Consider the following 56,606-nt stretch of genomic DNA (forward strand, 5'->3'; position numbering starts at 1 on the left):
ATCTGTCCATGACCGCCTCCGCCCCCCGCGCCAGCCTCGAAACCCAATTCCAGCCGACCGGCGCCGACGCCCCGGCCGTGGACTGGGCCGTCAGCGACGGCCCCATTTCCTACCCCGCCGCGCTCGCCGCCATGGAAGCACGGGTCGCCGCCATCGCCGAGGGCGCCGCGCGAGAGTGCGTGTGGCTGCTGGAGCACCCGCCGCTCTACACCGCCGGCACCAGCGCCCGCCCCGAGGACCTCGTGGACGCGCGCTTTCCCGTCTACGAGACCGGGCGCGGCGGGCAGTTCACCTATCACGGCCCCGGCCAGCGCGTGGCCTATGTGATGCTCGACCTGAAGCGCCGCTCGCCGGACGTGCGGCGCTATGTGAGCGCGCTGGAGGCGTGGATCATCTCAACCCTGTCGGCCTTCAACGTCACCGGCGAGCGGCGGGAAGACCGGGTCGGCGTCTGGGTCCGCCAGCGCGGCGGCGGCGAGGACAAGATCGCCGCCATCGGCATCCGGGTGCGGCGCTGGGTGACGTTCCACGGCATTTCGCTGAACGTGGAGCCGAACCTGTCCCATTTCGGCGGCATCGTGCCCTGCGGCGTGCGCGAGCACGGGGTGACGAGCCTTGCCGACCTCGGCCTGCCGGTGAGCATGGGAGAGGTTGATTCGGTGCTGCGCGTGGCTTTCGAGGCGGTCTTCGGACCGACAGTGCCGGCCGCGGCGCCGACCACGGTGGCGGAGACGGAAGGCTAGGTCGTTTTCGAGCGAAGTGGATACCGGTTCGCGCAAAGAAAACGCGTAAACTCAATGACCTAGAGCATTTCCCCGATTCAGTGAAACGGGGAAATGCTCTAGTATTTCGACCGCGGCGGATGGAACCCATCTGTCCCGATCGAGCCGCAACTCTTTGATCGACTATAGATTTTCCGTTCGCCTTGGCGCACGGCAAGCGCATCCGGATGGAGGACGCCGCCAGGCGCCCTCCCCTGCACCCGCAGGTGGGAGGCCCGGCCGCCGGCCAAGGGTTCAGCCGGCCAGCGCCGCCGCAATGGCGTCGAGGGCGGCTTCCGCCTTGGCGCCGTCCGGTCCGCCGGCCTGGGCCATGTCGGGCCGGCCGCCGCCGCCTTTTCCGCCGAGGGCTTCGGAGCCCAGGCGCACCAGCGCGACCGCGTCGAAGCGAGCGGTGAGATCGGCGCTGACACCCACCACGATGCCGGCCTTGCCGTCGGAGGTCACGCCGACGATGGCGACCACGCCGGACCCGATCTGCTTCTTGCCCTCGTCCACCAGGCCCTTGAGATCCTTGATCTCGATGCCCTCCACCCGCCGGGCGAGGAGCTTGATGTCGCCCACCGTGCGCACCGCATCGCCCGACGCCTCGCCGCCGCCGCCACCCATGGCCAGCTTCTTGCGGGCGTCCGCCAGTTCGCGCTCGAGCCGGCGCCGATCCTCCACAAGGGTCGCGACCCTCGCTTCCACCTCGGCGACGGGCGCCTTGAGCACCGCAGCTGTCCCCGCCAGGGCGGCGGAGGCGGCATTGAGGTGTCGGCGCGCGGCATCGGCGGTCAGCGCCTCGATGCGCCGGACGCCGGACCCCACGGCGCCTTCCGACACCACCGAGATGAGGCCGATGTCGCCGGTGCGCTTCACATGGGTGCCGCCGCACAGCTCCACCGAATAGGGTGCGCCGTTGCCGTCATCGGTGCCCATGGAGACCACGCGCACTTCGTCGCCGTATTTCTCGCCGAACAGCGCCCGTGCGCCCGAGGTGATGGCATCGTCCACCGCCATGAGGCGTGTTTCCACCGGCTCGTTGCGCAGCACGAAGCGGTTGGCGATGGTCTCCACCTCGGCGAGCTCCCCGCCGCTGAGGGGCTTGGGGTGGGAGAAATCGAACCGCAAACGGTCCGGTGCCACCAGCGAGCCCTTCTGGGCCACATGGTCGCCGAGCACGCGCCGCAGCGCCTCGTGCAGCAGGTGGGTGGCGGAATGATTGGCACGCACCGCGGCCCGGCGATGGTGATCCACTTCCAGCACCAGCGCGGTGCCGCGCTTCAGGGTGCCGGCCTCGACCTTCACCTCGTGGACGAAGAGATCGCCGAGCTTCTTCTGGGTGGCCACCACCTGAGCGACAATGCCGCCCTCCCCGCTCAGGCGCCCGGTATCGCCCACCTGGCCGCCAGATTCGGCATAGAACGGCGTCTGGTTGAGGATGACGAGACCCTTCTCGCCGGCGGCGAGGCTGTCCGCCACCGCCCCGTCGCGCACCAGGGCCGCGACAACGCCCTCCGCCTTCTCGGTCTCGTAGCCGAGAAACTCGGTGGCCCCCACCTCGTCGCGCACGGAGAACCAGAGCGTATCGGTGGCCGCCTCGCCCGAGCCGGCCCAGCTCGCCCGGGCCTCCGCCTTCTGCCGCGCCATGGCGACATCGAACGCCGAGGTGTCCACCGAGATGCCGCGGGCGCGCAGGGCGTCCTGGGTCAGATCGAGGGGGAAGCCGTAGGTGTCATAGAGCTTGAACGCCACGTCCCCGGGGAACTGCCCGCCGGACGTCAGCCCCGTGCTCTCCTCCTCCAGGATGGAGAGGCCGCGCTCAAGGGTGCGACGGAAGCGCGTCTCCTCCAGCAGCAAGGTCTCTTCGGCAAGGGATTCGGCGCGCACGATCTCGGGATAGGCCCGGCCCATCTCCCGCACCAGGATCGGCACCAGGCGATGCATCAGGGGATCCCTGGCACCCAGCAGCTGCGCGTGGCGCATGGCCCGGCGCATGATCCGGCGCAGCACATAGCCGCGCCCCTCGTTGGACGGCAGCACCCCATCGGCCGTCAGGAAGACCGACGCCCGCAGGTGGTCGGCGATGACGCGGTGGCTCGCCTTCTGCGGACCGTCCGGGTCCACCGAGGTCAGTTCGGCCACCTCGGCGATGAGGGCGCGCATGAGGTCGGTGTCGTAATTGTCGTGCACGCCCTGGAGCACGGCCGAGACGCGCTCAAGCCCCATGCCGGTGTCGATGGACGGCCGCGGCAGCGCCAGCCGCTCGCCCCCCGGCAGCTGCTCGAACTGCATGAAGACGAGGTTCCAGATCTCGATGAAGCGGTCGCCGTCCTGATCCGCCGAGCCGGGCGGCCCGCCGGGCACGTGCGGGCCATGGTCGAAGAAGATCTCCGAGCAGGGACCGCAGGGGCCAGTGTCGCCCATGGACCAGAAATTGTCGGAGGTGGGAATGCGGATGATCTTGTCGTCGCCAAGGCCGGCGATCTTCTTCCACAGGCCGTAGGCTTCCTCGTCCTCGCTGAAGACGGTGACCACGAGGCGGTCGCGCGGCAGATCGAAGGTGCGGGTGACGAGGTTCCAGGCGAGCTCGATGGCCCGATCCTTGAAATAGTCGCCAAACGAGAAATTGCCGAGCATCTCGAAGAAGGTGTGATGCCGCGCGGTGTAGCCCACATTGTCGAGATCGTTGTGCTTGCCGCCGGCGCGAACGCACTTCTGGGACGACGCGGCGCGGGAATAGGGCCGCTTCTCGACGCCGGTGAAAACGTTCTTGAACTGCACCATGCCCGCATTGGTGAACATGAGCGTCGGGTCGTTCTGCGGCACGAGGGGCGAGGAGGCGACTGCCTCGTGGCCCTCTTTGACGAAGTAGTCGATGAAGCTCGACCGGATCTCGTTAACGCCGCTCATGTGCCGGCCACAATCCTTCGGTGCCGGTCCCAGCGCGGAAGCCGGCTCTGGTGATCGCTTCGCGCCAGCGCCGCCCGAAGGCCCGCCGCGCGGTTCCGGCAAGGGCGAAATGACGCCCGCCGGAACCGGGTTCGTTTAGCGATGGGTACGCCGCTTGTCCAGAAACGCCTCGGCGATCCCCGCTCAGGCGTCGGCCGGATCGCCGTCGGCATCGTCCTCCGGCGTTCCGGCAAGGATCTTCTCGGCGATGAGGCCGGCGTTCTGGCGGATCGCCGCCTCGATGCGGCCGGCTATCTCCTGGTTCTGCTTCAGGAAGGTCTTGGCGTTCTCGCGGCCCTGGCCCAGGCGCTGGCTGTCGTGGGAAAACCAGGCGCCGGACTTCTCCACCACGCCGGCCTTGACGCCGAGATCGAGCAGTTCGCCGGTCTTGGAGATGCCCTCGCCGTACATGATGTCGAATTCCACCTGCTTGAAGGGCGGCGCAAGCTTGTTCTTCACCACCTTCACGCGGGTCTGGTTGCCCACCACCTCGTCGCGCTCCTTGATCATGCCGATGCGGCGGATGTCGAGCCGCACCGAGGCATAGAATTTGAGCGCGTTGCCGCCGGTGGTGGTCTCCGGCGAGCCGTACATGACGCCGATCTTCATCCGGATCTGATTGATGAAGATGACCATGGTGTTGGACTTGGAGATGGAGGCGGTGAGCTTGCGCAGCGCCTGGCTCATGAGGCGCGCCTGCATGCCCGGCTGGCTGTCCCCCATCTCGCCGTCGAGTTCGGCGCGGGGGGTGAGCGCGGCCACCGAATCAACCACCAGCACGTCGATGGCGCCGGAGCGCACCAGCGTGTCGGCGATCTCCAGCGCCTGCTCGCCCGCGTCGGGCTGGGAAATGAGCAGCTCGTCCAGATTGACGCCGAGCTTGCGCGCATAGATCGGGTCGAGGGCGTGCTCGGCATCGATGAAGGCGCAGGTGCCACCCCGCTTCTGCGCTTCCGCGACCGTGTGCAGCGCCAGCGTGGTCTTGCCGGAGGATTCCGGTCCGAAGATCTCGACAACCCGCCCCTTGGGCAGGCCGCCGATGCCGATGGCAATATCGAGCCCGAGCGAGCCGGTGGGAATGCTCTCGATTTCCAAGGCCTTGCCGCCCTTGCCGAGCCGCATGATCGAGCCCTTGCCGAAGTGCCGCTCAATCTGGGAGAGAGCGGCATCCAGCGCCTTGGTCTTATCCATGGAAGAACCTTCGACGAGTCTGAGTGTCGACTGAGTCATCGCCGCGCTCCGGTGCTGGCGCAAGGGGAAATGAGAACGCAGCACATGTACATGCTTTGTTCTCAGTTCGCAATATGTTCTCACCCCAAGACACCGGACTGAAACGTCCGCGCGGCAAGCGCCCGTAGCGAATACCCGGAAGCGCCCGTGGCGCACACCCAGCCAGGCACCTTGCCTGACGCCCGCCGGCGCTGACCCCAAAGCATCAATCCCCGCTTGACACACGCTGCCTCCGATCAATAATCGGATTGTCGGACAAACAGAATAACGACACTCGAAGAGGCGTCGAGGGCGTCCGCGGGGAGGAAAGCATGGCAATGAAACCGTTTTTCGCGGGCCTCGTCGGCGCGGCGCTGCTGGCGGCTGCCGGCACGGCTATGGCGCAGGTGCCGGCGCGGGGCATCAAGGTCGGCGTGCTCACCGATCTCAGCGGCGTCTACACCGATCTCGTGGGGCAAGGCTCCATCGAAGCCGCCAAGATGGCGGCGGAGGATTTCGGCGGCACCATCGACGGCAAGCCCATCACCATCGTTTCGGCCGACGGGCAGAACAAGGCGGATGTGGGCGCCTCCATCGCCCGGCGCTGGATCGACGAAGAGAATGTGGACGTGATCGTGGACGTGCCCAACACGGCCATCGCCCTGGCGGTCCAGGAGATCACCCGCGCCAAGAACAAGGTGCTGCTGAACACCAGCGCCGGCTCCACCGTCTTCACCAACAAGGCCTGTTCGCCCACCTCGTTCCACTGGGTCTATGATTCCTACGCCATGGCCAATGGCACCGCCCGCTCGGTGGTGGCCGAGGGCGGCGACAGCTGGTATTTCCTGACCGCGGACTATGCCTTCGGCCAATCGCTGGAGCGCGACGCCTCCGAGGTCGTCCGCGCCAACGGCGGCAAGGTGCTGGGCTCGGTGCGCCACCCGCTGAGCAATGCGGATTTCTCATCCTTCCTGCTGCAGGCGCAGGCCTCCGGCGCCAAGGTGATCGCGTTCGCCAACGGCGGGGCGGACCTCATCAATTCCATCAAGCAGGCCAATGAGTTCGGCATCGACGGCGACAGGCAGCGCCTCGCCGCCATGGTCATCTTCATCACCGACATCCACGCCCTCGGCCTCACCCAGGCCCAGGGCCTGCTGCTGACCAGCGGCTTCTACTGGGACATGGATGCGCAGAACCGCGCCTGGTCCGAACGCTGGGCCAAGCGCATGGGCGGCCGCAAACCCACCATGCTGCATGCGGGCGTCTATTCGGCGGTGCTGCATTTCCTGCGCTCCGCCAACGCCGCCCATTCGGTGGAGGGCCATGTGGTGGCCGACAAGATGCGCGAATTGCCCATCGACGATTTCTTCGCCCGCAACGGCTCCATCCGCCCCGACGGCCGGATGATCCACGACATGTATCTGGCGCAGGTGAAGACGCCGGCCGAATCCAAGGCGCCGTGGGACTATCTGAAGATCGTCCGCACCATTCCGGCGGCGGACGCCTTCCAGCCCCTGTCGCGCAGCGAATGCCCGCTGGTGAAGAAATGAGCCGGCAGCCGGGGGGCGCGCGGCGCATCCCCAGCCCTCATTCTGGGAACAAGACCGCTTTCCCGGTCGCCTTGGGACGCGCTCCCGGCTGCCTTTGACGCGAGGAACCATGCCAGTCGCACCCACGCCTGTCGCAGCCCCACCGGGGTCGGCCGCCGCAGGTTTCGATGCCCCCACGCTGGCGCGCCATCTGGCCGCCGCCGTGCCGGGCTTCTGCGGGCCGGTGGAGGTGGTGCCCATCTCCGGCGGGCAGTCCAACCCCACCTATTTCGTGGATAGCCCCAGCCACCGGCTGGTGCTGCGCAAGCAGCCGGGCGGGCCAGTCTTGCCCTCGGCCCATGCGGTGGACCGTGAGCACCGCATCCAGCACGCCCTCGCCGACAGCGACATGCCGGTGCCGCGCATGGTGCATTTCTGCGCCGACCCAGCGGTCATCGGCACGCCCTTCTATGTGATGGAGCGGCTGGACGGCCGGGTGTTCGGCGACTGCGGCCTAGCCGCCGCCCCGGTAGCGGAGCGCAAGGCCATGTATCGCAGCGCCGCGCAGATGCTGGCGCGGCTCCATGGGGTGGATTGGCGCGCCGCGGGCCTCGGCGATTATGGCCGGCCGGATGGCTATTTCGAGCGGCAGGTGGCGCGCTGGACCCGCCAGTGGCAGCAATCCCGCACCCGCGAGCTGGCGGAGGTGGACCAGCTCATCGACTGGCTGCCACGCCACTTCCCCCCCTCCGGTGCCGCCACCATCGCCCATGGGGATTTCCGCATCGGCAACCTCATGTTCCACCCGGTAGAGCCCCGGGTCATCGCCGTGCTGGACTGGGAACTCTCCACCATCGGCGATCCCATGGCGGACGTGGCCCATTTCGGCGTCACCTGGGACACGAAGCCGGACGAATACGGCGGCCTCAGGGGCATCGACCTTGCCGCCGAGGGCCTGCCGGACAGGGGCGATTTCCTCGGCTGGTATGGCGCCGCCGGCGGCCGGGCGGAAGACTTCGTGCCATTCCACCGGGTGTTCGCCCTGTTCCGCTTCGCCGTGATCTTCGAGGGCATCTCTGCCCGCGCCAGGAACGGCAACGCCGCCTCCGAGGGCGCCGAGAGCGTCGGCCGCCTGTCCGAGAATTACGCGCGCCGCGCGGTGGAACTCATCTCCACCGGCGCCGCCTGAGGCCCGCCTGCGGGAACAAGGAAGATCAAGATGGATTTCGCTTATTCCGACAAGGTCGAGGGCCTGCGCGAGCGCGTCAGCGACTTCATGGCGGCGCACGTCCTGCCGGCCAACACCCAATGGCACCGCGAGGTGGAGGCGGGCCGCTATCCCCTGGATCTGGTCGAGCGGCTGAAGGCGAAGGCCTATTCCGACGGCCTGTGGAACCTGTTCCTGCCCGCCCTGAAGGACGACGAGCCGGGCACCCGCCTCACCAATCTCGAATATGCCCCGCTGGCGGAGATCATGGGGCGCATTCCGTGGGCGGCGGAAGTGTTCAACTGCAACGCGCCGGACACCGGGAACATGGAGATCCTCCACATGTTCGCGACGCCAGCCCAGCGCGAAGCTTGGCTTTTGCCGCTGCTGGAGGGGCGCATCCGCTCCTGCGTCGGCATCACCGAGCCGGACACGGCCTCCTCCGACCCCACCAATCTGCAGACCACCATCCTGCGCGACGGCGGCGACTACGTCATCAACGGGCGCAAGTGGTTCACCACCGGCGCCAAGCATCCCAACACCCGCTTCGTGATCGTGATGGGCCTGTCCGATCCGCGCCCGGAGGCCGATCCCCACGCCCGCCATTCCATGGTCATCGTGCCGTTCGATGCCCCCGGCGTGCGGCTGGTGCGGGATGTGCCCATCATGCACCACCACGCGCCCGAGGGGCATTGCGAGGTGCTGTTCCGCGACGTGCGGGTGCCGGCGGAAAATCTCCTCGGGCAGGAGGGACAGGGCTTTGCGCTGGCCCAGGCGCGGCTCGGCCCGGGCCGGGTACATCACTGCATGCGCACCATCGGCCAGTGCGAGCTGGCGCTGGAGCTGCTGATGGAGCGCGCGCTGGAGCGGCGCACCTTCGGCCGCCACCTGTCGGACTATGCCAACATCCAGGACTGGATCGCCCAGTCCCGCATCGAGATCGACCAGCTGCGCCTGCATGTGCTGCGCGCCGCATGGCTCATGGACAAGGCGGGCAACCAGGCCGCCCGCATCGAGGTGTCCGCCATCAAGGTGGCGGCGGCGCGGGTGCAGACGCAGGTGGTGGACCGCGCCATCCAGGTGTTCGGCGCCATGGGCCTCACCCCCGACACGCCGCTCTCCTATCTGTGGACCTGGGGCCGGGCCATGCGCTTCATCGACGGGCCGGACGAAGTGCACCTGCGCACCATCGCCCGCGACGAGCTGAAGAAGGCCAAGGCCCGGCGCGGCAGCACCGCGGCTTATCTCGTCACGCCCAGCGCTCATGAGGCGTGAGAGCGGAAAGGGATCCCCCATGCGCAGCTGGCGCGTCCATGAGATTACCGAAGACGGCGCCATGGTGTTCGGCGACGGACCGGACCCGCGCGCGACCGGCGACGGCTGCGTGGTGCAGGTGGCGGCGGCCGGGGTCAATTTCCTCGACACGCTGATGATCCGCGGCCGCTACCAGGTGAAGCCGCCCCTGCCCTTCACCCCCGGCATCGAGGTGGCGGGCACGGTGGTGGAGGCCGGGCCGGAGAGCCCGTTCCGCCCCGGCGACCGCCTGTGCGCGCTCCTGGACCACGGCGGCTTCGCCGAGCGAGCGGTGGTGCCGGCGCTGGGCGCGCAGAAGCTGCCCAACGACTTCCCGTTGCGCGAGGCTGTCGCCCTGCCCGTGATCTATCCCACCGCCCATCTCGCTCTGCGCCACCGCGCCGGCCTGAAGGCGGGGGAGACGGTGCTGGTGCATGCGGGCGCGGGCGGCGTCGGGTCCGCCGCCATCCAGTTGGCGCGCCATTGGGGGGCGCGGGTGATCGCCACCGCCGGCGGGCCGCAGAAGACAGCCCTGTGCCGTGCGCTCGGCGCCGACGAGACCATCGACTATGCCGCCGAGCCGCTGGTGGAGCGGGTGCGCGAACTGACCTCCGGCCGGGGCGTGGATGTCATCGTCGATCCGGTGGGCGGCAAGGTGGCGGTGGACAGCCTCAGGTGCCTCGCCTGGGGCGGGCGGCTGGTCATCGTCGGCTTTGCCGGCGGAGCGGTGGCGGACCTGCCTTCCAACCGGCTCCTGCTGAAGAACGCCGCCGCCATGGGCGTCTATTGGGGCGCCTACCGCCAGCATCATCCCGAGCTGGTGGGCGCCCTGTTCGACGAACTGTTCGCGCTGCGCCGGACCGGAGCCATCGCCCCGCTCATCCGCGATGTCTTCCCGCTGGGTGAGGCGCCCGCCGCGCTGGCGGCGCTGGCGGGTCGGCGCACCGTGGGCAAGGTGGTGCTGGAGCCGTGAGAGGCGGGTGGCCTCGCATAACGTTATTCGAACGCCAGCGGACGGGTCCCGCGAAGCGGCCGCAAGTGCCGCGCGGGGTCCGCCGGGAGGAAGCCATGATCAGACACGAAGTGCATTTCGGCCGCGTCGTGCCGTGCTTCATCGACCGCCCGCCCAGCGTCGATGCCCTGTTCCGGGCCTGGGCGGCGCGCACGCCGGATGCGCTCGCCGTGGTGGATGGCGAGCGGCGCGTCACCTACGGCGCGCTCGACGCGGCGGTGGAGCGGCTGGCGGACGGGCTCTTCGCCCATGGCGTGCGCAAGGGCGAGCGCGTCGCCACCCTGGTGGGCAATCACCTGGCGGTGGTGGAGCTGTCGCTGGCCTGCGCCCGCATCGGCGCCATCCATGTCACCCTCGACATCCGCCAGCGGCGGCCGGAGATCGCCCATATCCTCGCCCAGAGCGGAGCCATGGCGCTGGTCCACGACGCCGCCTGCACCGGCGAACTGCCGGACGGCGCGGACGTGCCCGAGCTGCGCCACCGCTTCGTCTCGGGCGGCAGCGCCCCCGGTTCCGTGCCCTACGAGGAGCTGTTCACGCAACCGGCGCCCGACCGCGCCACTGAGATCTTTGAAGAGGACCCGTTCTGCATCCTCTACACCTCCGGCACCACCGGAAAGCCCAAGGGCGCGGTGCTGACCCATCTGGGCGTCATCCATTCCGGCCTGCATTACCGTTATGCGCTGGGACTGGAGCCGAGCGACCGCACCGTGCTCGCGGTGCCCAATGCGCACATGACGGGGCTGGTGGGCGTCATCCACGGCACGCTGGCGGCGGGGGCGTGCCTCATCCTCATGGGCCAGTTCAAGGCCCGGCTGTTCCTGGAACTGGCGGCGCGGGAAAAGCTGACCGCCGCGCTCATGGTGCCGGCCATGTACAATCTGTGCCTGCTCGATCCGCTGTTCGAGCAGCTGGATCTGTCCAGCTGGCGCATCGCGGCCTTCGGCGGCGCCCCCATGCCGGAGGCCAGCGCCCGCCGGCTGAAAGAGAAGAGCCCCAGGCTCACCCTGTTCAACGTCTACGGCGCCACCGAGACCAGCTCTCCCGTCGCCATCCTGCCCCGCGATGCTCCGCCGGAGCGGCTGGACAGCGTGGGCCGGGTGATGCCCTGCATCGACCTGAAGGTCATGGACGAGGACGGCCGCGAGGTGCCGCCCGGCATGGCGGGCGAATTGTGGATCGCCGGCGCCTCCGTCGTACCCGGCTACTGGCGCAATCCCGAGGCTGATGCCACCGCTTTCATCGGCGGTTACTGGCGCTCGGGCGATGTGGGCTCCATGGACGCCGAAGGCTACCTCAAGGTGTTCGACCGCAAGAAGGACATGATCAACCGCGCCGGCTACAAGGTCTATTCGGCCGAGGTGGAGAGCGTGCTGGTGTTCCATCCGGACGTGAGCGAAGCCGCCGTGGTGGGCTATCCCGATCCCGTGCTGGGCGAGCGGGTGGAGGCCTTCGTGGTGGCCGGCGCCGATCTCAGCGTGGACGAGCTGCGCCGCTTCTGCGCCGCGCGGCTCTCCGACTACAAGGTGCCCGATCGCGTCACCATCCTGCCGGACGGCCTGCCGCGCAATCCCAACGGCAAGGTGATGAAGAACGTGCTGCGCGAACGCGCGGCGGCGGGCTGAAGTGGACCGGCCCCCCTCTCCCGCTTGCGGGAGAGGGTTCGCACGGATGACCCGCCGCCTCGACAGGATTTGCCAGGCAGCCTATGTCAGGATGAGGCCCCGATGGCCGCCAATGCGGGACGAGAGCGAGGACAGATGGCGCAGACGAAGGAGGCGCGCGAGGCCGGAATGGCGGAACCTTCTTCCGTGTTCGCGCCCATCACCCCCGCACCGGCCTACAAGCTGGTGGCGGACGCCATCGAGCGCCAGATCGTCTCCGGCCGGGTGCGCCCCGGCGATGCCCTGGGCACCGAGGCGGAACTGGTGCGCCAGTTCGGCGTCAACCGCTCCACCGTGCGCGAGGGCATAAGGCTGCTGGAACAGAGCGGCCTGATCCGGCGCGATTCCAGCCGCCGGCTGTTTGCCGCCGTGCCCCATTACGACCGGTTCGCCGGGGGCATCAGCCGCGCCTTCGTGCTCAACGAGATCACCTTCCGCGAGCTGTGGGAATCCACCATGGCCATCGAGACCGCGGTGGCGGAGCTGGCGGCGGAGCGGATCACGGACGACATTCTGGCCGAGCTGGATGACAACATGAAGAAATCGGAGAAGGCGCTGAAGAAGCCCTCCGAACTGGCGCTGCTCGACATCGAGTTCCACGACATCCTCGCCCGCGCCTCCGGCAACCGCGTGCTGCAGTTCGCCCGCGAGCCGGAGAACAAGCTGTTCTTCCCCACCACCGAGATGCTGTTCCGGCGCAACGCCCATGCCGCCGAGCGCAACAAGGCGGCCCACGCCGCCATCATCGAGGCCCTGCGCACGCGCGACAAGGCCCAGGCGGTGCTCTGGATGCGGCGGCACATCACCGATTGGAAGCGCGGCTTCGAGCTGATCGGCAAGTCCATCGACCAGGCCATCGACAGGACCTACGCCGAGGATTGAACTTCCCAACAGCCAGCTGGGAAAAGCCTGGCTGGGCAATGCTCCGATGGTCAAGGTTCCATCCCAATCCGTCATGGCCGGGGTGATTGCGGCTATGCGCTTCCGTGCATTCCCTTGACCGTAAAGTTACTCATGAGTAACATCTATTCTGGCAGGTCGGACAGCATCCCGCCTGCCGTCCTCCCTTTCCCAGCCGGACCTTGGCGATGGCGCCTCCAAAACAGACCGACGCCGCGCTGGCAGCCCCCTCGCCCTGGCGCTCCCCCGCCCAGCGCGGGCGCGACCGGGCGCTGAAGCGCGAGGCGGTGCTGAAGGCGGCGGCGCGGCTGTTCAACGAGAAGGGTTTCCACGCCACCTCGCTGGACGACGTGGCGCGGCAACTGAACGTCACCAAGCCGACGCTCTATCATTACTTCCGCAGCAAGGACGACGTGCTGTTCGAATGCTGCCGCATGGGGCTGGAGATGATCGAAGCGGCGGCGGCGCCGGTTCCCGGCTCAAATGCCGGCGGCCTCGAACGGCTGCGGGCGCTGATGGAGAAATATGCCGAGGCCATGACCATGGATTTCGGCATGAGCATCACCCGCACCCCGGACACCGCCCTCTCACCCGAGAACCGCGCCGAGCTGCGGCGCCTGAAATCGCAGATCGACCGGGCGCTGCGCGGCGTCATCCAAAGCGGCATCGAGGATGGCTCCATCGCCCCCTGCGATGTGCGCACCGCCGCCTTCGCCATCGCCGGGGCCCTGAACGCCATCGCCCATTGGTACCAGCCCGGCGGCCCGCTCTCGCCGGCCGAGATCGCCCGCCAGACCGCCGATTTTCTCATCCAGGGGCTCGCGCCGCGCGCCCCCAAACGACGCCAGCCCCGGCGCTGAGCCTCGCCCCATAACGGAGGACACCCCATGGCCCTGCCTGCCGCGTTCCGCGACCTTGCCATCCCGGCCATCGCCTCGCCCATGTTCCTGGCCTCCGGCACCGACCTGGTGGTGGAGGTGTGCCGCAGCGGCCTGGTCGGCACCTTCCCGGCCCTCAATGCGCGCACCAGCGAAGCCTATGCGGCCTGGCTCGGCGAGATCGAGGACCGGCTCGCCGCGGCGGCACAGTCCGGCCCGCGCCCGGCGCCCTATGGGGTGAACCTCATCGTCCACAAGTCCAACCCGCGCCTTGCCGCCGATATCGAGCTGACGGTGAAGCACAAGGTGCCCCTCGTCATCACCTCCCTCGGCGCCGTGCCCGAGGTGGTGGAGGCAGTCCACAGCTATGGCGGCGCCATCTTCCACGACGTGGTCAACATGCGCCACGCCCGCAAGGCGGCAGAGGCGGGCGTGGACGGCATCATCGCCGTGTGCGCGGGGGCAGGCGGCCATGCGGGCACCCTCAGCCCATTCGCCCTCATCCCCGAGATCGCCAGCTTCTTCACCGGCACCATCATTCTGTCCGGGGCCATGAGCACCGGCCGCCACATCGCCGCCGCCCGCATGCTCGGCGCCGACATGGCCTATCTGGGCACCCGCTTCCTCGCCACGCGGGAATGCATGGTGCCCGACGCCCAGAAGGAGATGGTGGTCGGGGCCAGCGCCGACGACATCGTCTACACCCCCAAGGTCAGCGGCATACCGGCGAATTTCCTGCGCCAGAGCCTCGCCGCCGCCGGCATCGACCTCGACCAGCCGAAGCATGAGGGCGGCCTGGACATGGCCAGCGAGGCCAAGGCCTGGAAAAACGTGTGGTCCGCCGGACAGGGCGTCGGCTCGGTGCGCGCGGTGCTGCCCGCCGCCGAACTCTGCCGCGAGTTGATCGCGGAATACCACGCCGCCCGCCGCGAAGTGGTGCAGGAGGAGGCCGCCGCCGCCCACTTCACCCCCGCCGCCTGAGAGGCTGGAACCCCCTCTCCCCTTGCGGGAGAGGGTCGGGGTGAGGGGTGTGGTGCGGCGCCCTCAGCGGGCAGGCATTTTCGCATGGTGGTGACCCCTCACCCCCAACCCCTCTCCCGCAAGGGGAGAGGGGGACATGCCGTTGGCTTCCACGCGGACCTGCGGGAAAAGGCGAGGCTAGCCCTTGCCCTGCCCTCCAGCGCGCCAAAGGCGGCAATAGCCGCACCCTGGCGGAAAGAACGTCCATGATGAGTAATCGAAGCAGACTTTCAAACTGAAAGGGCACCGCCTTTGCGGACGTGTTGACAAGGCCATGGGCGGCTGAAATAGTTTGTCGGACAAACCGATAAATGGCTCAGTATCGGACAGGCGGTGGCGCGGTCGCTCTGCCCGCTCGCAGCCCACCATCGACACAACACCAAATTCAGGGGAAACGCATGGCACAGGTGGTGGTCGGCGGGGTGGGCATGACGTGCTTCGTGAAGCCGAGCGAAAGCCCGAGCTACGTGGCGCTGGCCGGCGAGGCGATCCGTAGCGCGCTGGCGGACGCCGGCATCGACTATGCCAAGGTCCAGCAGGCCTATGTGGGCTATGTCTACGGCGATTCCACCAGCGGCCAGAAGGCGCTCTACGGCGTCGGCCTCACCGGCATCCCGGTGGTGAACGTGAACAACAATTGCGCCACCGGCTCCACCGCCCTGTGGCTGGCCCGCAATGCGATCCTGTCGGGGCAGGCCGAGTGCGTGCTGGCGCTCGGCGTCGAGCAGATGCAGCCGGGCGCCCTGGTGGAGCACTGGAAGGACCGGCCGGGGCCGCTGGAAGACTTCATCAAGGTCACCACCGATGTGGCCTATGACGGCGACGTGCCCATGGCGCCGAAGATGTTCGGTGGCGCCGGCATCGCCCATCAGAAGAAATACGGCACCAAGGACACCACCTTCGCCGCCATCCGCGCCAAGGCGAGCCGCCATGCGGTCCACAATGCGCGCGCCATCTTCCGCAAGGAGGTGAGCGTGGAGGAGGTGATGGCCTCGCCTCAGGTCACGCGCCTGCTCACCCGCCTGCAATGCTGCCCGCCCACCTGCGGCGCGGCGGCCGCCATCCTGTGCACGCCGGAGTTCGCGCGGCGGCACGGCATCGACACCACCGTGGCCATCGCCGCCCAGGCCATGACCACGGATTTTCCCTCCAGCTTCGAGCCGGACCTGATGCGCGTGGTCGGCTACGACATGACCGGCGCCGCCGCCGCCTCGGTCTGGGCCCAGTCCGGCCTCGGCCCCGACGACGTGGACGTGGCCGAACTGCACGACTGCTTCACCGCCAACGAGCTGATCACCTATGAGGGCCTCGGCTTCTGCCCGGAGGGCGGGGCGGAGAAATTCATCCTCGACGGCGACAACACCTATGGCGGCAAGGTGGTCACCAATCCTTCTGGGGGCTTGCTCTCCAAGGGCCATCCGCTGGGGGCCACCGGACTGGCGCAATGCTTCGAGCTGACCGGCCAGTTGCGGGGAGCCATGGCGGCGCGGCAGGTGGAGGGCGCGCGGGTCGCACTCCAGCACAATCTGGGCCTCGGCGGCGCCTGCGTCGTCACGCTCTATATGGCGGACCGGGGCGCGTGATGATCGACCGCAGCTTCATCGGCCATGTCTTCGATCCGTTCACGGTGGAGGTGGAGAAGGGGCGCATCCGCTTCTTCGCCCGCACCATCGGCGAGACCAATCCCGTGTTCACCGACGAGGCGGCCGCCCGCGCGGCCGGCTATGCCTCTTTGCCGATCCCGCCGACGCAATTGTTCTGCCTGGAGATGGACGGGCCAGACCCCTTCCTCTTCTTCAACCGCCTCGGCCTGGATTTCGCGCGGCTGCTGCACGGCGAGCAGTCCTTCGCCTATCAGCGGGTGGTGTGCGCCGGCGAGCGGCTGACCTTCACCCAGAAGGTGGCGGACATCTACGACAAGAAGAACGGCGCGCTGGAATTCGTGCTGCGCGAAACCGCCGTGGACGACGAGGCCGGCCGGCGCGTCGCCGACCTGAAATCCACCCTCGTGATCCGCAACGGCTAGGGCAGACCCATGAGCACCTCCCCTGCCCTCGCGGCCGGCCATACCTTTTCAGTCGGCGACACCTTCGCCACTCTGCAGCTTGCCCCCGTCACCCGCACCCAGCTGGCGCTCTATGCCGGCGCGTCGGGCGACCACAACCCGATCCATATCGACATCGATTTCGCCCACGCCGCCGGGGAAAAGGACGTGTTCGCCCAGGGCATGTTCGTGATGGCCGCCCTCAGCCGCCTGCTGACGGCCAACGCGCCGCTCACCGCCCTGCGCTCGTTCAGCACGCGGTTCCTCGCCATGACCCGCCTCGGCGACCGCCTCACCCTGACCGCGACGGTGGCCGAGCTGTTCGAGGCGGAGGGGGAGCCGCGCGCGCGCCTCGACCTGACGGTCCGCGACCAGAACGGCGAACAGAAACTTGCGGGCGCGGCGATCCTCGCGCTCACGTCCCAGAACAGCTGAAGGGCGCAGTCATGACGAAGCTTACGGGCAAGGTCGCCTATGTGACCGGGGCCGGCCGCGGCATCGGCCGCGCCATCGCCCTGAAACTGGCGGGCGAAGGCGCGCGCCTCGTCCTCAACGATCTCGACGCGGAGCCCGTGGAGGCGGTCCGGGCCGAGATTCTGGCGCTGGGCGGCGAGGCCATCACTGTCCCGGGATCGGTGACCGCCGAGGGCTTCGCGCAGAGCTTCATCGATGGCGGCATCGCGGCGTTCGACGGCGTGGACATCATCGTCAACAATGCCGGCTACACTTGGGACAGCCTGATCGGCAAGATGAGCGACGCGCAGTTCGACGCCATCCTCGACGTGCACCTGAAGGCGCCGTTCCAGATCCTGCGGGCCGCCGCCGAGCCGATCCGCATCCGCGCGGCGCAGGAAGCCACCGAGGGGCGCGAGGTATTCCGCAAGGTGGTGAACATCTCCTCCATCGCCGGCACCGGCGGCAACATGGGGCAGGCCAATTATGCATCGGCGAAGGCGGGCGTCATCGGCCTCACCAAGACGCTCGCCAAGGAGTGGGGACGCTTCAAGGTGAATGTGAACTGCGTCGCCTTCGGCCTCATCGAGACGCGGATGACGGCGGCCACCGAGACCAAATCGTCCATCACCGTAGAGGGCAACCAGGTTTCCATCGGCCTGCCGCCCAAGGTGCTGGACGGCTTCCGCAGCCTCATCCCCCTCGGCCGCGCCGGCACGCCGGAGGAAGCAGCGGACGGCGTCTATCTCTTCTGCGCGCCGGAATCCAACTATGTCAGCGGGCAGGTGCTGGTGGTCGGCGGCGGCATCTCGTTCTGATACCGGCAACCCGTCGCGCCCGGCCGCCCCGGGAAAGTTGGCCCCGACCTTGCGTATTGCTCTTCAACAGCGTTCCGCGCGGATGAAGAGGTCAGCAATGTCGGACGAAGCCCTGCAGTCGGTGGTCGTGGCCAGAAAGACGGTCGAGGCCGAGAACATGGTCTCCTTCGAACTCGTCCCCGCCGAGGGCGGCGAACTGGCGCCCTTCACGGCGGGCGCGCACGTGGATGTGACGATCCCCGGCGGCCTCATGCGGCAGTATTCCCTGTGCAACAGCGCCAGCGAGCGGCATCGCTACGTGATCGGCGTGTGGCAGGATGCCAACAGCCGCGGCGGCTCCAAGGCCTTGTTCCAGCAGGTGAACGAAGGCGACCGCCTGCAGGTGGGCGAGCCGCGTAACCGCTTCGAGGTACCGCGCGACGTGAAGCGCGCGCTGCTGTTCGCCCGCGGCATCGGCGCCACGCCCGTGCTGTCCATCGCCGACCACCTGAAGGCGAAGAACATCCCGTTCGAGTTCCACTATCTGTTCGCCGGCGGCTCGCCGGGCTCGTTCCGCGCCACCATCGAGGCCTCGACCTTCGCCGAGAATACCACCTTCTATTTCGAGGCCACCGAGCCGCGCCTCAACCCGGCGACCCTGCTCGCCGACCGGCCGGACGATACCCACCTGTTCCTGTGCGGCGTGGACTGGTGGCTTGATCCGGTGATCGCCAACGCCCAGCAGAAGGGCTACGGCGTCAACCGCATTCATGTGGAGCGCTTCACCGCCAAGGCCCCGCCGCCGCTGCTGGACAAGGTGTTCGACGTGAAGATCGCCAGTTCCGGCAAGGTCATCAAGATCCCCGGCGATCGCTCTGTCACCGCCGCGCTGGAGGAAGCCGGCGTGAAGGTGCCCACCTCCTGCGAGCAGGGCGCCTGCGGCACCTGCAAGGTGAAGGTGCTGGAAGGCGAGGTCGACCACCGCGACAAGCGCCTGAAGCCCGAGGAGAAGGCCCAGGGCTATTTCCTCGCCTGCGTGTCGCGTGCCAAAGGCGACCTGCTGGTGTTGGATTTGTGACAATTCCACTTCGGGCGGCTTCGCGTTTCATGGACCCTCGTTTCTTGGACCCGCGAAGCCGCTCTCGAAGTCGAGTTCGCGCATTTGCTTCATGCGAACAGGTTTCCATTTCGCTTGAAGACGCTTCACGCCCGTCACGGCCACAGCGCAAGGAATGAGCCCCATGGTTTCCGAAGAAGACGTTTGGCGGACCGCCTTCATCATCGCCGACCAGTACGGACCCGAGGGCGTGGACTTCGCCCAGCGCATGGCCGAGAGCTTCGAGATCGGCGGCAAGATGGAGGAGCACCGCGCGTGGGCCTCCATCACCGCCAAGGTGGCGACGCTCACCGCCGAGGATTCCGGCTTCACGCGCCCCAACTGACGGCGCCCGCACCTTCAGTTGCCCCCCGGCACCCTGCGGCTCTGGCGCGCAGGGCCTTCCGGCATGGGCGAAGGTCCAGCAGCGGGGCCGAAAATCCCCTGTGATTTGCGTGCATGCGGCCCCTTGAATTTGCCGGGTCGTGCGCGTAGGTTCCGCGCTCTCCGCCGCTACCCTTGGTCTCGGCGATGTGCAGGTGTAGCTCAGTTGGTTAGAGCGCCGGTCTGTGGAACCGGAGGTCGGTGGTTCGAGCCCACCCACCTGTACCACATCAAGCCCACCCTCCCAGACAGCAACATCCGCTCGGCAACAGCGGCTCAGCGTCATCCGCTCAGCATCATCGGCCAACCGCCGCGCACGGGCCGGCGGCGATGGAGCGCCGCAAAGCGGACCCACGCGGGGGCGGGTCTCGGTTTAAACGGAAGGGCTGTCGGCGGGCGGGCGGTTGTAGCCTGGCGACTGGGCCCGCTCGAAAGCCGCCGCCGCGCGCACCACATCGTCCTCGCAATATGAGCGCCCGACAATCTGGAGGCCGATGGGCATGCCGTCCGGCGAGAGGCCGGCGCACACCGCCCCGGCCGGCTGGCCGGTGAGGTTGAACGGATAGGTGTAGAACACCCAGGAGACGAGGTTGCGGTCCTCCAGCCCCTCGGGCAGGTTCCGGCCGGCTTCCAGCGCGCTCACCGGCAGCACCGGCGAGATGAGCAGGTCGTAGCGCTCGAAGAACAGCCGCATCTTCTCGCGCAGGGCGTAGCGGGCGAAGACGCTGGCATAATAGCTCTTCATTTCCTGGTCGAGCGCCGGCATCAGGATCTGCGCCACCGCCGGGTCCAGCAGGTCGCGCCGGTTTTCCAGCACGTCGCGCAGGCGGGTGCCGACGCCGGCATAGAATTCCGCGGTCCACAGGTCGGCGGGATCGGTGTCGAACACCTGGTCCACCTGATCCACATGGCAGCCCAGCGCCTCGAAGGAGCGGGCGGCGCGGTCGGTGGCCTCGATCACCTCGGGCGCGGGGCGGGCATAGCCGAAGGTGGGGCTGTAGGCGACGCGCATGCCGGCCACCGAGGCGCGCGCCGCGCCCATCACGTCCGGCACCGGACCGGCGACGGCGAAGGGATCGCGCCGGTCGTGGCCGGCCACGGCGGAAAACAGCAGCGCCGCGTCCGTCATGGAGCGGGCGATGGGTCCCACATGGGCCAGCGTCGGCGTCGCCGAGGTGGGCCATACCGGCACCCGGCCGAACTGGCCCTTCAGGCCCGCAAGCCCGCTGAAGGCGCAGGGGATGCGGATGGAGCCGCCGCCATCGGTGCCCAGGGCGAAGGGGGTGATGCCCGCCGCAACGGAAGCCGCCGCCCCGGCGCTCGATCCGCCCGGCGTCATGGCGAGGTTCCACGGGTTGCGGGTGATGCCGGTGAGCGGGCTGTCGCCGATGGGCTTGCAGCCGAACTCGCTGGTGGTGGTCTTGCCGATGAGGATGCCGCCCTCAGCCTTCGCCCGCTCCACCGCCGGGGCGTCCACATCGGCGATGTTGTCCGCCATGGCGCGGGAGCCGGAGGCATAGCGCACCCCCTTCACCGCCATGAGATCCTTGGCGGAAAACGGCAGGCCGTGGATGAGGCCGAGTGGCGCGCCCGCCATCACCGCATCCTCGGCAACGCGGGCGGCCGCCATGGCTTCCTCCTCCAGGATGACGAAGAAGGCGTTGAGGGTGGGCTGGGTGGCGATGGCGCGGTCGAGGGCGCGCCGCGTCAGCTCCACCGGCGAGACCTCGCGCTTGGCCACGAGCGTGCGCAGGGCGAGGGCGCTCAGGGTGTCGAACTCGGCGGACATGAAGCTTCTCCGGCGCAGGACCCAAAGCGAGTGCTGCTGGATGGCCGACAGTGACCATCCAACAGACCCATACGTCTCGGTCAGGGCATGATGAGACGCATTCGCAAGATCAGTTGAGCACGGCGAAGGCGCGCACCGGCGAACCCGACCCGCCCTTGAACTTCAGCGGCACGCCGAAGAACTGGAACTCGCCCTTGCCCACCAGTTCCTCCAGGTTCACCAGCCATTCCCAATGGCTCATGCCGAGTTCGCGGCACAGGCGATGCTGGGCGAAGATGTTGTCGGTGGGCTTGTCGGTGGAGGGGCCCTCGACGCCCTGCATCATCGAGCCGCGCGCGTAGAGCCACTTGGTGGCTTCCACCGTCAGCAGCGGGTTCTTCCAGACGGAATCCAGGCTCGGATAGTTGCGGGCGTGGAAGCCGGTGCACAGCAGCACGATGTGGCCATCCACCTTCACCCCGGCGGCTTCCTCGGCCTTCTCCAAATCGTCGTCGGTGATGTCGCCGAGGTCCGGGATGTGGCGCAGGTCGAAGCACACGGCCTTGCCCATGAACATGTCGAGGGGCATCTCGTCGATGGCGGCGCCGTCCGGCTTCACATGGCGGTAGGCGTCCACATGGGTGCCCACATGGTCCAGCATGGCGATGAAATTGGTCTGGAAGGTCATGGCGTCGCCGGGCACGCCGAGACCGAAGGCCTTGGAGCTTTCGTGGCTGAGGTGGGTGGTGATCACCGGGCGCTGGAACAGCTTGTGGGCGGGCATATTGTCTTCGATGAGCAGGCTGAGGTCGACAATTCTGGACATGGGGGCTCCTTGGACTGGATGGACTTGCAAAAAGAAGAGGCTCAGGCCGCCGGTTTCTTGCGGCCGAGAAAGGCTTCCATCACCTCGGGATCGCGGGCGAGCACCTGGCTCGGACCCTCCCGCGCGACGCGGCCGTTGGCGATGACATAGGCGTGGTCGGCGATGGCCAGCGCGTAGGAGGCGAGCTGCTCCACCAGCAGGATGGCGAGGCCGGCCCGGTTGAGGTCCACCAGCACACCCATGAGCTGGTCGACGATCTTGGGCGCCAGGCCCAGCGACAGCTCGTCGATGATGAGCAGTTCCGGCTCGGCCATCAGCCCGCGGGCGATGGCCAGCATCTGCTGCTCGCCGCCGGACATGGAGCCGGCCTGCTGCGACAGGCGCTCCTTCAGGCGCGGGAACAGCTCCAGCACCTTATCGCGGGTCTGCTTCGCCCGCGCGCCCTTCAGGCCGCCATGGACATAGGCGCCGAGGATCAGATTGTCCTCCACGCTCTGGTCGGGGAAGATCAGGCGGCCTTCGGGCACCATCACGAGGCCCTGCCCCACCTTGGCGTGGGCACTCATGCGGGTGGTGTCGGCGCCGCGGAACAGCACCTTGCCGCCGGAGGGGGAGACGAGGCCGGTGGCGCCCTTCACCATGGAGGACTTTCCGGCGCCGTTGTTGCCGATGACCGCCACCAGCTGGCCGCGCTTCACCTGAAGGGAAATGTCGCGCACCGCCACCGCCGCGCCGTAGCGCAGCTCCATGGACTGGATGTCGAGCAGCACGCCGGCGGGGCTGGTCCCGTGGGAGGTCTCTTGCGTGGTCATGCGGTCACCTCCGCGGGCGTGGCGTGGTCGAGGGAGGTGCCGAAATAGGCCTCGATGACGCGCGGGTTCTCCTGCACCACGGCGGGGGTGTCGCTGGCGATCACCTGGCCGTAGTCCAGCACGGTCACCGTGTCGGCCACCGCCATGATGAGTTCCACATGGTGCTCGATGAGCAGCACCGAGACCCCCAGCGCCGCGATGCGCCGGATCATGGCCTCCAGCGCGTCGATCTCCTGGGTGGTGAGGCCGGCGGCGGGCTCGTCCAGCAGCAGCAGGCGCGGCCGGGCGGCCAGCGCCCGGGCGATCTCCAGCCGCCGCTGGAGGCCGAAGGGGAGGAAGCGGGCTTCCTCGTTGGCATAGTCCTGAAGCCCCACGAACACCAGCAGGCCGATGGCGGCGCGCCGGCAGTCCTCCTCCTGCCGCCGCATGGCGCCGGTGCGCAGGACCGCGGCGAGCAGCCCGTAGGCGAGGCGCTGCTGGTAGCCCACCATCACGTTCTCCAGCACGGTCATCTCGCCGAACAATTCGGTGTTCTGGAAGGTGCGGGAGAGGCCGGCGCGGGCGATCTCGTGGGAGGCCTTGCCGGCCAGCTGGATGCCGTCCAGCTCGAAGGCGCCCTCGCTCGGCCGATAGAAGCCGGAGATGGTGTTGACGAAGGTGGACTTGCCGGCGCCGTTCGGCCCGATCAGGGCATGCACCTCGCCGGGCTTCACCCGCAGCGAGGCCTTGGCGAGCGCCGTGAGCCCGCCGAACCGCACCGTCAGGTCGCGCGCCACCAGCTCGGACTTTTGCGCCTTGGGATCGAGCCGCAGGGTATCCTCGGCGGGCAGGCCTTCGGATGCGGGCACGGCGCGCGGCACCGGCACCAGCCGCTTCAGGCCGGCGGCCAGCGAGCCCATGATGCCGCGCGGCATCACGAACATGACCATGAGCAGCAGCGCGCCATAGGCGAACTTCTGCCACACCGCGAAGTCCTGCAGGTATTCCGGCAGATAGGTGAGGATATAGGCGCCCAGCACCGGCCCGAAGGTGGAGGCCGCCCCGCCCAGGATCACCATCAAAAGGAAGCGCACGCTGTCCGAGAAGGTGAAGATGTCGGGGGAGATGTAGGAATTGAGGAAGGCGTAGAAGGTGCCGGCCAGGCCCGCCGTCACCGCCGCCGCCACGAAGGCCAGCGTGCGCATGGCGGTGGCGTCCACGCCGAGCGCCCGCGCCGCGATCTCGCTCTGGGACACCGCCAGCATGGCGCGGCCGTAGCGCGAGACCTTGAGGTTGTGCGCGGCGGCGGTGGCGAGGAACAGCGCCACCGCCAGCACCCCGTAGAAGGCATAGCCGGACAGTCGCACCCCGAACGCATTGGGCGGCGGGATGGAGGTGAGGCCCGTGGTGCCCCCCGTGAGCGACTGCCACTCGATGGCGACATTCTCCACGATGAGGCCGAAGGCGATGGTGACCACGGCGAGATAGACGCCGCGCACCCGCACCGTGGGATAGGCGAGGAGCACGCCGAAGCCGGCCGCCACCAGGGCGGCGATGAGGCTCGACGAGATCATGTCGAAGCCGAGCCGCGTCGCCACGATGGCGCCGGTGTAGGAGCCCAGCGCGAACAGGCCCGCCTGTCCGAGGGAGACGAGGCCGGTGAGCCCCACCAGCACGTTCAGGCCCACGGCGATGATGCCGTAGATCAGGAACAGCATGAACAGGCGCAGCTCATACTCGTTGCCGGAGGTGAGGGGCACGATCACCAGGAGGGCGGCGAGCGCCGCGAAGCCCAGGAGCGTGAGATGACGGGTCAGGTGTCTCATACCTTCATCACCTCGCGCTTGCCGAACAGGCCCTGGGGAAAGACCAGCAGGGTGAGGATCATGAGGGAGAAGCCGATGATCTCGCGCGCGGCGGTGGAGATGTAGCCCTCGACGAACTTCTCCATCACCCCGTAGACGAGGCCGGTGATGACCACGCCCGGCGCCGAGGTGATGCCGCCGATGATGGCCACGGCGAAGCCCTTCAGCCCCGGCAGCACGCCCATGGCGGCGGAAGCCTGCACCACCGGCGCCACCAGCACGCCGGCCGCCGCGCCCAAAAGCCCGGCGAGGGCGAAGGAGAAGGCCACCACCGCATTCACGTTGATGCCCATGAGGGCGGCGGCATTCTTGTTGTGCGCCACCGCGCGCATGGCGCGGCCGACCAGTGTGTGACGCTGGAGCGCCCGCAGGCCCAGCATGGCCACCACCGCCACCAGCGGGATCACCAGCTCCTGCGGATAGATGCCGGCGCCGAAGATGTGCACCGAGGAGGCCACGCCCGGCGAGGGCAGCGGCCGGGCATAGCCCTGGGTCTGGATGGTGGCAAAGCTCTCCACCATGATGCCCACGGCGATGGTGGTGAGCATCCAGCCCACCGAGCCCTGCTGGGACAGGAAGGGGCGCACCGCGATGCGCTCCAGCACCAGCCCGAACAGGCCGCCGGCCACCACCGCCACGAGGCAGGCCAGGCCCAGCGGCAGGCCCGCGGCCAGAAGGTAGACCGCCAGGAGGCCGCCGATCATCAGCGTGTCGCCATGGGCGAAGTTCACGGCCTTGGCCGACGACCACATGATGTGGAAGCCGAGGGCCACCAGGGCGTAGATGCCGCCGATGGCAAGGCCGGACAGGATGTACTGCACCACTGTGGTCATTGCGGGCGACCTGTCGGAGGGAGGGGCGTGTCTCAGTTTGAAAAGGGGCGCCGTCGCCCCCCTCTCCCGCTTGCGGGGGAGGGGGTGGGGGTGAGGGGGCGGTGGTGCCGGCAAACGCCTGTCTGTGCAGGATCGCAGCACACCCCTCACCCCGGCCCTCTCCCGCAAGGGGAGAGGGAGAACGACTTTTTTGAACCGAACGTTTGAACCCAACGAAGGGGACTTTCGCAGAGGTCTCGCTTGCGGGAGAGGGTTCGCACCGTGCCCGGTCAAGGGCGGCGAGGGAAACCGCCTCCCGCGCGGGCTCACTTGTCGTACGGCGAGCCCTTGAGGGGGATCAGCTTGCCGTCGTGCCAGACGGTCAAGAGGTAGTATTGCGGCAGGATGGCGTCCTGCCGCTCGGGATCGGCCTTGTCGAAGGCCGGCTTGTAGGGGGCGACGAGGCCCTCGCGGCTCACCTGGTAGAGGGCCTGCTGCACCTTCTTCCAGTCATAGGAGCCGGCGATCTTGATGGCGTCGGCCAGCACGTAGACCGCGTCATAGGCATTGGCGATGCCGGAGGGCGCCTTGATGTCCTTCGGGTCCTTGATGCCGGTCCGCGCCTCGACGGCGGCCAGCAGCTTCTTACCGGCGTCGCTCTGGGGGGTGAGGAAGGAATAGGTCTGCATCACCCGCACCCCGTTGGCGAGGGGGCCGGCCAGCTCGCCGAGATTGCCGGAGATGCCCCAGGCGCCGACGATGGCCGGCTTCCAGCTCGCCTTGTCCATGGACCGCAGGATCTGGTTGGCCTCGCGGTCAAGGGACCACACGATGGCCACGTCCGCCCCGGCGTCGCGGGCGCGGATCACCTGGGGCGACATGTCCTGGTCGTTCCAGTTGAAGGTCTCGGCGGCCACCAGTTCCTTGCCCTTGGCGGCGAGCGCGGCCTTCACGTCCGGCAATGCGCCGTTGCCCCAGCCGGTGTTCTCGTAGAAGAACGCCACCTTGCCGGTCTTGGACACCTTCAGCGCCTCGTCCACCAGGAAGCGGGCCACCCACTTGTCCTTGGCGGAAACGCGGAACATGAAGTTGGGATCGCGCCCGTTCTCGATGGCCTTGGTGTTGGCCGCCCACACGCCCATGTAGGGAATGCCGATCTCGTGCACCGGGTCCACCTGCGCCAAGGCGACGGTGGAATGGAAGCCGCCGAGCACGGCGATGCACTTGTCCGCCAGCGCGATGCGGCGGGTGTTGTCGACGCCGCGCGGCGGGGCGCCGGCATCGTCATACTGGATCAGCCGCAGCTTCTTGCCGAGCACCCCGCCCGCCGTGTTGATCTCCTCGATGGCGATCTCCGCGCCCATCTTGATGGCCTGGCCGGAAAAGGCGGCCGGGCCGGTGACGGCGGCGGAATTGCCGATGCATGGCTCCTGCTGGGCCAGCGCCCCGGTCGCCGAAAGGCTGGTCGAAAGGCCGAACGCCACCGCCGCGGCCAGAAGCTGGCTGCGCAAAACGCTCCGTGGAGGCATGTCTTTTTCTCCTGCCGTGTACAGGACCTGCCGGGCATGTCCGCCCGAAAATCATCTGCGAGATAAGGCTGATGGAGGCGCAGCCTCAAGACAAAGATTATTTTCCGATCGTAGGCATAGGCTAAGGCTATAGGTTTATATAATAGGCTGACTTGTACCCCGAATTGCCTACATAACCCATTGATTATGATCGATATATATGGATATATAGCCTATAGTTTAGGCATATGATCATATATCATGCAATTTGACAATCGCTTTTGAGCAATGCCATTTCAGGTGGTGCAAAGGTGAGCCATGGATCTTCGACAGCTCAAATACTTCGTCCAGATTGCGGAAAGCGGGAACTTTTCTCGCGCGGCAGAGGTATTGCGTATTGCTCAGCCCTCGCTCAGCCAACAGATGAAGAATCTGGAGGAGGAGCTGGGCGTCGAACTGCTCCTGCGCCATGCCCGCGGCGTCACCCTGTCCGAGCTGGGCCAGCAATTCTACGACCATGCCCGGCGCATCCTGGAGGAGGTGGACCGGGTGAAGGACCAGGTCCGCTCCAAGTCGCTCAATCCCTCGGGGCGGGTGGCGGTGGGGCTGCCCACCTCCGCCTGCCGGGGCCTCGGCCTGCCGCTGATTTCGGCGATGGCCGAGCACCAGCCCAACATCTCCCTCCACGTGGTGGAGGCCATGACCGGCTATCTCGACGATTTCCTCCAGGCCGGCCGGCTGGACGTGGCCCTGCTCTACGACCACAAGGCGTTCGAGCACGTGGCCTGGACCGAAATGATGGCCGAGGACCTCATGCTGTTCGTGGCGCCGGACCACCCGCTGGCGGCGAAGGGCAGCGTCCCGTTCCGCGACATGTTCGAGTGGCCCATCGTGCTGCCCGGCGCGCCCAACGTGATGCGCACGGTGATCGAGCAATTCGCCGCCCGCAACGACGTGGAACCCGTCGCCATGGCGTGCGACAGCCTGCCCACCATTGCCCGGCTGGTGCGCTCCGGCCGGGCGCTGGGGGTGATGCCCCACTTCGCCTTCATGGACGAGATGGCGCGCGGCGAGATGGTGGCCGTGTCCATCCTCGACCCGACGCCCTCCTGGCGGCTGTCCGTCGTCGTCTCCCAGCGCAGCATGAACCCGCGCGGCTCCGAGGCGGTGGCCAAGGTGATGGCCAACGTCATCGCCGAAATGGTCGAGACCGGAACCTGGCGCGCCAAGCTCAAGGGCGAGAAGGCCCGCCCCGCCGTGAAATGAACCCGAGAAGTGATCCCAGGGCCGGCGCGCTTCACGCCCGGCCCCTGGTCCAATCCCTGACAGCCCGTCGAGACGCCCCATGGACCTGATCGTCAAGAACGCCCGCCTGCCGGATGCGCCGGATGCCTCCGTCGATATCGCCGTCGCCGCCGGCCGCATCGTCGCCATCGCGCCCGACATCGTCGCGGAGGGCGAGGTGGTGGATGCCGGCGGCTGCCTCGTCGCCCCCGGCTTCGTGGAGACCCATATCCACCTCGACAAGTCCTGCATCCTCGATCGCTGCGCTTCCAGCCGGGGGGACCTGGAGGAGGCCATCGCCGAGGTGGCCCGCGCCAAAAAGGATTTCACCCCGCAGGACGTCTACGCCCGTGGCCGGCGCACCATCGAGAAGGCCATCGCCCAGGGCACCACCCACATGCGCACCCATCTGGAGGTGGACCCCGGCATCGGCCTGCGCGGGTTCGAAGGGGTGATGCAGCTGGTGGACGATTATCGCTGGGCCATCGACATCGAGGTCTGCGTGTTCCCGCAGGAAGGCCTCACCAACAATCCCGGCACCGACGAGCTGATGGTGGAGGCGCTGCGGCGCGGGGCGAAGGCGGTGGGCGCGGCGCCCTACACCGACACCAACCCCCACGGCCAGATCGACCGGGTGTTCGAGATGGCCCGGGATTTCGACGTGGACATCGACATGCATCTGGATTTCGGCGCCGATCCCACGGCCCTCGATCTCGACCATGTCTGCGCGCTCACCGCGCGTTTCGGCTGGGGCGGGCGGGTGGCCATCGGCCATGTCACCAAGCTTGCCTATGTGGCGCCGGAGCGGTTGGTCGAGATCGCGGCGCGCATGCGCGATGCCGGCGTCGCGCTCACGGTGCTGCCCTCCACCGACCTGTTCCTCATGGGGCGCGACCGCACCTTCGCGAAGACGCGGGGGGTCACCCCGGCACACGTCCTGCTGCAGCACGGGGTGAACTGCTCGCTCTCCACCAACAATGTGCTCAACCCCTTCACCCCGTTCGGCGACTGCTCGCAATTGCGGATGGCAAACCTCAACGCCAACATCTGCCATGTGGGCTCGGCCCACGACATGACCGAGTGCTTCCACATGGTGACGAGCCGCCCCGCCCGCCTCATGAACCTGCCCGACTACGGGCTGGAAGCGGGCAAGGCGGCGGACTTCGTGATCATCGACAGCCCCTCCCCGCGCGATGCGGTGGCCGAATTGTCCCCCGTTCTCGCCGCCTTCAAGGGCGGCCGGCGCACCCTGACGCGGGAGCGGGCGACGCTGCACTTTCCCGGCTGCGGGTGTGCACGATGAGCGCCGCCGATGCGCTGGGCGCCTTCATCCCCGGCCCGCGCCTCGCCCGGCCCGGCGCGCCTGCCGGAGTGCTCGCCGGCCTCGCCTTCGCCGTGAAGGACGTGATGGACGTGGCCGGCACCTCCACCGGCAACGGCCATCCCGATTGGCTTGCCACCCACCCGCCGGCCGCGCGCTCCGCCGAGGCGGTGCAGCGCCTGCTGGATGCGGGCGCCAGCCTTGCCGGCAAGACCATCGCCGACGAGCTGTGCTACTCGCTCACCGGCGAGAACGTGCATTACGGTACGCCGCTCAACCCGTCGGCGCCGGATCGGGTGCCGGGCGGCTCCTCCAGCGGCTCCGCCTCGGCCACGGCGGCCGGCGTGGTGGATTTCGCCCTCGGCACCGATTGCGGCGGCTCCGTGCGGGTGCCGTCGAGCTATTGCGGCCTGTTCGGCATGCGGCCCACCCATGGGCGGATCCCGCTTACCGGCGTGGCGCCGTTCGCGCCCAGCTTCGATTGCGTGGGCTGGTTTGCCCGCGACGCCGGCCTGCTGGAGCGCGTGGGCCGCGTGCTTTTGGCCGATGCTTCACCCGCGGCCCCGGTCACCCGGCTGCTCGTCCCGCGCGAGGCCTTCGCCCTTCTGTCCGTCGAGGCGACGGCGGCCCTCGCACCCGCGCTCAGGCTTGCGCAAGAGACGGTCGCGCCCTGTGAGGAGATCGCCCTGGCGCCGGACGGGCTCGATGCCTGGTCCGCCACCTTCCGCACGCTGCAGGCCGCCGAAATCTGGGCCTCGGTGGGTCCATGGATCGATGCGGTGCGCCCCGCCTTCGGCCCGGGGGTGAAGGAGCGGTTCGACGCTGCCCGTGCCGTCGCCCCCTCGGCGATCGAGGCCGCCGCCGCCCACCGGGCCGCCATCCGCGCCCGGCTCCGCGACCTGCTGCAGCCCGGCACCGCCCTTGTGATGCCCACCGTGCCGCGCGCCGCCCCGCTGCGCGGCATGGCGACGGCCGAGGTGGAGGTGGTCACCCGGCATCTGGCCATGAACCTGTTGTGCATCGCCGGCCTCGGTGGCCTGCCCCAGGTCTCGCTCCCGCTGGCCCGGCTGGACGGGGTGCCGTTCGGCATCTCGCTGGTGGGGGCGGCCGGCAGCGACATTGCCCTGCTGGGCGCGGCGATGGCGATGGCCGAGCGCTGACCATCGCGCAACCCCCTGTTCCGCAGCCCGTTCCGGCCCTCCCTCCCCTGCGGCGGACTCCCGCCTCAGCGGCCTTGTCCGAGACCGGTCACGTGCACCACCGGTTCGTGCTTCAGCATGGCGCCGACGCGGCGTGGCCCATGCGTCAATTAATAACTCGGAATGAATTATCTATTGACCGACCGCAACCCGACCCCCATTGTGGCGTCAAGAAGGCGCGCTCAAGACGCCGATAACGACACAATTGGGAGGGAAACATGCTGAAAACACGCACGAAATGGATTCTGGCTGCCGGCGCGGCGAGCTTGGCCGTGAGCCCGGCGACAGGCACAGGCCGCGCCGCAGACCTGCCCGCGAAGGCCAAGTCCGTGGAGTATGTGAAGGTCTGCGCCGCCTACGGACCCGGCTTCTATTACATCCCCGGCACGGACACCTGCCTGAAGGTCGGCGGCTATGCCCGCATGGACACCTACCTCAACGTCACGGGGGTGTTCCTGCCCGGCGCCGGCTTCGACGGGCCGGGGGCATCCGCCTATGGCTTCCCGTTCCGGGACCAGGACGACGCCGACTATTTCACCCTCTCGCGCGCAGCGCTGGAACTCGACGCCCGCACCCAGACCGACTACGGCACGTTGCGCTCGTATTTCCTCGGCGGCGTCGAGTGGAACTCCCAGCGCGGTGCCGGCGTCGGCCCCGGCACTGCCATCGATTTCGAGCGCGCCTTCATTCAGTTCGGCGGCTTCACCTTCGGCTATACCCAGTCTTTCTTTGACACCGGCATTGCCTATTCCTACGCGGTCCTGTTCGAGGGATCGAACACCTGGAACACGGTCGCGGCCTACACCGCTGAGTTCGGCAATGGCTTCTCCGCGTCCCTCGCGCTGGAGGATGCCGCCAACCGGACCACGGGCGTCCAGGCGACGGGGGTGAGCATCAGCTCGGTCACCACGCCTGAAGCCTTTCCCTTCGTGACAGGGTCGACCGGGGCCGGCCTGTCCTATGCCAACTACCAGGGCGGGCAACAGGCGCCGGATTTCGTCGCCAACCTGCGCCTGGACCAGGTCTGGGGCTCACTCCAGGTCGCCGGCGCCCTGCACCAGGTGGAAGCCCTGATGCCCGTCTATCTCGGCGCGGCCGCCGTCGGCACCGGCAGTTCCGCCACATGGGGCTATGCCCTCGGCGCCTATGCCGAATTCAAGCTGCCCATGCTCGCGGCAGGCGACAGCCTCTACCTTCAGGCGAACTATGCGGACGGCGCTCTCAATTATGTCGGCCTGGCCGGGACCCAGCAGGGGCGCGCCACGGGCATCGGCGCCATCCAGCTGTCGGGCAGCGGGGCCATGAGCGGCGCCTACTATCCCCTTGCCGATGCGGTGATGGGTCCGCTCGGCGCCTACGAGACCGTTGCGGCCTGGGCTCTGCAGGCCCAGTTCCGGCACTTCTGGACACCGACCGTGCGCAGCGCGGCGTTCGGTGGCTATGTGGATGTGGACGTTCCGGCCAACGTCGTCGGCGCGGCCCCGCTCCATACGTGGCAGCTGGGCTGCAACACCATCTGGTCGCCCGCCCGCAACCTCGATATCGGTGCCGAGCTGGTCTACACCAAGGTCGGCGGCGACCAGCCCCTCGGCATCGTCAATGCGGTCTCCCCGACCGGTGGCACCATTCCCACCCTGGTCGGCGGGTCGGCGGATGCGCTTGCCGGCGCCGTCCGCATCCAGCGCACCTTCTGATCGCAGCAACGGGACCCCGCGCATCCCGCGCGGGGTCCCGTCTGGCACTCTCAATGCGAAGCGGTATCCCCTTCGCTTGAAAAGGCGCTAGTGGGCGTGGCCGAGATAGGCGGCGCGCACCGCCGGGTCGTTCTTCAGCATGGCGGCGGGGCCGTGGGCGGCGAGGCGGCCGTTCTCCATCACATAGCCGAAGTCGGCCACCTCCAGCGCGGCGGCGGCGAACTGCTCCACCAGCAGCATGGTGGTCTTCTGCTCCTTCAGCCGGGCGATGGTTGAAAACACCTCCGCCACCAGCCGCGGGGCCAGGCCCATGGAGGGCTCGTCCAAGAGCAGCACGCGCGGGTTCAGCATCAGCGCGCGGGCCATGGCCAGCATCTGCTGCTCGCCGCCGGAGAGGGTGCCGGCGAGCTGCGTGCGCCGCTCGGCAAGGCGCGGGAACAGGGCGAACATGCGGTCGAGGTCGGCTTCCACGTCGCCGCGCGGCCGCGCCCCGGTGAGGCGCGGGAAGGCGCCCAGCAGCAGATTGTCGAGCACGCTCTGGGTGGGAAACACCCGCCGGCCCTCGGGCGAGTGGGCGAGGCCCTTCTTGGTGATCTTGAACGCCGGCAGGCCGGTGAGATCCTCCCCATCCAGGCGCACCGAGCCGGATTCCGGCACGATCATGCCGGAGACGGCGCGCAGGGTCGTGGTCTTGCCGGCGCCGTTGGAGCCGATGAGGGTGACGAGCTGGCCTTCCTGAACCGTGAGGCTGAGGCCGTGCAGCACCTTCACCTTGCCATAGCCGGCGACGAGATCGGTAACTTCCAGCATGGCGCCCTCCTATTCGGCCGCGACGGCGGCGCCGCCGAGATAGGCCTCGATCACCCGCGGATCGGCCTGCACCATGGCCGGCCGCCCTTCCGCGATCTTCTGGCCGAAATCCAGCACGGTGACCGTGTCGCACAGGCCCATGACCACATCCATGTGATGCTCGATGAGCACCAGCGTGACGCCCGCGTGCCGCACCTTGCGGATGATCTCCACCAGATGCTTGATGTCCGGCGCGGTGAGGCCTGCCGCCGGCTCGTCGAGCAGCAAGAGGTCCGGGTCCAGCGCCAGCGCGCGGGCGATCTCCAGCAGGCGCTGCTTGCCGTAGGGCAGGTTGCGCGCCTCCTCGTTGGCAAGGTCGGCAAGGCCCACGAAGGCCAGCAGGCTCATGGCCCGCTCCCGCGCCGCCGTCTCCTCCCGCCGGATGCGCGGCAGGCCCAGCGCCACCTCGGCGAAGGTGGCGCGATAGGTGTGGTGGAGGCCCACCAGCACATTCTCGATCAGCGTCAGCTCGGCGAAGAGCTGCACGTTCTGGAAGGTGCGCGCGATGCCCTGCGCCGCGATGTCGGAGGAGGTGCGCCCGGCGATGTCCTGGCCCTTGAAGCGGATGGACCCCGCGGTGGGCACATAGATGCCGGTGAGCACGTTCATCATGGTGCTCTTGCCGGACCCGTTGGGGCCGATGAGGCCGTGGATGGTGCCCGGCTTCACCGCGATGCTCACGGTGTCGAGGGCTTTGAGGCCGCCGAACTGCATCACCACCCCGTCCACGTGCAGCAGGACGCCGTCATAGCCGGAGGCGGTGGCGGTGACCGGCTTGGCTGTGGCCTCCGCGGTGATGACCGCATGGGTCTTCACCAGGCTGGGCCAGAGCTGGGCGACGGCCTTCTTCAGGAAGCCGACGATGCCGTCCGGCAGGTAATAGACCACGAACAGGATCATCACGCCGAAGATGGCGAGCTTGTAGTCGGTGATCTTCTCCAGCAGCAGCGAGAACACGAAGAAGGCGATGCACAAAACCACCGGGATGGCGGTCTGCACCCGGTGCTCCGGAGTGCGGATGAAGCTGCGCACCCCAGCCACCACCGCGATGGCGGCGATGGTGCCGGCGATGTAGCGGAACAGCACGATGTCGGAGAGCAGGTTCGGCAAAAAGACGATGATCACCGCCCCGAGGATCGGCCCCAGCCGCGACTTGCGCCCGCCCACGGTGACCGCCAGCAGGAACTGCACGGAGAGTTCGAAGCCGAAATTGTTCGGCGCGATATATTGCTCCGAATAGGCAAACAATGCGCCCGCGAGCCCGGCAAATCCGGCCGAGACCACGAAGGCGATCACCTTGTGCTTGTAGACGCTCACCCCCATGCAGTCGGAGGCGATGGGGCTGTCGCGCAGCGCCTCGAAGGCCCGGCCCAGATGGGAGGCGAGGATGCGGTTGATCACCAGCAGGGTCAGCACCAGCGCGACCGCGGCGATGTAGAAATACTCCACCTCCTTCATGCGCTTCAGCGACATGTCGAACAGCGGGATGGTATCGCCGAGCCACCTGAGGTCGAGAAACAGGGGCGTGGTCAGCTTGATGCCGAGGGGGCCGTTGGTGAGGTCCGTCATCTCGTTGATGAGGATCTGCACGATGGTGCCGAAGGCCAATGTCACCATGGCCAGATACGGCCCGGTCACCCGCAGCGCCGGCAGTGCCAGAACGATGCCGAACAGGGCCGTGACGATGATGGCCAGCGGTAGCGCCGGCCAGAAGCCGATGCCGAAATGCATGGCCAGGCAGCCGGCCGTGTAGGCGCCGATGCCGAACAGCGCGGCATGGCCGATGGAGACCTCACCCGTATAGCCGAACACCACGTCCAGCCCCAGAAGCAGGATGGCGTAGATGGCGATGGTGATGGTGAGATGCAGGTAATAGGGGCTCGTCACCACGAACGGCAGCACCGCCAGCGCGGCGAGGCCGAGGATCGGGAAGCCGGTAGAGAGGATGCGTCGCGCCAGCATGGCCTCACACCTTCTTGATGGTGGCGCGGCCGAACAGGCCCGAGGGTTTCAGCGACAGCACGAGCAGCAGGAGCACGAGGCCCGGCACGTCCTTGTAGCCGGTGGAGATGTAATAGCCGGTGAGGGTCTCGGTGATGCCGAGGATGAGCCCGCCCACGATCACGCCCATGCCGCTCGACAGGCCGCCGATGATGGCCACCGCGAACGCCTTCAGCCCCAGCACCGCGCCCATGGTGGCGCCGGTGAGGGTGACCGGGGCGATGAGCACGCCGGCAAACGCCGCCGTCATGGAGGAGAGGGCATAGGAAAAGGTGATGACCCGCCTTGTGTCGATGCCCATCAGGCCGGCGGCGTCGCGATCATTGGCGGTGGCCACCACCGCCTTGCCGAAGATGGAGCGGCGGTTGAACACTTCCACCGCCAGCATGATCACCAGCGCGCCCACGACGATGGCGATTTCCATGGGCTGGATGCGCACCCCGAAGATGTTGAGGGAGGCTTCCGGCAAAGGCGAGGGAAAGCGCAGCGCGTCGCGGCCCCAGATGTTCTCCGCCAGATTGCGGAAGATGATGCCGAGGGCGATGGTGGCCATGATCCAGCCGGCCTCGGAATTGGCCTTCACCGCCGGACGCACGCCGAGCCATTCCACCACCGCCCCCTGGGCGAGGCCGAAGGCGAAGACGATGGGCAGCATCAAGAGATAGGCGAGCGGGGTGCCCAGCGCCTGGCCGATGAGGAAGTTCACCGTGGTGAGCCCCACCAGCGCGCCCAGCATCAGGGCCTCGCCCTGGCCGAAGTTCAGCGTCTTGGAGGTGGCGAAGGTGAGCTGGTAGCTGAAGGCGATGACGCCGTAGATCATGCCCACGGCGATGCCGCTGACGATGAGCTGCGAGAGGATGTTCATCAAGGGTCTCCGAAGCGCAAATCCCAGAGCGCAAATCCCAGAGCGAAAGTCTCGAGCGCGAGTCCCCCGCGCCCCGCGCGGGAGGGCCCCTTCGGGGCGGGAAGGGCCGCCGCCCGGCACGCGGGAGCGCACCGGGCAGCCTTCTCGTCGCCGGCCGGCGAAACGGGCGCCGGCCGTTCAGTCGCGACCGGTTCCGCTCAGCTCTTGGGCTTCACCCGCACCGCCTTCTCGCCGGCGATATCTTCCGGATGGGCGATGACGACGCGGCCGCCCTTCACCTGGCCGAACACCGGAATGTTGGCGGTGATGGCCTCGTGGTCGGCGGCGCTGAACGGGCGGTCGTAGACGGTGACCACGCCTTCCACCTTGGTGCTCAGGTTTTCCAGCGCTTCGCGGATCTTGCGGCCGTCGGTGGAGCCGGCCTGGGTGATGGCGGCGGCGAGCAGGAGCACGGAATCATAGCCCTGCGCGGCCGACACCGGGGACGGCATGCGGTCGATCTTGTAGGCCGCCTGATAGGCCTCGATGAAGGCCTTGCGCTTGGGGGTGTTCGGCAGCTGGATGAAGGTCTGAGGCATCATCGCGCCGTCGCCGTTGGCACCCGCGGTGTCGATGAAGCTGGCCATGGACAGGGTCCAGGAGCCGATCATGGGCACCTTCCAGCCGAGCTTCGCCATGCCGTTGGCGATCTGCGCCAGCTCGGGGCCGATGGCGTAGGTGAGGACCACGTCGGCGCCGGCCTCCTTGGCGCGCAGCAGCTGCGCGGTCATGTCGGTGTCGCCGATGTTGAACTTCTCGGTGGCCACCGGCTTCACGCCCATGGCGGCCAGCGCCTTTTCAAGGTCGGAGCGGCCGAGCTGGCCGTAATTGGTCGAGTCCGCGAGGATGGCCGGCTTCTTGAAGCCCTGCCGCTTGATCGCCTCGTCGGCGATCATGCCGCTCTGGATGGCGTCATTGGCCGAGGTGCGGAAGATGTAGTTGGTCTTGTTGTCCGGCGGCAGGAACTGCTTGGCGATGACCGTGCCGGTGGCCACGTTGTTGAGCACCGGGATTTCCGCTTCCTGGTAGAAGCGCTGCGAGGCCAGGGCCACGCCGGTATTGATATAGCCGAGGGTGGCGACCACCCCCTCCTTGTTGACGAGCTCCTGGGCGATCTGCACGCCCACCTCGTTCTTGGCCTCGTCGTCGCGCTCCACCAGCACCAGCTGGCGGCCGAGCACGCCACCGGACTTGTTGATCTCCGTGACCGCGAGCTTCACGCCGTCGCGCATGCTCACGCCCATGGAGGACGAACCGCCGGTGAAGGGCCCGCTCAGGCCGATCTTGATGGGTTCCGCTGCCACGGCGACGCCTGCGATGGAGACACCGGCCATGGCGATGCTTGCGGCAACAGCCGCAATCATTCCGCTCATTCGCATGTTTCACTCCCTGATTGCCTGATTTTAAGGCTTTATTGGTTCGATCCGGCTTTTCGCCGGTTAGGCCTGAATCGTTTAAGCCAATTGACGCCGATGCACCAGTGCAACCTAAGGCGATTTCCGCAGCGGCGCGGCCGGTATCTTCGTCCGGCGCGCCGGCGCCTCCAGAAAAGCGCATCCGCCGCCCCTGCCGGCCGGCGGTTCTTCGCCGGGCGGGACCCGTCCAGCGGCGGATTTCCGCCGCCCCCGCCCGCCGGGACCGCCTGATCTGCATCAGAACTATATTATATAACAACAGCTTGTGAGAAGGCCTACCGACCGCGCATGGCTGGCATGCGCGCTGCAAAGGGAAGGACGTCATCCACCCAGCCGGCCGCAAGAGCCGGCTTCCCGGGAGAAGCGCCTTGCCGACATCTCTTCGCTTGACCTCGCGTGTTCGCCTGACCGGCCATCGGGCCGCCCGCCTGGCCGCGCTTCTCGCCACCTCGGCGGTGCTGGCGTTCGGCGCCCTGCCCGCCTCGGCGCAGGAGGTGATCCGCGTCGGCAACCTCAAGCTCGCCCATTTCGCCGGCGTCTCCTACATCAAGGAGATCGCCTCCACCTGCGGCATCACGGTGGACCTGAAGATCTTCGCCAAGGGTCCGGACGTGTTGCAGGCCATCCTGGCCGGCGAGCTGGACGTGGGCGCCACCGCCTCCGAGGCCGCCATTTCCGGCCGGGGCAACGGCGCGCAGATCTATATCGTGGGCGGGTTTGCCAAGGGCGGCGCGCGCCTGCTGGCGGTGCCCGACAGCGGCATCAAGACGGTGGCGGACCTCAAGGGCAAGAAGGTGGGCGTCACCCGCGGCTCCATCCAGGAAGTGCTGCTCGCCGCCGAGATGGGCAAGGTCGGCCTCACGCCGAAGGACCTGACCCTCATCTATCTGGGCTATCCCGACCTCAACCAGGCGCTGCTGCAGAAGCAGGTGGACGCCATCATGCAGACCGAGCCGCAATCGGCGCAGGCCATCTCCCGTGGCTTCGGCGCCGAGATGCTGAAGCCCTACGACACCCCGGTGGGCTCGCCGGTGCGCACGCTGGTGATGAGCGAGAAGTTCTACAAGGGCAGCCCGGAAGCGGCAAAGAAGTTCATGGCCTGCTTCGTGAAGGCGCAGAAGACCTTCATGGACGATCCCAAGGCGGCCGAGAAGTTCGTGACCCAGGACGTGTTCAAGGGCCAGCTGACGGCCGAGGAATTCCAGGACGCCCTCGCCAATTCGCCCTACACGCTGGAGATCACCGCCGACCACATCCAGAACACCACGGACGTGATGGCCAAGTACGGCATCGGCAAGATGTCGTCCCCCGCCAAGGCCGAGGACTGGGTGAAGCTCGACCTGCTCGACGCCGCCAAATCGTCCGCCGGCATCAAGTGAGGGCATCGCCATGCAAACGTCCCGCCTGAGATCCGTGGCGGAGGGCCTCGCCGTGCCCGTCGCCGCCATCATCCTGTGGCAGCTCGCCTGCTCGCTGGGGCTGGTGAACCCCATGGTCCTGCCCTCCCCGGCCGCGGTGGCCGTGCGCTGGTGGGCCTATCTGGCCCCCATGGAACCCTTCGACCCGGCCGCCGGCTCCTATCTCGCCTGGCTGGTCTCCGGCGAGATGATCCAGGATTCCATCGGCTCCCTCACCCGTGTCGCCCTCGGCTTCTTCGTGGGGGCGGGGCTGGCCCTGCCGCTCGGCCTGTTCATGGGATCGAGCGATGCCATCTACCGCCACATCAACCCCCTGATGCAGGTGCTGCGGCCCATCCCGCCCATCGCCTACATTCCCTTGTCGATCCTGTGGTTCGGCCTCGGCAATGCGCCGGCGGTGTTCCTCATCGCCATCGGCGCCTTCTTCCCGGTGCTCATGAACACCATCGCCGGCGTGCGGCATGTGGACGGCATCTATATCCGCGCCGCCCGCAGCCTCGGGGCGAGCCGCCTCACCATCTTCCGGCGGGTGATCCTGCCGGCGGCGACGCCCTACATCCTGTCGGGCGCGCGCATCGGCATCGGCACCGCCTTCATCGTGGTGATCGTGGCGGAGATGATCGCGGTCAACAACGGCCTCGGCTTCCGCATCCTGGAGGCGCGCGAATACTTCTGGTCCGACAAGATCATCGCCGGAATGTTCACCATCGGCATCCTCGGCCTTGGCATCGACATGGCGGTGAGCCGCCTCAACTCCCACCTGCTCCGCTGGCACCGCGGCCTGGAATCGTGAGGAACGCCATGTCCCTGCAGCCTGCTTCCGTCGAAGCCCTCGCCGAGCGCGCCATGCTCATCGAGCCCATTCTCGCACCCCAGGCGGGCAATGCCTCGCCCCACATCGTCGTCGAAGGCGTGGACAAGCGCTTCGTCGTCCCCGGCGGCGAGATCGTGGCCCTGAAGGGCATCGACCTCACCATCAACCGCGGCGAATTCGTGTGCCTGCTCGGTCCCTCGGGCTGCGGCAAGTCCACTTTGCTCAACGCCATCGCCGGCTTCTCCGCCCCCACCAAGGGCACCATCGAGGTGGAGAAGCGCAAGGTGACCGCGCCCGGTCCCGACCGGGGCATGGTGTTCCAGGAATACGCGCTGTTCCCGTGGATGAGCGTGGCCGCGAACATCGCCTTCGGCCTTGAGATCAAGGGCATGAAGCGCGCCGAGATCGACGCGCGCGTGGCGGAACTGCTCGCCATGCTGAAGCTCACCGAGTTCCGCGACCGCTTCCCCAAGGACCTGTCCGGCGGCATGCGCCAGCGCGTGGCCATCGCCCGCGTGCTGGCGCTGGACAGCCCGGTGATGCTGATGGACGAGCCCTTCGGCGCGCTGGACGCCCTCACCCGCCGCTCGCTGCAGGACGAGCTGATCCGCATCTGGGCGGCGACGGGCAAGACCATCGTGTTCGTCACCCATTCCATCGAGGAATCCATTTATCTGGCGGACCGCATCGTCGTGCTCACCTACCGGCCGGGCACCATCAAGCAGGACATCAGGGTTCAGCTGCCGCGCCCACGCGACAGCGCGTCGGCCGCCTTCAACGAGCTGAAGCGGGAGCTCTCCGCCCTCGTCACCGCCGAGCAGCACCGGTTCGAGGAGGTGGAACTCAAAGGCTTGACCACCGACTGAGGCGGGACCAGCATCCGCCGGCGCCCGGACCCCACCGGGCGTCGGCCAGCCACAAGGCCCACGCCACGGGGGACCAGGGAGCCGACGGACAAGGATCATGCGCCCCCACCTCGCAACGGCCGCGCGCGCCGTGCTCATCGCCCTTCTCGCCGCGGCGGCGGTTTTCGCCGTAGTGACGACGGGGGAGATGGCGGAGGCCCGCCTCGGCGAACGCCTCGCCAGCGAGGCCCGCCATCGCGGCGAGATCTATGCCCAGAGCCTGGAAGGCGCCATCGAACGGTTCGGCTATTTGCCCGCCGCCGCCGCCCTCGACCTGAACGTGCGGCGCGCCCTGGTCCAGCCCGACGACCCGAAGCTGGTCGCCACCGTCAACGCCTATCTGGAAACCCTGAACCGCGCCGCCGGCGCCACCGTGCTCTATCTCATCGACCCCTCGGGCATGACCATCGCCTCCTCCAACTGGAACACGCGGGAGACCTATGTGGGGGTGGATTTCAGCTATCGCCCCTATTTCACCGAGGCCATGGCCGGCCACACCGGCCGCTTCTACGCCATCGGCACCCTGACCGGCGTGCCCGGCTATTTCATCACCGCGCCGGTGACCATCGACGGCATGGTGCGCGGGGTGGTGGCCACCAAGGTCAATCTCGATCCCCTGGAGGCGGTCTGGCAGGAGGCGGCGGACCGGGTGCTGGTGACCGACGACCACGGCATCGTCTTCCTCGCCTCCGATCCCCGGTTCAAGTTCCACGCCACCCGCCCCATCGACGCCGCCACCGCGCGGGAGATGGAGAAGACCCGCCAATATGGCCGCCCGTCTTATCCGCTGCTCAATCTCGGCACGGTCGAGACGGTGGGCGGCGTACCGCTGATCGCGGCCTCGGACGTGGCTCCCCACGGCCGCGTCATCGCCGACGACAAGGCGCTCGTGCCCTACGGCTGGCACCTGCTGCTGTTCGCCGACGCCGCCCCGCTGGAGCTGGCCGGGCGCACCGCCCGCGTGGGCATGACGCTGGGCTTCGGCGTGCTCGGCCTCATCGGCCTCTACGGGTGGCAGCATCTCAGGCGGGTCCGCGAAAGCCTTGCCGCCCGCACCGCGCTGGAGGCCGCCCAGCGCGAGCTGGAGGCCAAGGTGGCGGCGCGCACCGCCGACCTCACCGCCGCCAACGGCCAGCTCGCCGGCGAGATCGAGGAGCGTCGCCGCGCCGAGGCGGATCTTCGCGCCGCGCAGGACGAGCTGGTTCAGGCCGCCAAGATGGCCACCCTCGGCCAGATGGCCGCCGGCATCACCCACGAGCTGAACCAGCCCCTCACCGCCCTGCGCGGCCTCGCCGACAATGCGGGCAAGCTCTTGGAGCAGGGCCGCGAGGAGGAAGCGCAGGCCAACCTCGGCCGCATCACCGCCATGGTGGACCGGCTCGGCAAGATCACCGGCCAGCTGCGCGCCTTCGCCCGCAAGAGCAGCAGCCAGACGGTGCCGGTGGACGTGGCGGCGGCGGTGGCCGAGAGCCTCGCCATCCTCGCCCCGCGCATCCGCGTGGCCGGCATCGGCGTCGCAACCGATCTCGACGCCATGGCCACCACCGTGCGCTTCGAGCCCATCCGCCTCAGCCAGGTGGTGGTGAACCTGGTGGGCAATGCGCTGGACGCGGTGAAGGGCCACCCTCGCGCATGGGTGGGCCTGTCCACCCGGTGCGAGGGCGGCCGCATCGTGCTGAGCGTGGAGGACAACGGCCCCGGCCTGCCGGAGGCCACCCTCCCGCGCATCTTCGATCCCTTCTTCACCACCAAGCCGGCGGGCGAGGGGCTGGGCCTGGGCCTGCCCATCTCCCTCGCCATCGCCCGCGAGTTCGGCGCCACCCTCACCGCCCGCGCGCGGGCCGGCGGCGGCCTCGGCTTCGATCTCGTCATGGAGGCGGTGGAGAGCGCGGACGCCGCCCCGCCCCAGCCGGAAAGGATGCGCCATGTGTCCTGAGCGCACAGCCCTCAAGTCCGTCCCCGTCCCGCACCCGACCGCCCGGCCGCGCGTGGTGCTGGTGGACGACGAGGAGGTCATCCGCATCACCATCGAGCAGACGCTGGAGCTGGCCGGCATCGCGGTTCAGACCTTCGACAGCGTGGACGCGGCCCTGCCCGCCATCGGCCGCGACTTTCCCGGCGTGGTGGTGAGCGACGTGCGCATGCCGGTGCGCGACGGGCTGGAGTTGCTGGCGGACGTGCGCCGGCGCGACCCCGAATTGCCGGTGGTGCTCATCACCGGCCATGGCGACGTGGCCATGGCGGTGGCGGCCATGCGCGAGGGCGCCTACGACTTCATCGAGAAGCCGTTCGTCTCCGACGCCTTCGTGGAGGTGGTGCGCCGCGCCCTCGACAAGCGCACCCTCGTGATGGAGAACCGCCGCCTGCGCATGGCGCTGGACCGGGGCGAGGCGGGCGACGCCATCGAGCGCTGCCTCATGGGCCAGTCCCCGGCCATCCGCCGGCTGCGGGACGACGTGGCTCAGCTCGCCTCCACCACCGCCGACGTGCTGGTGCTGGGGGAGACCGGCGCCGGCAAGGAGCAGGTGGCCCGCGCCCTGCACGAGGGCGGCAGCCGCCGCGACAGGCCGTTCGTGGCGGTCAATTGCGGCGCCATCCCCGACAGCATGTTCGAGAGCGAGATGTTCGGCCACGAGGCCGGCGCCTTCACCGGCGCGGGCAAGAAGCGCATCGGCAAGATCGAGCACGCCTCGGGGGGCACCCTCTTCCTCGACGAGGTGGAGAGCATGCCGCTGGCCATGCAGGTGAAGCTGTTGCGCGTGCTGCAGGATCGCAGGATCGAGCGGCTCGGCTCCAACACCGCCGTGCCCGTGGACCTCAGGGTGATCGCCGCCACCAAGGAGGACCTTGCCGCCCTCGCCGATGCCGGCCGCTTCCGCAAGGACCTGTGCTTCCGCCTCGATGTGGTGAAGCTGGTGCTGCCGCCGCTGCGCGAGCGGCGCGAGGACATTCCCCTGCTGTTCGAGCTGTTCCTGGTACAGGCGGCGGTGAAGTACCAGCGGCCGGTGACGGAGGTGCCGCCATCCCTGCGCCGCGCGCTCATGCTGGCCGACTGGCCGGGCAACGTGCGCGAATTGAAGAACGCCGCCGAGCGCCACATGCTGGGCTTCCTCGCCCCCGATTTCGCCGCCGGCGGGGCCGCGCCGCCGGGTCTCGACGCGCTTCTGGACCGGGTGGAACGCCTCGTCATCGAGGATGCGCTCAAAGCCTCCGGCCAGCGCATCTCGGCGGCGGCGCAGGCGCTCGCCATCCCCCGCAAGACCCTCTCCGACCGCATGAAGCGGCTGGGGCTTTCCGCCGCGGAGTAAGAACGTGCGACCGGGCGCGGTGGGAACCCTCCCCGGCTTGTGGGACCTCTGCGAAAGGTCCTTGAGCGGCCGTCCTCCCCTCTCCCCTTGCGGGAGAGGGGTTGGGGTTGAGGGGTCGACGCCACGAGAAACACCGGTCCGCTCGGGAGGTCGCACCACACCCCTCACCCCAGCCCTCTCCCGCAAGGGGAGAGGGGGGGGACGGCACTCCCCTTCCAGCTGCCCTAACCCCGCTCCGTACCGAAATTTCAATCACCGGATCCGCCACCTCGTCCCCTGCAGACACCCCCAAAAGGCCCCCATGACCAAGACCGCCGCCGATCCCGCGCCCGTGTCCACCTTCGACTGGCCGCCCCTCATCGTCGCCAACGCCCCCAATGGCGCCACCCGCACCACGGCGGACCACCCGGCCCTGCCCATGAGCGCCCAGGCTCTCGCCCGCACGGCGGCCGAGAGCCTGGAGGCCGGCGCGGCGCTGCTGCATTTCCATGTGCGTGATGCCGAGGGCCGCCACCTGCTGGACGCCGACGCCTATCGCGACGCCTCGGCCGCCATCCGGGCGGCGGTGGGCGACCGGCTGGTGCTACAGATCACCTCGGAGGCGGCGGGCCGCTACAGGGCGCCGGAGCAGATGGCCGTGGTGCGCGACGTGAGGCCGGAAGCGGTGTCGCTGGCGCTCCGGGAGATCATTCCCGATGACGCGGCCGAGACGGCGGCAGCGGATTTCTTCGCCTTCGTGCGGCGCGAGCGCATCCTCACACAGATCATCCTCTACAGCGCGCAGGACGTGGTGCGCTACGGCGCCCTCAAGGCGCGCGGCGTGCTGGGCGAGGGACAGAACTTCCCGCTGTTCGTGCTGGGGCGCTACACCACGGGCCAGGTGTCCCAGCCCACCGACCTCTTGCCCTTCCTCGCGGCGGGGGCGGAGATTGCGCCCCTGTGGTCCATGTGCGCCTTCGGGCCCAAGGAGAATGCCTGCGCCAGCGTGGCGGCGGGGCTGGGCGGGCATGTGCGGGTGGGCTTCGAGAACAATTTGTTCGCCCCGGACGGGACGCTGGCACAGAACAACGCCGCGCAGGTGCAGCGCGCCTGCGCGGCCGCCCGCACCCTGGGCCGCCCGCTGGCCAGCGCCGACATGGCGCGCATGCTGATGGCGTGAGGCCATGGGGATTCCCCCCAAGGAAACACCCGAGGGAACACCCGAGGCAATACCCGCGCTCCCCGTCGGAGCTCGATCCGAGCAAATTGAACCAACCTGCTCGGTCGATCGCCCTCGAAACGTAAGCAAAGAGCCGGCCCCGTCCATCGAAGAGGCGGGACGGCGGCGGTCGGATCATGCCTTCACTAGCCGCAGCGATCCACCTCGCATAGACTTTCGTATTCGAAGCGACGGTAACGACGGCGGCGGGAGCCATGTTCGACGCGGTGATCATCGGCGGAGGGCCAGCGGGAGCGTCATGCGCCCTGTGGCTGAAGATGCTCGGCTTCCGCCCCTGCATCGTCGAGCGCAGGCAGGTTCTCGGCGGCCTGCAGAACGACAATCCCTATCCCAACAAGTGGATGGCCCCCGTCCGCGACAGGACCGGGTTCGAGGTCGCCGCCGAAATCCATCGCCACGTGATGGAGCATGACATCGTCTGCCGCTTCGGCGAGTCGGTCACCGCCCTGGAGGTGGTGGAGGGCGGCTTCCGCATCACCACGGCGGGCGGCGAGACGCTGCTGGGGCGCGCCTGCGTGCTCGCCTCCGGCGTGCGGCCGGTGAAGGGCGGCTTCACGGAATCCAACGCGGTCATCATCGGCCCCGGCCGCACCATGTTCAACGCGGCTTTCGAGGGCCAGTCCGTCGCCATTCTCGGCGGCGGCGACAATGCCTTCGAGAACTACATTTTCGTGCGCAAGCGCGGCGCGGAGCGCATCACCCTTTACGCCCGCACCATCCGCGCCCGGCGCGAGTTCCTGGAGAAGGTGCCCCCCGCGGACGTGCGTATCGGCGCCTATCCGGTGGCGCCCGAAATTCCCGAGGTGGCGGGCCGACGCTTCGACCGCATCGTGGTGCTCTACGGCTGGGAACCCTATCTGCCCTACGCCCGGCACCTCAACCTCGCCCGCGACCCGCGCGGCTTCGTGGAGACCAGCGCGGATTGCGAAACCTCCGTCCCCAACCTCTACGCCATCGGCGAGATCGCCCAGCGCATGCATCCGTGCTGCGCCACCTCCATGGCCGATGGCGTGGTGGCGGCAAAAGCCATCCAGCGCACGCTGGAGCAGGACGCCGTCGCCCGCTTCGCCGAGCGGGTGCGCCGCGTGGCGGCCACCGATCCGGTTCGGGGATAAAAGCTGCTTTCAGCGCGCGGGAGCCGGCTTGCCGAGGCTTGAGTGCCCAGCTGGAGCGCACCGCAAGGCCGCGCCCATGGTCACCGGCACGGCGAGCGCCGCCGCCACCTCCGTCCGTCTCAAGAGGGCGGCTGCGGCCTCGAACACGGCGCCCGGCGCCGCATCAGGCCGGACCGGCGCCTGCGGGAGATCCGCCGCCACCCGCGCCGGCCGGGGCGACAGCACCACGATGCGATCGGCAAGGCGCACCGCCTCGGTGATGTCGTGGGTGACGAACAGGGCCGCCGCCCCCGCCCCTTCCACCTCGGCCCGCAACAGGGCCTGAAGATGACTACGCAAACCCACGTCCAGAGCCGAGAAGGGCTCGTCCATCAGCACGAGGTCCGGCTTCAGCGCGAAGGCGCGGGCGATGGCGACCCGCTGCTGCATGCCACCGGAGAGCTGAGCCGGCCGCTTGTCCAGATCGGCGTCGCTCAGGCCCAGCCGCCGCAAGATCGCCTCCGCCGCCGCACGGCGCTCCGCCCTGGCCATGCCGAGCGCCTTGAGGCCGAAGGCGGCATTGTCGCGCGCGTCGGCCCAGGGCATCAGCCGCGGGTCCTGGAACACCATGGCGGTGCGCGCGAAGCCGTTGGCCACGCGCCCGGCCTGCGCCGCCTCAACACCGGCGGCGAGGCGCAGCAGGCTGGTCTTGCCGCAGCCGGAGGGACCGAGCAGCACCACCAGTTCGCCGGGCTTCACCGCCAGGTCGATGCCCGCCAGCACCGGCACGCCGCCGAAGCCCAGATGCAGCCCCTCCAACTCGAGCACGGTCAGGCCTCCGTCCGCGATGACCGCCAGCCGCGCAGGGGCGCCAGCAGCAGGGCATCGGCGACGAGCAGCACAATGACCGCCAACACGATCCACGCCATGGTGGCGGCAAGGTCGAAATGGGAACGGGCGGTGGCGAGGCCGCCGCCGACCCCATCGGCGCCGCTCAGCACTTCCGCCATCACCGCCACCTTGAAGGAGAAGGCGAGCGCCGTGGCCAGCGCCGGCAGGAGGAAATCGGCGAGCCCGGGAAGCACCAGGTCCGTGAGGCGCTGGAGCGGCGGTGCGCGATAGAGCCGCGCCATCTCGGCAAGGGCCGGATCGCGGCTGGCGACGCCCTCCAGCGCGGCGAGGAAGAGGATGGGCGCCGCGGTGATCGCAACGGTGAAGCCGGCTGCCGCGCCGCCGGGGCCGAACCACAGCAGCGCCAGCACCACCCAGGCAATGGGCGGCGTGCCCAGCAGCGCCGTGAACACCGGGCGGGACATGGCCCCCACCGGCAGCACCAATCCGCCGGCAATGCCTAGCACCAGCCCCACCGCGCCCCCCGCAAGGCACCCGCCGAGGGCATGGACGAGGGTGGCAAGGAGCGCCGGGCCGGCTACCCCGCTCACCACCAGATGGACCATGGCCTGTCCCGTGTCCTGGAGGCTCGGCAGCACGAAGGGGCCGAGGGCCATGGCGCCCCATTGCCACGCGAGGGCGAGGAGGCAGAGGCCCGCCGCCGTCCAAAGCGCCACCGCAAAGGCCGGATCGCGCGACCGCTTCACGCCTAGCGGCACGTCCTTCGCCCGGAGGCGCGCGACGGGGCGGCTGCGGTCGGCCCAGGCCATCACCGCCTCAGAAATTCATGTAGAAGCTGTCGGGCGGCAGCTTGCCGGCCAGCGCATCGGGCTCGAAGGCCAGCAGGGTCTCGTAGAAGGCGACGAGGCCGGCCTTCTGCCTGGCCGCCGGCTCGGCCACCACGTTGAAGTGGTCGAGGGCATTGGCGAACATGTGGGCCTTCACATCCATCTTCTGCTCGGCCAGCTGGCCGGCCTCGCCCTTGTTGGCCATCACCCAGTCGCGGGCGCCGGGCAGGCCGGCGCCGAGCGCCGCGATCAGCTCCGGGCTCTCAGCGATCAGGCGTTCGTGCACGGCGATGCCGGCCATGGGCAGGCCGAGGCCCTTGTGCTGCGCCTTCCAGTCATCCTGCAGGCTGATGGCGCGGGTGAGCGTGCGGCCCTCCCGCTTCGCCATCAGAATCGCCGCGGTGGCCGGCGGCTCGGAGAGGATGGCGGTGGTGGCGCGCCCGGCGGCCAGCATCTGCGCCGCCTCCATGGGGGTGCGCACATAGGTGAGGGTCATGTCCTTGTCGGGGTCCATGCCATGGCCCTTGGCGATGGAGCGGAAGACGAGGTCGGGCATGTCGTTCTTGAAGAAGCCGACCAGTTCCTTGCCGGCGAGGTCCTTGAACGACGTGATGCTCTCATCCGACGAGATCACGAACAGATGGCCCATGGACAGGATGGCGAACAGCTTCAGCGGCAGGCCGCGATTGGCGAGGTTCGCCGGCACATGGGTGGGGGTGGTGAACAGGCTGGCGCGGCCGGAGACGATGGCGGCGCGCAGTTCGTCCGTGTCGCGCCACAGGCGGAAGGTGGCGCCGGGCGCCACCTGATCGAGCGCCCCGGACTGGAGCAGACGCAGCAGCACGATGGTGGAGCCATTGGGCGCACCCAGGATTTCGAGCCCCGGCGCCGGGGCCGCCAGCGCCGGCAGCTGCGGCCAGGCGAGGACCCCGGCAGAGCCTGCAAGCACACTGAGAAGCGCCCGCCGATTGAGCAATCCGTTCATGGAACATCCCCCGGGGCAATGCAGGCGCCGAAACCACGGACGGCGCATAAGCTATATTCAATTAGATATAATAAGTCGCCACCTGGACCAAGCCGCCTTTGGCGCTGGCGCGTGGGCCTTGGTGCCGCAGCCGCGCGGTTGCGCGCCAGACCATGACCGGCGCGCGGCTGCCGCTTGCGCGTGGGGGACGGGCACAGGGCGCCGCGCCAACCACGCAGCCCTTGGCGCGGCGCGCGGCGCACGGCAAGATCGCAGCCGCGGGCGGGAGCTTGCGGGCGAGACCTTGCGGGCGCGATCTGGGGGAATGGGCATGGCGACAAGAACCGGTCACTCATCAGGCGGGGGCTGCCCCAAGCGAGGCCTGTCGACGGCCCTCGCGGCCCTTGCCATGCTCGCCGCCCTTGCGGGCACCGCCGGCGCCCAGACCCTCGACCGTGTGGCGGGCGGCGAGCCCTTCCGCATCGGCTATCGCCAGTTCGCCCCGCCCTATTCCTATGCCGCCGCCAACGGCCAGCCCTCGGGCTATATCGTGGACCTGTGCCGTGAGGTGGCCGACGGGGTGAAGCGGATGCTGAAGCTGCCAACCCTCAAGGTGGACTATGTGAAGGTCACCGCCGAGGACCGCTTCGAGGCGGTGCGCGACGGGCGCATCGACATCCTGTGCGAGCCCTCCTCCATGACCATGTCGCGGCGGGCGCTGGTGGACTTCTCCCTGCCCACCTTCCTCGACGGGGCGGGCGTGGTGACCCGCGGCGCGGCGGTGAAGGGGCTGGAGGACCTCAAGGGCAAGAAGGTGGGCGTGCTGCGCGGCACCACCACCGAGGAAAACTTGCGTGCCACCCTTGGCCAGATGCGCATCGCCGCCGATATCATCACCGTCACCGACCATCCGGACGGGCTCAAGCAGCTCGCCGACGGCAAGCTCGACGCCTATTTCGGCGATCGCGGCATCCTCAATTATCTGATCGCCAACAGCCCGACGGGCAACCGCCTCAGCCTCTCCGACCAGTATTTCACCTTCGAGACCTACGCGCTTGCCTTGCCGCGCGGCGATCAGGCCTTCCGGCTGGTGGTGGATGCGACGCTGGCGGACCTCTACCGCACCGAGCGCATCCGCGACATCTATGCCAAAAGCTTCGGCAAGTTCCCGCCGGACCAGTTCCTCAACGCGCTCTTCGTCATCAACGGCGTGCCGAAATAGGGCGCGGCATCGCCAGCGATGCTTCTCCGTAGACACATTTGTTGCAGGAGAAGAAACCATTCCCCGGACCAGCGTGGAGACCGGCCATGGCTTACGCGCACCGCATCGGCACCAAATCCTTCGTCTTCGCCGACCTGAAGGAATTGATGGCCAAGGCGACGCCGCCGCGCTCCGGCGACATGCTGGCCGGCATCGCCGCCGCCACCGCCGAGGAGAACGTGGCCGCCAAGATGTGCCTTGCCGAGGTGCCGCTGAAGGCGTTCCTGTCGCAGGCCCTCGTGCCCTACGAGACGGACGAGGTCACCCGCCTCATCCTCGACAGCCACGACGGAGCCGCCTTCGCCCCGGTGTCTGCCATGACGGTGGGCGATTTCCGCGATTTCCTGCTGTCCCATGAGGCAACGTCGCAGGTCCTCGCGGGGCTCGCGCCGGGCCTGACCCCGGAGATGGCGGCCGCCGTCTCCAAGATCATGCGCAACCAGGACCTCATCCTCGCGGCGAAGAAGTGCCGTGTGGTCACGCGCTTCCGCAACACCATCGGCCTGCCCGGCACCATGGCGGTGCGGCTGCAACCCAACCACCCCACGGACGATGCGGCCGGCGTCTCCGCCGCCATCCTCGACGGCCTGCTCTATGGCTGCGGCGACGCGGTGATCGGCATCAATCCCGCCTCCGACAGCCTGCCCGTGATCGACCGCCTGCTGAAGCTGATGGACGAGGTCATCACCCGCTTCGAGATCCCCACCCAGAGCTGCGTGCTCACCCACGTCACCACCTCCATCGGCCTGATGGAGCGCGGCGCGCCGGTGGACCTCGTGTTCCAGTCCATCGCCGGGACGCAGGGTGCGAACCGCTCCTTCGGCATCGATCTCAAAGTGCTCGCCGAGGCCGCCGACGCCGCCCGCGCGCTGAAGCGCGGCACGGTGGGGCAGAATGCCATGTATTTCGAGACCGGCCAGGGCTCGGCCCTGTCCGCCAACGAACATCACGGGGTGGACCAGCAGACGCTGGAAGCCCGCGCCTATGGGGTGGCGCGCGCCTTCAGCCCGCTGCTGGTTAACACCGTCGTCGGCTTCATCGGGCCGGAATATCTCTATGACGGCAAGCAGATCATCCGCGCCGGGCTCGAAGATCATTTCTGCGGCAAGCTGCTTGGCGTGCCTTTGGGCGTGGATGTCTGCTACACCAACCACGCCGAAGCCGACCAGGACGACATGGATACGCTGCTCACCTTGCTCGGCGCCGCTGGGGTCACCTACATCATGGGCATTCCCGGCGCCGACGACGTGATGCTGAACTATCAGTCCACCTCCTTCCACGATGCGCTCTACATCCGCGAGCTGCTGGGGCTGAAGCGCGCGCCGGAGTTCGCGGCGTGGCTGGAGCGCATGGACATCACCGCGCCCGATGGCCGCCTGCTACCTGCCGATGCGCGCCATCCGCTTTTGGGCTACGTGGCCGGGCGCGCGGCATGATCGCCCGCGATCCCTGGGCGATCTTCTCCCGCCACACGCCCGCGCGCATCGCGCTCGGCCGCACCGGAGCCAGCCTGCCCACGGAAGAGGTGCTGCGCTTCGCCCTTGCCCACGCCCAGGCCCGCGACGCGGTGCATACGGGGTTTGATGCGGATGGGGTGGCGGGCGAGGTGGAAAGCCTCGGCTTTGCCACCCTGCGGGTGTCCAGCGCGGCGCCGGCGCGCGATGTCTATCTGCGCCGGCCGGACCTCGGCCGTCGCCTGTCGGACGCCAGCCGCGCCAAGCTCGCCGCGGCGGCGGGCAATCCGGTGGATCTGGTGCTGGTGGTGGCGGACGGGCTCTCCGCCGCCGCCATCCATGCCCAGACCCTGCCCTTCCTTGCGGCCTTCAAGCCCTTCGTCGCCCGGGCTGGCTGGAGCCTCGCGCCGGTGGTCATTGCCTCCGGCGCGCGGGTGGCGCTGGGGGACGAGGTGGGCGCCCTCCTGAAGGCACAAGCCTGCGTGCTGCTGGTGGGGGAGCGGCCGGGCCTGTCCTCGCCCGACAGCCTCGGCCTCTACCTCACCTTCGATCCCAAGGTCGGCCGCACCGATGCCGAGCGCAACTGCATCTCAAACGTGCGCCCCGATGGGCTGAGCTTCGAGGTCGCCGCCTTCAAGCTCGCCTGGCACATCCGCGAGGCGCTGCGGAGGCAGATCACCGGCGTGGCGCTGAAGGACGAAAGCGACCTGCTGCTCGAACAAGGGGGCGCGCCGACGCTGCTGAGCGCCGGCTGACGGCCGGTTCGCGCCCTGCGGTTTCCCGAAAAATGGCCCGGCCTGCAAAATGGCCCGCCCTGCAGTGCGGGCCGCCTTCGCCTCATACCTGCTCGGCGGAGACCACACGGAAGGTGTGCATCTCGTCATCTTCCCGGACGGAAATATACTCCCCCACCTCGAAGCGCTCGTCGCCGAAGCGATAGCCGGCCTCATCGTCGTCGGTGCCGTGGATGTCATAGCGGAACGCCCAGCTTCCGCCGGGACGGCGCACCAGATGGCCCACCTCGTCCGCCTCGTCGGGGCGGAAGCGGACCACGCGGCACACCTCGCGATGCTTCGCCCACAAGGTGGGATCGATGCGTCCCGCCTCGTTCAGCGGCGCCACGAAGCTATAGCCGAAAGTGCGCAAACCATCCGGATGGCCTTTCTCCCGGGCAAGCTCCATGCGGATCTGACGGAAGCCGTGCGGCAACTGGGACATGCGTTTCTCTCCCCGGACCTGACGGTCTCGTACATCGCCGGCCCAAAAACGGGCATCACGATGCGTTTACGGTCACACCTTTCGCCGGCCGCTCCCGCAGCAAGCCAACGGCTTTGCCGGAACGGCGGCGAAGGGCCGCGACGACGGAATCACCCGCACTCAAGGGTAACCCGTTGAATGGTGATTTTCGCGCATTGCGTTCGCAACGCGTTTGACCTCGCGCAAGGCTCGGCCGGCACAGGACCCTTGATACTGGTCATGGGAGTGCTGCGTCCCCGGCGGGTCGCAGCCGGGTCGGGGGCCAACGCCCGACGGGAGACACGAACATGAACGATTCCGCCGTTTTTCAAGGCCTGGCGCGCGCCCTCAGCACCGGAACGCCACCTGTGGCCTGGCCGTTCGCGGTCTGGAAAAACCTGTTCTTCGACTGTCCGCTGGCCGCGTCCACCCATATGCAGCAGTTTGTCGGACGGCAGATGCAGGAGCAGGTCCAGTTCCTGAACGACCTCGTCAAGGAGCAGAACCCCTCCGCAGCGCTCTCGCGCGAGGCCGCCTTCCTGCAGCAATCCGCCCTTGCCTGGAGCAGCGAGATGCTGGCGGTCGCCGAACTGGTCCAGACGCGGCTCCTGAACGCCACCCAGTCCGAGCCGCCCCAAGGCCGGCCACCCCAGGACCAGCCGCCCCGGGACCAGCCGCCCTTCGCCCGCGCGGCCTGAGCCGATCCCGCCGCCGGTGGGCACGGTGGCGGCGTGTCCCGCGCGGACCGGGCGGCAGGCAAATCCCCTGCTGAATGGGTTCGCATCCGCCCTATCGGGCGCCAGTCCGGACTGATTTTCTGAATTGGTGCGGACGGCGGGACTCGAACCCGCACGCCTTGCGGCGCAAGATTTTAAGTCTCGTGCGTCTACCGGTTTCGCCACGTCCGCCCGGGCCGGACGCGCGATGACGACCGGGAGCGGGACTTTAGGGAAGATGGTGGCCGCCGGCAACGCGGCCACCCTCCACGTTCACACCTTCTGCGCCTTTACACGTTCAGACCTTGTGCGCATTTGCGCTTTCCGCGCCAGCGCGCTGCCCTTGCGCAAGGCGCTCCTGCCGCCCGCGGCGCTCCAGTTCCAGCTTCCGGCACAGGATCGCGCCCACCATCAGTCCGCCGATGAGGCTGATGTGTTCCACCACCACGTGGAACTCGAACAGCCGCTTCTCGCCCTCCATGGCCCAGAACGGATGCGCGATGGGGATGGTCAGCGCCGTGAATACCGCCAGCATGCCGAAGCCGAGCCACGCGGCGCGGTTCAGCACCACCAGGACGGAGCCGATGAGCAGCACGGCGATGACCGCCGGTGCGAACAGCCCTGCGGGCTCGACGCCGAAGAACGACATCTCGGCCAAGGTGGCCTGATAGTTCATCAGCTTGTCGAGGCCCGCGCCCCAGAAGATGAAGGTGAGCAGCAGGCGCGCGACAACGCCGAAGATGGGGCTCGCCAGAAGGGCGGCGAGAGGAGATGGGGTCAAGATGGCACCTTTCGTGCTGTGAAGACGAAGCGGCAGTCTCCGCCGACGCTCCACTTCACGCCGGCGGCCTGCGCCGCGCGCTTCTCTTGTCCCCCCACGGATGAACCGCGGCTGAACCCCGGATCTGGCCTTCGTTCAGCCCTGCGCGGGCGTCGCGCCAGCGTCCACCGGCGTGATCGCAACCGATTCACCGCAGCCGCAGGATGAGGTCTGGTTGGGATTGTTGAAGACGAACTGCGACGAGACCTTGTCGGTCTTGAAGTCCATTTCGGTACCAAGAAGGAAGAGCACGGCCTTGGTATCCACCACCACCTTCACGCCCTTGTCCTCGACCACCGAGTCGAAGGGGGCGATCTCGGTGGTAAAATCCATTTTGTAGGACATGCCGGCACAGCCGCCATTCTCGATGCTCACACGCAAGACCGTGTCCGGCGCCGCCGCGGCGAGGATCTCGCGCAGGTGGTCAGCGGCTGCATCGGTGATGCGGATAACCGGCGGCAGGCTCCGCTTGGCGGGCGATGTGGCGGGCGTCCTGGTGGGAGCCGCGGCGGACGTGTCTGAAGCAACGCTCATGGGAAATCTCCGAGCCACGCCGTTTCAAGGACGACGGGCACATCCCATAAATGGAGGATGATGGGCGCCCTCACAAGGCTCCATATGTTCGTGGCGGTAGATCAAAGCCATGGGCATGGGCTGAAGCGGCCGGCACGCCCCGGTGTGGCCCGGCATCGGTGGGTCCGAAATGACGCAGGGCCAAAGCAACGCTTAAAGGACGGAGCCATTGTTTTTTATCAGAAAAGGAATTATAAAGCCAAGTTATAGAGGTATTAATATGCCACGACATTGCCCCGTCCACGGCACGAGCGGTCGGACGTAGGGCGGAGCGCTGGAGCCATGGGACAATGAGGGCACGCGGTGCCATGTTCCACTCCATCCCTGCACCGGGCCTTGCGGCCTTTCTTGCGGTCGTCGTTGTGATCGTCCTTGCGATCGTCGTGGCCGTCGTCCTGGCGATCTTGGCCGCGTCGGCCGGTCCTGCGACGGCAGCGGCACCGCAGGACCTGATCGAACTTCCAGGCCTTCCCGCCCTGCCCGTTGCCATCTTTGCGGGCGTCCTGGTGGCGGTGATGGTCGCCTGCGGTCTCATCATGCGAGCACGCCCGCGCCGCACCACCGGAAAACCCAAAGCGATGATCCCCGCCGCATTCGCAGCCTGCCTGCCTGCTGCGGCCTTCGAGCGCACCGCGATGGGTTTGGCGCCCGTCGGCAGCGAGGGCAGCGAGGGCATGGCCCTGCGGGAGCGCGAGGAACGCTTCGATCTCGCGGTCCGGGGGTCGAATCAGGGCGTGTTCGACATGCATCTGCGCAGCGGCGGCCTGCATCTGTCGCCCCTCGCCCGCGACATCCTCGGCATTGCGCCCGACGCGCCCATCACTGTGCGAAGCGCCTTTCGCCAGATGCTGCGCGGCGCCGACCGGCGCAAGGTGGCCGTGGCGCGGAAGGCTCTCGTCCGGGGCAACGGCAACAGTGTCGATCTCGACGTCCAGATTTCCCGGCCCGACGGCACAAGGCGCAACGTCCGGTGGCAGGGCCTCGCCACCCGTGATGGCGATCATGCCTCGATCCGCGTGGTGGGCATGATCACGGACGTCACGGCGCACAAGCAGAGCGAGCGCCACCTCCGGCTTGCCGCCGCCGTGTTCGCCAGCTCCCACGACGGCCTGGTGGTGACGGACCTTGACGCGGTGATTTCGGCGGTGAACCCGGCCTTTTCCCAGATCACCGGCTTCACCGAGGACGAAATCCTCGGCAAGACCATGCGCATCATGCATTCCGGCCGGCACGACCGCGAGTTCTACCGCGGCATGTGGGCGGCGCTCACCTCAACGGGCGTCTGGCAAGGCGAAATCTGGAACCGCCGCAAAAACGGCGAGGTTTTTCTCCAGCAGCTCAGCATCCGCACCGTCTACGACGAGAAGGGCGCGCCGCACAACTATGTGGGCGCCTTCCAGGACATCACCCGGATCAAGCATTCCGAATTCGAGCTGGACCGGATCGCCCATTACGATCCCCTCACCGATCTACCGAACCGCACCCTGCTGGCCTCCCTCCTGGACCTGGCCGTCAGCCGCGCCGGCAAGAGCTGCGCCGTCCTGTTCCTTGACCTCGACCGCTTCAAGACGGTCAACGACAGCCTCGGTCACATGGCCGGCGACACCGTGCTCAAGGCGGCGGCCGAGCGCATCCGTGCCGCGCTCGATACCGATGCGACGCTCGGCCACTACGGCGCCGACGAATTCGTGGTGATCCTCGAAGAGATC

At 68.3% G+C, this 56,606-nt stretch carries 49 protein-coding genes and 2 tRNA genes (1 of these 51 only partly in view); 32 read left to right on the forward strand and 19 right to left on the reverse strand.

Annotated features, from left to right (window positions below; translation table 11 throughout):
- Positions 1-8 precede the first annotated feature (8 nt).
- Positions 9-743, forward strand: a complete 735-nt coding sequence (lipB, locus tag V5F48_RS08890; protein ID WP_394258397.1) for a lipoyl(octanoyl) transferase LipB — start codon at positions 9-11, stop codon at positions 741-743.
- Positions 744-1,016: 273 nt separating this feature from the next.
- On the opposite strand, the gene alaS is transcribed toward lipB, so the two are convergent.
- Both alaS and recA read right to left on the reverse strand, forming a co-directional pair.
- Positions 1,017-3,674, reverse strand: a complete 2,658-nt coding sequence (gene alaS, locus V5F48_RS08895) for an alanine--tRNA ligase (RefSeq protein WP_394258398.1) — start codon at positions 3,672-3,674, stop codon at positions 1,017-1,019.
- Positions 3,675-3,857: 183 nt separating this feature from the next.
- Positions 3,858-4,943: a recombinase RecA gene (gene recA / locus V5F48_RS08900; RefSeq protein WP_394109401.1), complete on the reverse strand. Its 1,086-nt coding sequence runs from the start codon at positions 4,941-4,943 to the stop codon at positions 3,858-3,860.
- A 311-nt stretch (positions 4,944-5,254) separates the two neighbouring features.
- On the opposite strand from recA, the gene V5F48_RS08905 reads away from it, so the two are divergent.
- The 15 genes from V5F48_RS08905 (at position 5,255) to V5F48_RS08975 (ending at position 19,427) form a co-directional block, all read left to right on the forward strand.
- Entirely contained in the window at positions 5,255-6,472 is a 1,218-nt protein-coding gene (locus V5F48_RS08905; RefSeq protein WP_394258399.1) for an ABC transporter substrate-binding protein, read from the forward strand.
- Positions 6,473-6,581: 109 nt separating this feature from the next.
- The gene (locus V5F48_RS08910; protein WP_394258400.1) at positions 6,582-7,640 is read left to right on the forward strand and encodes a phosphotransferase family protein; all 1,059 of its coding nucleotides are present in this window, start codon (positions 6,582-6,584) and stop codon (positions 7,638-7,640) included.
- Positions 7,641-7,670: 30 nt separating this feature from the next.
- On the forward strand, positions 7,671-8,933 hold the full coding sequence (locus tag V5F48_RS08915; RefSeq protein WP_394258401.1) for an acyl-CoA dehydrogenase family protein: 1,263 nt from the start codon (positions 7,671-7,673) through the stop codon (positions 8,931-8,933).
- A 19-nt stretch (positions 8,934-8,952) separates the two neighbouring features.
- On the forward strand, positions 8,953-9,924 hold the full coding sequence (locus V5F48_RS08920; RefSeq protein WP_394258402.1) for an NADPH:quinone oxidoreductase family protein: 972 nt from the start codon (positions 8,953-8,955) through the stop codon (positions 9,922-9,924).
- Between the two features lie 95 nt (positions 9,925-10,019).
- Positions 10,020-11,588 carry a class I adenylate-forming enzyme family protein gene (locus V5F48_RS08925; RefSeq protein WP_394258403.1) on the forward strand — a complete coding sequence of 523 codons (1,569 nt, stop codon included), beginning with the start codon at positions 10,020-10,022 and terminating at the stop codon, positions 11,586-11,588.
- 135 nt (positions 11,589-11,723) lie between these two features.
- On the forward strand, positions 11,724-12,509 hold the full coding sequence (locus V5F48_RS08930) for a FadR/GntR family transcriptional regulator (RefSeq protein ID WP_394258404.1): 786 nt from the start codon (positions 11,724-11,726) through the stop codon (positions 12,507-12,509).
- A 206-nt stretch (positions 12,510-12,715) separates the two neighbouring features.
- Positions 12,716-13,387: a TetR/AcrR family transcriptional regulator gene (locus V5F48_RS08935; protein ID WP_394258405.1), complete on the forward strand. Its 672-nt coding sequence runs from the start codon at positions 12,716-12,718 to the stop codon at positions 13,385-13,387.
- Between the two features lie 27 nt (positions 13,388-13,414).
- Positions 13,415-14,386, forward strand: coding sequence for an NAD(P)H-dependent flavin oxidoreductase (locus V5F48_RS08940; protein ID WP_394258406.1), 972 nt, complete (start codon positions 13,415-13,417; stop codon positions 14,384-14,386).
- 437 nt (positions 14,387-14,823) lie between these two features.
- Positions 14,824-16,008, forward strand: a complete 1,185-nt coding sequence (locus V5F48_RS08945; protein WP_394258407.1) for a lipid-transfer protein — start codon at positions 14,824-14,826, stop codon at positions 16,006-16,008.
- A complete protein-coding gene (locus V5F48_RS08950; RefSeq protein ID WP_394258408.1) occupies positions 16,008-16,451 on the forward strand; it encodes a MaoC family dehydratase N-terminal domain-containing protein in 444 nt (147 codons plus the stop codon). The genes V5F48_RS08945 and V5F48_RS08950 overlap by 1 nt, the downstream gene beginning before the upstream one ends.
- Before the next feature lie 9 nt (positions 16,452-16,460).
- Complete coding sequence (locus tag V5F48_RS08955) at positions 16,461-16,904, forward strand: MaoC/PaaZ C-terminal domain-containing protein (protein ID WP_394258409.1); 444 nt, start codon at positions 16,461-16,463, stop codon at positions 16,902-16,904.
- A gap of 11 nt (positions 16,905-16,915) precedes the next feature.
- A complete protein-coding gene (locus V5F48_RS08960) occupies positions 16,916-17,740 on the forward strand; it encodes an SDR family NAD(P)-dependent oxidoreductase (protein WP_394258410.1) in 825 nt (274 codons plus the stop codon).
- 97 nt (positions 17,741-17,837) lie between these two features.
- The gene (locus V5F48_RS08965) at positions 17,838-18,797 is read left to right on the forward strand and encodes a PDR/VanB family oxidoreductase (protein ID WP_394258411.1); all 960 of its coding nucleotides are present in this window, start codon (positions 17,838-17,840) and stop codon (positions 18,795-18,797) included.
- 163 nt (positions 18,798-18,960) lie between these two features.
- Positions 18,961-19,161 (forward strand): hypothetical protein, encoded by a 201-nt coding sequence (locus tag V5F48_RS08970; RefSeq protein ID WP_394258412.1) that lies wholly within the window; start codon positions 18,961-18,963, stop codon positions 19,159-19,161.
- A 189-nt stretch (positions 19,162-19,350) separates the two neighbouring features.
- A tRNA-His gene (locus V5F48_RS08975) sits at positions 19,351-19,427 on the forward strand.
- Positions 19,428-19,572: 145 nt separating this feature from the next.
- Here the strand turns inward: V5F48_RS08975 and V5F48_RS08980 are convergent.
- The 6 genes from V5F48_RS08980 to V5F48_RS09005 all read right to left on the reverse strand — a co-directional run bounded on the left by V5F48_RS08980 (position 19,573) and on the right by V5F48_RS09005 (position 26,790).
- On the reverse strand, positions 19,573-20,988 hold the full coding sequence (locus tag V5F48_RS08980; protein WP_394258413.1) for an amidase: 1,416 nt from the start codon (positions 20,986-20,988) through the stop codon (positions 19,573-19,575).
- Between the two features lie 109 nt (positions 20,989-21,097).
- Positions 21,098-21,793 (reverse strand): cyclase family protein, encoded by a 696-nt coding sequence (locus V5F48_RS08985; protein WP_394258414.1) that lies wholly within the window; start codon positions 21,791-21,793, stop codon positions 21,098-21,100.
- A gap of 41 nt (positions 21,794-21,834) precedes the next feature.
- The gene (locus V5F48_RS08990) at positions 21,835-22,605 is read right to left on the reverse strand and encodes an ABC transporter ATP-binding protein (RefSeq protein WP_394258415.1); all 771 of its coding nucleotides are present in this window, start codon (positions 22,603-22,605) and stop codon (positions 21,835-21,837) included.
- Complete coding sequence (locus V5F48_RS08995) at positions 22,602-24,410, reverse strand: branched-chain amino acid ABC transporter ATP-binding protein/permease (protein WP_394258416.1); 1,809 nt, start codon at positions 24,408-24,410, stop codon at positions 22,602-22,604. The genes V5F48_RS08990 and V5F48_RS08995 overlap by 4 nt, the downstream gene beginning before the upstream one ends.
- Positions 24,407-25,282, reverse strand: a complete 876-nt coding sequence (locus V5F48_RS09000; RefSeq protein ID WP_394258417.1) for a branched-chain amino acid ABC transporter permease — start codon at positions 25,280-25,282, stop codon at positions 24,407-24,409. The genes V5F48_RS08995 and V5F48_RS09000 overlap by 4 nt, the downstream gene beginning before the upstream one ends.
- 305 nt (positions 25,283-25,587) lie before the next feature.
- Complete coding sequence (locus V5F48_RS09005) at positions 25,588-26,790, reverse strand: ABC transporter substrate-binding protein (RefSeq protein WP_394258418.1); 1,203 nt, start codon at positions 26,788-26,790, stop codon at positions 25,588-25,590.
- A gap of 297 nt (positions 26,791-27,087) precedes the next feature.
- On the opposite strand from V5F48_RS09005, the gene V5F48_RS09010 reads away from it, so the two are divergent.
- The 4 genes from V5F48_RS09010 (at position 27,088) to V5F48_RS09025 (ending at position 32,267) form a co-directional block, all read left to right on the forward strand.
- Complete coding sequence (locus tag V5F48_RS09010) at positions 27,088-28,035, forward strand: LysR family transcriptional regulator (RefSeq protein WP_394258419.1); 948 nt, start codon at positions 27,088-27,090, stop codon at positions 28,033-28,035.
- Positions 28,036-28,114: 79 nt separating this feature from the next.
- The gene (locus tag V5F48_RS09015) at positions 28,115-29,356 is read left to right on the forward strand and encodes an amidohydrolase family protein (RefSeq protein WP_394258420.1); all 1,242 of its coding nucleotides are present in this window, start codon (positions 28,115-28,117) and stop codon (positions 29,354-29,356) included.
- Entirely contained in the window at positions 29,353-30,534 is a 1,182-nt protein-coding gene (locus V5F48_RS09020; RefSeq protein ID WP_394258421.1) for an amidase, read from the forward strand. The genes V5F48_RS09015 and V5F48_RS09020 overlap by 4 nt, the downstream gene beginning before the upstream one ends.
- 257 nt (positions 30,535-30,791) lie before the next feature.
- Positions 30,792-32,267 (forward strand): porin, encoded by a 1,476-nt coding sequence (locus V5F48_RS09025; RefSeq protein ID WP_394258422.1) that lies wholly within the window; start codon positions 30,792-30,794, stop codon positions 32,265-32,267.
- A gap of 87 nt (positions 32,268-32,354) precedes the next feature.
- Here the strand turns inward: V5F48_RS09025 and V5F48_RS09030 are convergent, their stop codons facing one another.
- The 4 genes from V5F48_RS09030 to V5F48_RS09045 form a co-directional block, all read right to left on the reverse strand.
- Positions 32,355-33,077 carry an ABC transporter ATP-binding protein gene (locus V5F48_RS09030; RefSeq protein ID WP_394111041.1) on the reverse strand — a complete coding sequence of 241 codons (723 nt, stop codon included), beginning with the start codon at positions 33,075-33,077 and terminating at the stop codon, positions 32,355-32,357.
- A gap of 9 nt (positions 33,078-33,086) precedes the next feature.
- Positions 33,087-35,078 carry a branched-chain amino acid ABC transporter ATP-binding protein/permease gene (locus V5F48_RS09035; protein WP_394258423.1) on the reverse strand — a complete coding sequence of 664 codons (1,992 nt, stop codon included), beginning with the start codon at positions 35,076-35,078 and terminating at the stop codon, positions 33,087-33,089.
- 4 nt (positions 35,079-35,082) lie between these two features.
- Positions 35,083-35,982 carry a branched-chain amino acid ABC transporter permease gene (locus tag V5F48_RS09040; protein ID WP_394111043.1) on the reverse strand — a complete coding sequence of 300 codons (900 nt, stop codon included), beginning with the start codon at positions 35,980-35,982 and terminating at the stop codon, positions 35,083-35,085.
- 197 nt (positions 35,983-36,179) lie between these two features.
- Positions 36,180-37,385, reverse strand: a complete 1,206-nt coding sequence (locus V5F48_RS09045) for an ABC transporter substrate-binding protein (RefSeq protein ID WP_394258491.1) — start codon at positions 37,383-37,385, stop codon at positions 36,180-36,182.
- Between the two features lie 437 nt (positions 37,386-37,822).
- On the opposite strand from V5F48_RS09045, the gene V5F48_RS09050 reads away from it, so the two are divergent.
- The 7 genes from V5F48_RS09050 to V5F48_RS09080 all read left to right on the forward strand — a co-directional run bounded on the left by V5F48_RS09050 (position 37,823) and on the right by V5F48_RS09080 (position 46,215).
- A complete protein-coding gene (locus tag V5F48_RS09050; protein WP_394258424.1) occupies positions 37,823-38,815 on the forward strand; it encodes an ABC transporter substrate-binding protein in 993 nt (330 codons plus the stop codon).
- A 10-nt stretch (positions 38,816-38,825) separates the two neighbouring features.
- A complete protein-coding gene (locus tag V5F48_RS09055; RefSeq protein ID WP_394258425.1) occupies positions 38,826-39,647 on the forward strand; it encodes an ABC transporter permease in 822 nt (273 codons plus the stop codon).
- A 53-nt stretch (positions 39,648-39,700) separates the two neighbouring features.
- Positions 39,701-40,534 (forward strand): ABC transporter ATP-binding protein, encoded by an 834-nt coding sequence (locus V5F48_RS09060; protein ID WP_394258492.1) that lies wholly within the window; start codon positions 39,701-39,703, stop codon positions 40,532-40,534.
- 97 nt (positions 40,535-40,631) lie between these two features.
- Positions 40,632-42,509 carry a sensor histidine kinase gene (locus V5F48_RS09065; protein WP_394258426.1) on the forward strand — a complete coding sequence of 626 codons (1,878 nt, stop codon included), beginning with the start codon at positions 40,632-40,634 and terminating at the stop codon, positions 42,507-42,509.
- Positions 42,499-43,881 carry a sigma-54-dependent transcriptional regulator gene (locus V5F48_RS09070; protein ID WP_394258427.1) on the forward strand — a complete coding sequence of 461 codons (1,383 nt, stop codon included), beginning with the start codon at positions 42,499-42,501 and terminating at the stop codon, positions 43,879-43,881. The genes V5F48_RS09065 and V5F48_RS09070 overlap by 11 nt, the downstream gene beginning before the upstream one ends.
- Before the next feature lie 301 nt (positions 43,882-44,182).
- Positions 44,183-45,040 carry a beta-keto acid cleavage family enzyme gene (locus tag V5F48_RS09075; protein ID WP_394258428.1) on the forward strand — a complete coding sequence of 286 codons (858 nt, stop codon included), beginning with the start codon at positions 44,183-44,185 and terminating at the stop codon, positions 45,038-45,040.
- 254 nt (positions 45,041-45,294) lie between these two features.
- On the forward strand, positions 45,295-46,215 hold the full coding sequence (locus V5F48_RS09080) for an NAD(P)/FAD-dependent oxidoreductase (RefSeq protein ID WP_394111047.1): 921 nt from the start codon (positions 45,295-45,297) through the stop codon (positions 46,213-46,215).
- 9 nt (positions 46,216-46,224) lie between these two features.
- On the opposite strand, the gene V5F48_RS09085 is transcribed toward V5F48_RS09080, so the two are convergent.
- Genes V5F48_RS09085 through V5F48_RS09095 form a run of 3 tightly spaced genes read right to left on the reverse strand, consistent with a single transcriptional unit; the run spans position 46,225 to position 48,858 of the window.
- Positions 46,225-47,022: an ABC transporter ATP-binding protein gene (locus V5F48_RS09085; protein WP_394258429.1), complete on the reverse strand. Its 798-nt coding sequence runs from the start codon at positions 47,020-47,022 to the stop codon at positions 46,225-46,227.
- A gap of 2 nt (positions 47,023-47,024) precedes the next feature.
- Positions 47,025-47,855, reverse strand: coding sequence for an ABC transporter permease (locus V5F48_RS09090; RefSeq protein WP_394258430.1), 831 nt, complete (start codon positions 47,853-47,855; stop codon positions 47,025-47,027).
- A gap of 7 nt (positions 47,856-47,862) precedes the next feature.
- On the reverse strand, positions 47,863-48,858 hold the full coding sequence (locus V5F48_RS09095; RefSeq protein WP_394258431.1) for an ABC transporter substrate-binding protein: 996 nt from the start codon (positions 48,856-48,858) through the stop codon (positions 47,863-47,865).
- Positions 48,859-49,246: 388 nt separating this feature from the next.
- Between V5F48_RS09095 and V5F48_RS09100 the strand changes: the two genes are divergently transcribed.
- From V5F48_RS09100 to eutC, 3 genes are all read left to right on the forward strand, one after another.
- Positions 49,247-50,059, forward strand: a complete 813-nt coding sequence (locus tag V5F48_RS09100; protein WP_394258432.1) for an amino acid ABC transporter substrate-binding protein — start codon at positions 49,247-49,249, stop codon at positions 50,057-50,059.
- Positions 50,060-50,145: 86 nt separating this feature from the next.
- Positions 50,146-51,534, forward strand: a complete 1,389-nt coding sequence (locus V5F48_RS09105) for an ethanolamine ammonia-lyase subunit EutB (protein ID WP_394258433.1) — start codon at positions 50,146-50,148, stop codon at positions 51,532-51,534.
- Entirely contained in the window at positions 51,531-52,307 is a 777-nt protein-coding gene (eutC, locus tag V5F48_RS09110) for an ethanolamine ammonia-lyase subunit EutC (protein WP_394258434.1), read from the forward strand. Before V5F48_RS09105 ends, eutC begins: the two co-directional genes overlap by 4 nt.
- Positions 52,308-52,389: 82 nt before the next feature.
- Here eutC and V5F48_RS09115 read toward each other — a convergent pair whose 3' ends face one another.
- Entirely contained in the window at positions 52,390-52,770 is a 381-nt protein-coding gene (locus V5F48_RS09115) for a hypothetical protein (RefSeq protein WP_394111054.1), read from the reverse strand.
- 326 nt (positions 52,771-53,096) lie between these two features.
- Here V5F48_RS09115 and V5F48_RS09120 point away from each other — a divergent pair, with 326 nt between their 5' ends.
- Positions 53,097-53,486 carry a hypothetical protein gene (locus V5F48_RS09120; RefSeq protein WP_394111055.1) on the forward strand — a complete coding sequence of 130 codons (390 nt, stop codon included), beginning with the start codon at positions 53,097-53,099 and terminating at the stop codon, positions 53,484-53,486.
- Positions 53,487-53,611: 125 nt separating this feature from the next.
- On the opposite strand, the gene V5F48_RS09125 is transcribed toward V5F48_RS09120, so the two are convergent.
- The 3 genes from V5F48_RS09125 to V5F48_RS09135 all read right to left on the reverse strand — a co-directional run bounded on the left by V5F48_RS09125 (position 53,612) and on the right by V5F48_RS09135 (position 54,858).
- Positions 53,612-53,696, reverse strand: a tRNA-Leu gene (locus V5F48_RS09125).
- 106 nt (positions 53,697-53,802) lie between these two features.
- On the reverse strand, positions 53,803-54,285 hold the full coding sequence (locus V5F48_RS09130; RefSeq protein ID WP_394258435.1) for a DoxX family protein: 483 nt from the start codon (positions 54,283-54,285) through the stop codon (positions 53,803-53,805).
- A 135-nt stretch (positions 54,286-54,420) separates the two neighbouring features.
- Positions 54,421-54,858, reverse strand: coding sequence for a HesB/IscA family protein (locus V5F48_RS09135; protein ID WP_394258436.1), 438 nt, complete (start codon positions 54,856-54,858; stop codon positions 54,421-54,423).
- A 329-nt stretch (positions 54,859-55,187) separates the two neighbouring features.
- On the opposite strand from V5F48_RS09135, the gene V5F48_RS09140 reads away from it, so the two are divergent.
- Positions 55,188-56,606, forward strand: the 5' portion of a protein-coding gene (locus tag V5F48_RS09140) for a putative bifunctional diguanylate cyclase/phosphodiesterase (protein ID WP_394258437.1). The gene runs 1,047 nt beyond the window's last position; the window shows 1,419 of its 2,466 coding nt (coding positions 1-1,419); the start codon lies at positions 55,188-55,190; the stop codon falls past the right edge of the window.

It is taken from the genome of Xanthobacter autotrophicus ATCC 700552, from assembly GCF_043194565.1.
In the GTDB taxonomy this organism is placed as follows: domain Bacteria; phylum Pseudomonadota; class Alphaproteobacteria; order Rhizobiales; family Xanthobacteraceae; genus Xanthobacter; species Xanthobacter autotrophicus_F.

What these genes read in the sequence shown, in the direction of transcription:
- lipB (WP_394258397.1), top strand. Translation starts at nt 9, where the DNA reads ATGACCGCCTCCGCCCCCCGCGCCAGCCTCGAAACCCAATTCCAGCCG.
- alaS (WP_394258398.1), bottom strand. Translation starts at nt 3,674, where the DNA reads ATGAGCGGCGTTAACGAGATCCGGTCGAGCTTCATCGACTACTTCGTC.
- recA (WP_394109401.1), bottom strand. Translation starts at nt 4,943, where the DNA reads ATGACTCAGTCGACACTCAGACTCGTCGAAGGTTCTTCCATGGATAAG.
- V5F48_RS08905 (WP_394258399.1), top strand. Translation starts at nt 5,255, where the DNA reads ATGGCAATGAAACCGTTTTTCGCGGGCCTCGTCGGCGCGGCGCTGCTG.
- V5F48_RS08910 (WP_394258400.1), top strand. Translation starts at nt 6,582, where the DNA reads ATGCCAGTCGCACCCACGCCTGTCGCAGCCCCACCGGGGTCGGCCGCC.
- V5F48_RS08915 (WP_394258401.1), top strand. Translation starts at nt 7,671, where the DNA reads ATGGATTTCGCTTATTCCGACAAGGTCGAGGGCCTGCGCGAGCGCGTC.
- V5F48_RS08920 (WP_394258402.1), top strand. Translation starts at nt 8,953, where the DNA reads ATGCGCAGCTGGCGCGTCCATGAGATTACCGAAGACGGCGCCATGGTG.
- V5F48_RS08925 (WP_394258403.1), top strand. Translation starts at nt 10,020, where the DNA reads ATGATCAGACACGAAGTGCATTTCGGCCGCGTCGTGCCGTGCTTCATC.
- V5F48_RS08930 (WP_394258404.1), top strand. Translation starts at nt 11,724, where the DNA reads ATGGCGCAGACGAAGGAGGCGCGCGAGGCCGGAATGGCGGAACCTTCT.
- V5F48_RS08935 (WP_394258405.1), top strand. Translation starts at nt 12,716, where the DNA reads ATGGCGCCTCCAAAACAGACCGACGCCGCGCTGGCAGCCCCCTCGCCC.
- V5F48_RS08940 (WP_394258406.1), top strand. Translation starts at nt 13,415, where the DNA reads ATGGCCCTGCCTGCCGCGTTCCGCGACCTTGCCATCCCGGCCATCGCC.
- V5F48_RS08945 (WP_394258407.1), top strand. Translation starts at nt 14,824, where the DNA reads ATGGCACAGGTGGTGGTCGGCGGGGTGGGCATGACGTGCTTCGTGAAG.
- V5F48_RS08950 (WP_394258408.1), top strand. Translation starts at nt 16,008, where the DNA reads ATGATCGACCGCAGCTTCATCGGCCATGTCTTCGATCCGTTCACGGTG.
- V5F48_RS08955 (WP_394258409.1), top strand. Translation starts at nt 16,461, where the DNA reads ATGAGCACCTCCCCTGCCCTCGCGGCCGGCCATACCTTTTCAGTCGGC.
- V5F48_RS08960 (WP_394258410.1), top strand. Translation starts at nt 16,916, where the DNA reads ATGACGAAGCTTACGGGCAAGGTCGCCTATGTGACCGGGGCCGGCCGC.
- V5F48_RS08965 (WP_394258411.1), top strand. Translation starts at nt 17,838, where the DNA reads ATGTCGGACGAAGCCCTGCAGTCGGTGGTCGTGGCCAGAAAGACGGTC.
- V5F48_RS08970 (WP_394258412.1), top strand. Translation starts at nt 18,961, where the DNA reads ATGGTTTCCGAAGAAGACGTTTGGCGGACCGCCTTCATCATCGCCGAC.
- V5F48_RS08980 (WP_394258413.1), bottom strand. Translation starts at nt 20,988, where the DNA reads ATGTCCGCCGAGTTCGACACCCTGAGCGCCCTCGCCCTGCGCACGCTC.
- V5F48_RS08985 (WP_394258414.1), bottom strand. Translation starts at nt 21,793, where the DNA reads ATGTCCAGAATTGTCGACCTCAGCCTGCTCATCGAAGACAATATGCCC.
- V5F48_RS08990 (WP_394258415.1), bottom strand. Translation starts at nt 22,605, where the DNA reads ATGACCACGCAAGAGACCTCCCACGGGACCAGCCCCGCCGGCGTGCTG.
- V5F48_RS08995 (WP_394258416.1), bottom strand. Translation starts at nt 24,410, where the DNA reads ATGAGACACCTGACCCGTCATCTCACGCTCCTGGGCTTCGCGGCGCTC.
- V5F48_RS09000 (WP_394258417.1), bottom strand. Translation starts at nt 25,282, where the DNA reads ATGACCACAGTGGTGCAGTACATCCTGTCCGGCCTTGCCATCGGCGGC.
- V5F48_RS09005 (WP_394258418.1), bottom strand. Translation starts at nt 26,790, where the DNA reads ATGCCTCCACGGAGCGTTTTGCGCAGCCAGCTTCTGGCCGCGGCGGTG.
- V5F48_RS09010 (WP_394258419.1), top strand. Translation starts at nt 27,088, where the DNA reads ATGGATCTTCGACAGCTCAAATACTTCGTCCAGATTGCGGAAAGCGGG.
- V5F48_RS09015 (WP_394258420.1), top strand. Translation starts at nt 28,115, where the DNA reads ATGGACCTGATCGTCAAGAACGCCCGCCTGCCGGATGCGCCGGATGCC.
- V5F48_RS09020 (WP_394258421.1), top strand. Translation starts at nt 29,353, where the DNA reads ATGAGCGCCGCCGATGCGCTGGGCGCCTTCATCCCCGGCCCGCGCCTC.
- V5F48_RS09025 (WP_394258422.1), top strand. Translation starts at nt 30,792, where the DNA reads ATGCTGAAAACACGCACGAAATGGATTCTGGCTGCCGGCGCGGCGAGC.
- V5F48_RS09030 (WP_394111041.1), bottom strand. Translation starts at nt 33,077, where the DNA reads ATGCTGGAAGTTACCGATCTCGTCGCCGGCTATGGCAAGGTGAAGGTG.
- V5F48_RS09035 (WP_394258423.1), bottom strand. Translation starts at nt 35,078, where the DNA reads ATGCTGGCGCGACGCATCCTCTCTACCGGCTTCCCGATCCTCGGCCTC.
- V5F48_RS09040 (WP_394111043.1), bottom strand. Translation starts at nt 35,982, where the DNA reads ATGAACATCCTCTCGCAGCTCATCGTCAGCGGCATCGCCGTGGGCATG.
- V5F48_RS09045 (WP_394258491.1), bottom strand. Translation starts at nt 37,385, where the DNA reads ATGATTGCGGCTGTTGCCGCAAGCATCGCCATGGCCGGTGTCTCCATC.
- V5F48_RS09055 (WP_394258425.1), top strand. Translation starts at nt 38,826, where the DNA reads ATGCAAACGTCCCGCCTGAGATCCGTGGCGGAGGGCCTCGCCGTGCCC.
- V5F48_RS09060 (WP_394258492.1), top strand. Translation starts at nt 39,701, where the DNA reads ATGCTCATCGAGCCCATTCTCGCACCCCAGGCGGGCAATGCCTCGCCC.
- V5F48_RS09065 (WP_394258426.1), top strand. Translation starts at nt 40,632, where the DNA reads ATGCGCCCCCACCTCGCAACGGCCGCGCGCGCCGTGCTCATCGCCCTT.
- V5F48_RS09070 (WP_394258427.1), top strand. Translation starts at nt 42,499, where the DNA reads ATGTGTCCTGAGCGCACAGCCCTCAAGTCCGTCCCCGTCCCGCACCCG.
- V5F48_RS09075 (WP_394258428.1), top strand. Translation starts at nt 44,183, where the DNA reads ATGACCAAGACCGCCGCCGATCCCGCGCCCGTGTCCACCTTCGACTGG.
- V5F48_RS09080 (WP_394111047.1), top strand. Translation starts at nt 45,295, where the DNA reads ATGTTCGACGCGGTGATCATCGGCGGAGGGCCAGCGGGAGCGTCATGC.
- V5F48_RS09090 (WP_394258430.1), bottom strand. Translation starts at nt 47,855, where the DNA reads ATGGCCTGGGCCGACCGCAGCCGCCCCGTCGCGCGCCTCCGGGCGAAG.
- V5F48_RS09095 (WP_394258431.1), bottom strand. Translation starts at nt 48,858, where the DNA reads ATGAACGGATTGCTCAATCGGCGGGCGCTTCTCAGTGTGCTTGCAGGC.
- V5F48_RS09100 (WP_394258432.1), top strand. Translation starts at nt 49,247, where the DNA reads ATGCTCGCCGCCCTTGCGGGCACCGCCGGCGCCCAGACCCTCGACCGT.
- V5F48_RS09105 (WP_394258433.1), top strand. Translation starts at nt 50,146, where the DNA reads ATGGCTTACGCGCACCGCATCGGCACCAAATCCTTCGTCTTCGCCGAC.
- eutC (WP_394258434.1), top strand. Translation starts at nt 51,531, where the DNA reads ATGATCGCCCGCGATCCCTGGGCGATCTTCTCCCGCCACACGCCCGCG.
- V5F48_RS09115 (WP_394111054.1), bottom strand. Translation starts at nt 52,770, where the DNA reads ATGTCCCAGTTGCCGCACGGCTTCCGTCAGATCCGCATGGAGCTTGCC.
- V5F48_RS09120 (WP_394111055.1), top strand. Translation starts at nt 53,097, where the DNA reads ATGAACGATTCCGCCGTTTTTCAAGGCCTGGCGCGCGCCCTCAGCACC.
- V5F48_RS09135 (WP_394258436.1), bottom strand. Translation starts at nt 54,858, where the DNA reads ATGAGCGTTGCTTCAGACACGTCCGCCGCGGCTCCCACCAGGACGCCC.